The 57,671-nt window shown below is 43.1% G+C and carries 45 protein-coding genes, 2 tRNA genes and 3 rRNA genes (1 of these 50 running past the window's edge); 34 read left to right on the forward strand and 16 right to left on the reverse strand.

The annotated features are described in order from the left end of the window. From dnaA to gyrB, 4 genes are all read left to right on the forward strand, one after another. On the forward strand, positions 1 to 1,407 hold the full coding sequence (gene dnaA, locus NDN11_RS00005; protein ID WP_167251583.1) for a chromosomal replication initiator protein DnaA: 1,407 nt from the start codon (positions 1 to 3) through the stop codon (positions 1,405 to 1,407). Positions 1,408 to 1,497: 90 nt separating this feature from the next. Further along, entirely contained in the window at positions 1,498 to 2,646 is a 1,149-nt protein-coding gene (gene dnaN / locus NDN11_RS00010) for a DNA polymerase III subunit beta (protein WP_167251585.1), read from the forward strand. 28 nt (positions 2,647 to 2,674) lie between these two features. Further along, positions 2,675 to 3,757, forward strand: a complete 1,083-nt coding sequence (gene recF, locus NDN11_RS00015; protein WP_167251587.1) for a DNA replication/repair protein RecF — start codon at positions 2,675 to 2,677, stop codon at positions 3,755 to 3,757. Between the two features lie 48 nt (positions 3,758 to 3,805). Next, positions 3,806 to 6,274, forward strand: a complete 2,469-nt coding sequence (gene gyrB / locus NDN11_RS00020) for a DNA topoisomerase (ATP-hydrolyzing) subunit B (protein WP_251110414.1) — start codon at positions 3,806 to 3,808, stop codon at positions 6,272 to 6,274. A gap of 35 nt (positions 6,275 to 6,309) precedes the next feature. On the opposite strand, the gene NDN11_RS00025 is transcribed toward gyrB, so the two are convergent. The 4 genes from NDN11_RS00025 to NDN11_RS00040 form a co-directional block, all read right to left on the reverse strand. Continuing rightward, positions 6,310 to 6,486 carry a hypothetical protein gene (locus tag NDN11_RS00025; RefSeq protein WP_251110415.1) on the reverse strand — a complete coding sequence of 59 codons (177 nt, stop codon included), beginning with the start codon at positions 6,484 to 6,486 and terminating at the stop codon, positions 6,310 to 6,312. Continuing rightward, complete coding sequence (locus NDN11_RS00030; RefSeq protein WP_251110416.1) at positions 6,470 to 7,627, reverse strand: PepSY-associated TM helix domain-containing protein; 1,158 nt, start codon at positions 7,625 to 7,627, stop codon at positions 6,470 to 6,472. The genes NDN11_RS00025 and NDN11_RS00030 overlap by 17 nt, the downstream gene beginning before the upstream one ends. A gap of 206 nt (positions 7,628 to 7,833) precedes the next feature. Next, positions 7,834 to 8,391, reverse strand: a complete 558-nt coding sequence (locus NDN11_RS00035) for a VTT domain-containing protein (RefSeq protein ID WP_167251595.1) — start codon at positions 8,389 to 8,391, stop codon at positions 7,834 to 7,836. A 326-nt stretch (positions 8,392 to 8,717) separates the two neighbouring features. Continuing rightward, positions 8,718 to 10,646: an ATP-binding cassette domain-containing protein gene (locus tag NDN11_RS00040; RefSeq protein ID WP_251111571.1), complete on the reverse strand. Its 1,929-nt coding sequence runs from the start codon at positions 10,644 to 10,646 to the stop codon at positions 8,718 to 8,720. A gap of 213 nt (positions 10,647 to 10,859) precedes the next feature. Between NDN11_RS00040 and NDN11_RS00045 the strand changes: the two genes are divergently transcribed. The 5 genes from NDN11_RS00045 to erpA all read left to right on the forward strand — a co-directional run bounded on the left by NDN11_RS00045 (position 10,860) and on the right by erpA (position 16,032). Beyond that, positions 10,860 to 11,867, forward strand: coding sequence for a putative solute-binding protein (locus NDN11_RS00045; RefSeq protein WP_251110417.1), 1,008 nt, complete (start codon positions 10,860 to 10,862; stop codon positions 11,865 to 11,867). A gap of 188 nt (positions 11,868 to 12,055) precedes the next feature. Next, positions 12,056 to 13,057 carry a putative solute-binding protein gene (locus tag NDN11_RS00050; RefSeq protein ID WP_167251599.1) on the forward strand — a complete coding sequence of 334 codons (1,002 nt, stop codon included), beginning with the start codon at positions 12,056 to 12,058 and terminating at the stop codon, positions 13,055 to 13,057. Positions 13,058 to 13,273: 216 nt separating this feature from the next. After that, positions 13,274 to 14,281, forward strand: coding sequence for a putative solute-binding protein (locus tag NDN11_RS00055; protein WP_167251600.1), 1,008 nt, complete (start codon positions 13,274 to 13,276; stop codon positions 14,279 to 14,281). 289 nt (positions 14,282 to 14,570) lie between these two features. Next, positions 14,571 to 15,575, forward strand: coding sequence for a putative solute-binding protein (locus tag NDN11_RS00060; RefSeq protein WP_251110418.1), 1,005 nt, complete (start codon positions 14,571 to 14,573; stop codon positions 15,573 to 15,575). Between the two features lie 121 nt (positions 15,576 to 15,696). Then, positions 15,697 to 16,032 carry an iron-sulfur cluster insertion protein ErpA gene (gene erpA, locus NDN11_RS00065; protein ID WP_130163104.1) on the forward strand — a complete coding sequence of 112 codons (336 nt, stop codon included), beginning with the start codon at positions 15,697 to 15,699 and terminating at the stop codon, positions 16,030 to 16,032. Positions 16,033 to 16,092: 60 nt separating this feature from the next. Here the strand turns inward: erpA and NDN11_RS00070 are convergent, their stop codons facing one another. Next, positions 16,093 to 17,226, reverse strand: coding sequence for an anhydro-N-acetylmuramic acid kinase (locus NDN11_RS00070; protein WP_167251604.1), 1,134 nt, complete (start codon positions 17,224 to 17,226; stop codon positions 16,093 to 16,095). Between the two features lie 61 nt (positions 17,227 to 17,287). Here NDN11_RS00070 and tyrS point away from each other — a divergent pair, with 61 nt between their 5' ends. The 10 genes from tyrS (at position 17,288) to NDN11_RS00120 (ending at position 26,238) form a co-directional block, all read left to right on the forward strand. Further along, on the forward strand, positions 17,288 to 18,520 hold the full coding sequence (tyrS, locus tag NDN11_RS00075) for a tyrosine--tRNA ligase (RefSeq protein WP_251110419.1): 1,233 nt from the start codon (positions 17,288 to 17,290) through the stop codon (positions 18,518 to 18,520). A gap of 498 nt (positions 18,521 to 19,018) precedes the next feature. Further along, a 16S ribosomal RNA gene (locus NDN11_RS00080) occupies positions 19,019 to 20,556 on the forward strand. 59 nt (positions 20,557 to 20,615) lie between these two features. Next, positions 20,616 to 20,692: transfer RNA gene (locus NDN11_RS00085), tRNA-Ile, on the forward strand. Between the two features lie 55 nt (positions 20,693 to 20,747). Continuing rightward, positions 20,748 to 20,823 (forward strand) — tRNA-Ala (locus NDN11_RS00090). A gap of 364 nt (positions 20,824 to 21,187) precedes the next feature. Beyond that, positions 21,188 to 24,078, forward strand: a 23S ribosomal RNA gene (locus NDN11_RS00095). 159 nt (positions 24,079 to 24,237) lie between these two features. Beyond that, positions 24,238 to 24,352: ribosomal RNA gene (gene rrf, locus NDN11_RS00100) — 5S ribosomal RNA — on the forward strand. The 16S, 23S and 5S rRNA genes sit together here with 2 tRNA genes alongside, the layout of an rRNA operon. 118 nt (positions 24,353 to 24,470) lie before the next feature. Then, positions 24,471 to 24,935, forward strand: coding sequence for a GNAT family N-acetyltransferase (locus NDN11_RS00105; RefSeq protein ID WP_251110420.1), 465 nt, complete (start codon positions 24,471 to 24,473; stop codon positions 24,933 to 24,935). A 26-nt stretch (positions 24,936 to 24,961) separates the two neighbouring features. Then, a complete protein-coding gene (locus tag NDN11_RS00110) occupies positions 24,962 to 25,363 on the forward strand; it encodes a cytidine deaminase (RefSeq protein ID WP_167248403.1) in 402 nt (133 codons plus the stop codon). 52 nt (positions 25,364 to 25,415) lie between these two features. Next, entirely contained in the window at positions 25,416 to 25,958 is a 543-nt protein-coding gene (locus NDN11_RS00115; protein WP_251110421.1) for a GNAT family N-acetyltransferase, read from the forward strand. Continuing rightward, on the forward strand, positions 25,927 to 26,238 hold the full coding sequence (locus tag NDN11_RS00120; RefSeq protein WP_251110422.1) for an ankyrin repeat domain-containing protein: 312 nt from the start codon (positions 25,927 to 25,929) through the stop codon (positions 26,236 to 26,238). Before NDN11_RS00115 ends, NDN11_RS00120 begins: the two co-directional genes overlap by 32 nt. 293 nt (positions 26,239 to 26,531) lie before the next feature. Here NDN11_RS00120 and NDN11_RS00125 read toward each other — a convergent pair whose 3' ends face one another. Continuing rightward, positions 26,532 to 27,227: a TIGR04219 family outer membrane beta-barrel protein gene (locus tag NDN11_RS00125; protein ID WP_251110423.1), complete on the reverse strand. Its 696-nt coding sequence runs from the start codon at positions 27,225 to 27,227 to the stop codon at positions 26,532 to 26,534. Between the two features lie 133 nt (positions 27,228 to 27,360). On the opposite strand from NDN11_RS00125, the gene NDN11_RS00130 reads away from it, so the two are divergent. The 3 genes from NDN11_RS00130 to NDN11_RS00140 all read left to right on the forward strand — a co-directional run bounded on the left by NDN11_RS00130 (position 27,361) and on the right by NDN11_RS00140 (position 30,813). Further along, positions 27,361 to 28,803, forward strand: coding sequence for an aldehyde dehydrogenase family protein (locus NDN11_RS00130; protein ID WP_251110424.1), 1,443 nt, complete (start codon positions 27,361 to 27,363; stop codon positions 28,801 to 28,803). Positions 28,804 to 29,180: 377 nt separating this feature from the next. After that, positions 29,181 to 30,659, forward strand: a complete 1,479-nt coding sequence (locus tag NDN11_RS00135) for a sodium-dependent transporter (protein ID WP_251110425.1) — start codon at positions 29,181 to 29,183, stop codon at positions 30,657 to 30,659. 10 nt (positions 30,660 to 30,669) lie between these two features. Beyond that, positions 30,670 to 30,813 (forward strand): methionine/alanine import family NSS transporter small subunit, encoded by a 144-nt coding sequence (locus NDN11_RS00140; RefSeq protein WP_023271084.1) that lies wholly within the window; start codon positions 30,670 to 30,672, stop codon positions 30,811 to 30,813. A 49-nt stretch (positions 30,814 to 30,862) separates the two neighbouring features. On the opposite strand, the gene rsmB is transcribed toward NDN11_RS00140, so the two are convergent. Further along, entirely contained in the window at positions 30,863 to 32,170 is a 1,308-nt protein-coding gene (rsmB, locus tag NDN11_RS00145; protein ID WP_251110426.1) for a 16S rRNA (cytosine(967)-C(5))-methyltransferase RsmB, read from the reverse strand. Further along, on the reverse strand, positions 32,167 to 33,129 hold the full coding sequence (gene fmt / locus NDN11_RS00150; RefSeq protein ID WP_251110427.1) for a methionyl-tRNA formyltransferase: 963 nt from the start codon (positions 33,127 to 33,129) through the stop codon (positions 32,167 to 32,169). Before fmt ends, rsmB begins: the two co-directional genes overlap by 4 nt. Positions 33,130 to 33,339: 210 nt before the next feature. Between fmt and ilvD the strand changes: the two genes are divergently transcribed. From ilvD to NDN11_RS00165, 3 genes are all read left to right on the forward strand, one after another. Next, on the forward strand, positions 33,340 to 35,169 hold the full coding sequence (gene ilvD, locus NDN11_RS00155; RefSeq protein WP_167248411.1) for a dihydroxy-acid dehydratase: 1,830 nt from the start codon (positions 33,340 to 33,342) through the stop codon (positions 35,167 to 35,169). A 148-nt stretch (positions 35,170 to 35,317) separates the two neighbouring features. Further along, a complete protein-coding gene (locus NDN11_RS00160; RefSeq protein WP_251110428.1) occupies positions 35,318 to 36,607 on the forward strand; it encodes a hypothetical protein in 1,290 nt (429 codons plus the stop codon). A gap of 80 nt (positions 36,608 to 36,687) precedes the next feature. Continuing rightward, positions 36,688 to 37,419 carry a sulfite exporter TauE/SafE family protein gene (locus tag NDN11_RS00165; RefSeq protein ID WP_251110429.1) on the forward strand — a complete coding sequence of 244 codons (732 nt, stop codon included), beginning with the start codon at positions 36,688 to 36,690 and terminating at the stop codon, positions 37,417 to 37,419. A gap of 12 nt (positions 37,420 to 37,431) precedes the next feature. On the opposite strand, the gene NDN11_RS00170 is transcribed toward NDN11_RS00165, so the two are convergent. Together NDN11_RS00170 and NDN11_RS00175 are read right to left on the reverse strand one after the other, a co-directional pair. After that, complete coding sequence (locus NDN11_RS00170) at positions 37,432 to 38,322, reverse strand: LysR family transcriptional regulator (protein WP_251110430.1); 891 nt, start codon at positions 38,320 to 38,322, stop codon at positions 37,432 to 37,434. 102 nt (positions 38,323 to 38,424) lie between these two features. Further along, positions 38,425 to 39,327, reverse strand: coding sequence for a LysR family transcriptional regulator (locus NDN11_RS00175; protein ID WP_251110431.1), 903 nt, complete (start codon positions 39,325 to 39,327; stop codon positions 38,425 to 38,427). Between the two features lie 123 nt (positions 39,328 to 39,450). Here NDN11_RS00175 and NDN11_RS00180 point away from each other — a divergent pair, with 123 nt between their 5' ends. Next, positions 39,451 to 40,197, forward strand: a complete 747-nt coding sequence (locus NDN11_RS00180; protein WP_251110432.1) for an SDR family oxidoreductase — start codon at positions 39,451 to 39,453, stop codon at positions 40,195 to 40,197. A gap of 43 nt (positions 40,198 to 40,240) precedes the next feature. On the opposite strand, the gene NDN11_RS00185 is transcribed toward NDN11_RS00180, so the two are convergent. The 3 genes from NDN11_RS00185 to NDN11_RS00195 all read right to left on the reverse strand — a co-directional run bounded on the left by NDN11_RS00185 (position 40,241) and on the right by NDN11_RS00195 (position 45,235). Continuing rightward, on the reverse strand, positions 40,241 to 41,536 hold the full coding sequence (locus NDN11_RS00185) for a solute carrier family 23 protein (protein WP_167248416.1): 1,296 nt from the start codon (positions 41,534 to 41,536) through the stop codon (positions 40,241 to 40,243). A 309-nt stretch (positions 41,537 to 41,845) separates the two neighbouring features. Then, complete coding sequence (ppc, locus tag NDN11_RS00190) at positions 41,846 to 44,527, reverse strand: phosphoenolpyruvate carboxylase (protein ID WP_251110433.1); 2,682 nt, start codon at positions 44,525 to 44,527, stop codon at positions 41,846 to 41,848. 84 nt (positions 44,528 to 44,611) lie between these two features. Next, positions 44,612 to 45,235 (reverse strand): TetR/AcrR family transcriptional regulator, encoded by a 624-nt coding sequence (locus NDN11_RS00195; RefSeq protein WP_251110434.1) that lies wholly within the window; start codon positions 45,233 to 45,235, stop codon positions 44,612 to 44,614. Between the two features lie 151 nt (positions 45,236 to 45,386). Here NDN11_RS00195 and NDN11_RS00200 point away from each other — a divergent pair, with 151 nt between their 5' ends. The 6 genes from NDN11_RS00200 to NDN11_RS00225 all read left to right on the forward strand — a co-directional run bounded on the left by NDN11_RS00200 (position 45,387) and on the right by NDN11_RS00225 (position 53,066). Next, on the forward strand, positions 45,387 to 46,487 hold the full coding sequence (locus tag NDN11_RS00200; protein ID WP_167248419.1) for an efflux RND transporter periplasmic adaptor subunit: 1,101 nt from the start codon (positions 45,387 to 45,389) through the stop codon (positions 46,485 to 46,487). A gap of 2 nt (positions 46,488 to 46,489) precedes the next feature. Further along, entirely contained in the window at positions 46,490 to 49,618 is a 3,129-nt protein-coding gene (locus tag NDN11_RS00205; protein ID WP_251110435.1) for an efflux RND transporter permease subunit, read from the forward strand. A 132-nt stretch (positions 49,619 to 49,750) separates the two neighbouring features. Continuing rightward, entirely contained in the window at positions 49,751 to 50,128 is a 378-nt protein-coding gene (locus NDN11_RS00210) for a hypothetical protein (RefSeq protein WP_251111458.1), read from the forward strand. 143 nt (positions 50,129 to 50,271) lie between these two features. Beyond that, entirely contained in the window at positions 50,272 to 51,384 is a 1,113-nt protein-coding gene (gene dnaJ, locus NDN11_RS00215) for a molecular chaperone DnaJ (protein ID WP_004803417.1), read from the forward strand. 113 nt (positions 51,385 to 51,497) lie between these two features. Continuing rightward, positions 51,498 to 52,319 (forward strand): 4-hydroxy-tetrahydrodipicolinate reductase, encoded by an 822-nt coding sequence (gene dapB, locus NDN11_RS00220; protein ID WP_167248421.1) that lies wholly within the window; start codon positions 51,498 to 51,500, stop codon positions 52,317 to 52,319. Between the two features lie 96 nt (positions 52,320 to 52,415). Beyond that, positions 52,416 to 53,066 carry an START domain-containing protein gene (locus tag NDN11_RS00225; protein ID WP_167248422.1) on the forward strand — a complete coding sequence of 217 codons (651 nt, stop codon included), beginning with the start codon at positions 52,416 to 52,418 and terminating at the stop codon, positions 53,064 to 53,066. A 41-nt stretch (positions 53,067 to 53,107) separates the two neighbouring features. On the opposite strand, the gene NDN11_RS00230 is transcribed toward NDN11_RS00225, so the two are convergent. Then, positions 53,108 to 54,295, reverse strand: a complete 1,188-nt coding sequence (locus tag NDN11_RS00230) for an MFS transporter (RefSeq protein WP_251110436.1) — start codon at positions 54,293 to 54,295, stop codon at positions 53,108 to 53,110. Position 54,296: 1 nt separating this feature from the next. Next, positions 54,297 to 55,103, reverse strand: a complete 807-nt coding sequence (gene dkgB, locus NDN11_RS00235; RefSeq protein ID WP_251110437.1) for a 2,5-didehydrogluconate reductase DkgB — start codon at positions 55,101 to 55,103, stop codon at positions 54,297 to 54,299. Between the two features lie 136 nt (positions 55,104 to 55,239). Between dkgB and NDN11_RS00240 the strand changes: the two genes are divergently transcribed. Beyond that, the gene (locus NDN11_RS00240) at positions 55,240 to 56,142 is read left to right on the forward strand and encodes a LysR family transcriptional regulator (RefSeq protein WP_251110438.1); all 903 of its coding nucleotides are present in this window, start codon (positions 55,240 to 55,242) and stop codon (positions 56,140 to 56,142) included. Here NDN11_RS00240 and NDN11_RS00245 read toward each other — a convergent pair. Further along, positions 56,090 to 56,500 (reverse strand): hypothetical protein, encoded by a 411-nt coding sequence (locus tag NDN11_RS00245; protein ID WP_251110439.1) that lies wholly within the window; start codon positions 56,498 to 56,500, stop codon positions 56,090 to 56,092. The genes NDN11_RS00240 and NDN11_RS00245 overlap by 53 nt on opposite strands. 90 nt (positions 56,501 to 56,590) lie before the next feature. Here NDN11_RS00245 and NDN11_RS00250 point away from each other — a divergent pair, with 90 nt between their 5' ends. After that, a protein-coding gene (locus NDN11_RS00250; RefSeq protein WP_167248427.1) for an aminotransferase-like domain-containing protein crosses the window boundary here: on the forward strand, positions 56,591 to 57,671 show its 5' portion. It continues 335 nt past the right edge of the window; the window shows 1,081 of its 1,416 coding nt (coding positions 1-1,081); it begins with the start codon at positions 56,591 to 56,593; its stop codon lies beyond the right edge, outside the window.

Below are 57,671 nucleotides of genomic sequence, written 5' to 3' on the forward strand. Positions count from 1 at the left end.
ATGCTCTGGACAGACTGCTTAACTCGCTTGCGACAAGAGCTATCTGATAACGTCTTTGCGATGTGGATTCGTCCTTTGGTTGCTGAAGAGGTTGATGGTGTGATGCGTTTATATGCACCTAACCCTTATTGGACTCGTTATATTCAAGATAATCATTTAGAACTGATTTCAATTCTTGCGGAACAATTGTCTGAAGGCCGTGTGCGTCAGGTTGAGATTCTGGTTGATTCTCGTCCTGGGACGATTCTGTCGTCTCATGAGCAACCTGCTACCACGACTGCTGCTTTAACTAGTAGCTCAAATATCCCTATTTCAGCTCCAGTAAAAGTTAAGAAAGAATCTGATTTGGTACAGCCAAGTCAGAATGTCACTAAAATACCGAAAAAAAGACAGCTAAATCCTCTATTTACGTTCTCTTTATTTGTGGAAGGTCGTTCTAACCAGATGGCGGCTGAAACTTGTCGTAAGGTTTTAACGCAGTTAGGCGCTTCTCAACACAACCCTTTATTCTTGTATGGTCCTACAGGTCTAGGTAAAACTCACTTAATGCAAGCAGTCGGCAATGCACTGTTACAAGCCAAACCAAATGCAAGAGTGATGTATATGACCTCGGAAAGTTTTGTACAAGACTTTGTCAGTTCATTACAAAAAGGCAAGGTAGAAGAGTTTAAGAAAAATTGCCGCTCTTTAGATTTGTTATTGGTCGACGATATTCATTTATTGGCTGGTAAAGAAGCTAGTCTTGTTGAGTTCTTCTATACTTTCAATGCCTTACTTGATGAGTCTAAACAAATTATTTTAACATCGGATCGTTATCCAAAAGAACTCACCGAGCTTGATCCACGTTTGGTTTCTCGCTTTTCGTGGGGGTTGTCAGTGGGGGTTGAACCACCAGATATTGAAACTCGTATCGAAATTTTGTTGAAAAAAGCGGAAAATAGTGGTGTGGAATTACCGCGAAATTGTGCTTTATTTATTGCACAGCAAGTGGTCGCGAATGTACGTGAGCTTGAAGGTGCATTGAACAAAGTCGTGGCGATTTCACGTTTTAAAGGCACCGCGATTGATTTAGATGTCGTCAGAGAATCTCTAAAAGATGTGTTGGCGATTCGTGCACGAACCATTAGTGTGGAAAATATCCAGCGAGTGGTCAGTGAATACTTCCGAATCCCATTAAAAGAACTGATTGGGCCAAAACGTACTCGTATTTATGCACGCCCACGTCAGTTGGCAATGGGACTTGCACGTGAATTAACTGGGGATAGTTTCCCGGAAATTGGTATGGCTTTTGGTGGTCGTGACCACAGCACCGTGATGCATGCCTGCGAAAAAGTGGTCAGTCTGCGGGAAGAAGACCCAATTTTTAATGAAGACTATAAAAATTTACTTCGCTTGTTACAAAGTTAATCTATTTTTCAGAGTTGCAAACTGCTTTTAAGTGCAGCATAGTACACTGCTAACATTCATATCGGCTTCTGTTGTAAGAGGAATAAAATCGTGCGTTTGAAAATCGCTAAAGAAAGTTTAGTCAATGTTTTATCACATGTGGTGGGGGCTGTAGAACGTCGCCATACTTTGAATATTCTTTCAAACGTTAAAATTCAAACCACACAACAAGCCTTAACCATTACGGGCTCTGACTTAGAAGTTGAATTGGTTGCAAGCACAACGTTAGCTGAAGGTGCATGCTTAGAAGCGGGTGAAACCACAGTTCCTGCGCGTAAATTAGTCGAAATTTGTAAATCTCTTCCTACAGCGGCATTAATTGACCTACAAATTACTGAAGATCAGCGCTGTATTTTAAAATCAGGTAATAGCCGTTTCGTATTGGGTACACTTCCAGCTGAAGATTATCCATTACTCACCACTGAAAATAGCCAAGGGACACAAGTTCAGGTAACGCAGCGTGAATTGAAGCGATTATTTGAAAAAACTGCCTTTGCAATGGCAGTTCAAGATGTACGTTTTTATTTGACGGGAACCTTGCTAGAAATTGATCAAAATCAATTACGTACAGTCACTACTGATGGACATCGTTTAGCTTTGTGTGAAGTGTTGGCTTCATCGACAGCAGCATCACCAATGCAGGCTATTGTTCCGCGTAAGGCTGTAGGTGAATTACAACGTCTGCTAAGTATTGAAGATGAACAATTGACGCTGTTGATTGGGCGTGAATTATTGAATGTCACCATTAACACACCAAGCCGCGATAAAGAGCAGGGTGATATTACGGTTCGTTTTACGACTAAATTAATTGATGGAAAGTTCCCTGATTATCGCCGTGTAATTCCTAAAAATGGTGATAAGCATGTCTTTATTGCACATGATGTGTTTAAACAATCTTTACAGCGTGTTGCGATTTTAAGTAATGAGAAACTCCGTGGCGTTTTCTTGAATTTTAATCAAGATTCATTGCAGTTGCGTGCCAATAACCCAGAACAGGATGAGGCGGTCGAAGATATTGCAATTCAATATCAAGATGCACCTCTAGAAATGTCATTTAATGCGCAATATATCCTGGATGTATTGAGTGTGTTAGATGGCGATGATGTGAAAATGAGCATGAGCGAAGCCAATCAATCTGTACTTGTCCAAGATCCTGCACATCCTGATCAAACTTATGTTGTCATGCCAATGCGTGTTTAACGGGCATTGATTATTTGAGTTTAAAATCATGCAAATCACGCGTTTAAATATCGAACGTGTACGTAATTTAAAGGCGGTTGCACTCAATGAGTTGCAACCGTTTAATATTTTTTACGGAGCCAACGGTTCTGGAAAAACCTCAATTCTTGAATCGATCCATTTATTGGCTACAGGGCGTTCATTCCGTACCCATATTCCGAAACATTACATTCAATATGATGCTGGTGATGCGATTGTGTTTGCACAATCCGCTAGTGAACGTATTGGTATGCAGAAATTGGCTTCAGGTGAGCAGTTAATCAAAGTCAATGGCGATACCATTGCGACACAAGGTCAATTGGCGAAATTACTGCCTCTACAGCATATTGATCCGCAAAGTACCGATATTATTGATCATGGCGCTAAACCCAGACGACAATTGTTGGATTGGTTGATGTTCCACGTGGAACCTGAGTTTTATTTCGCTTGGCAGTATTATTCTCGGGCATTAAAACAGCGCAATAGTTTACTCAAAACACGGCGTAATCTCAGTCTGGCTGATTTAGAGCCGTGGAACAAAATGCTCAGTGATTATGGCGAAATTTTGCACTCGCAACGTGTTGGAATTGTGGAGCAATGGAATCAGTTCTTTCATGAAGATTTACGCCAATTATTACCAAATCTTGAGATTGAGCTGGAATACAATGCTGGTTTTCATACTGAGCAAGGCTTGTTGCAGGACCTGATACAACAGCATCAAAGAGATATTGATCGTCGCTATACCGAATATGGCCCCCACCGTGCAGATTTACGCTTAAAAACACCGTTTGGTAATGCAGATGATGTGTTATCTCGTGGACAAAAAAAGTTGTTAATCATGGCATTAAAACTGTCACAAATTGCAATGCTGCATGCGAGTAACAAGGAAACTGTGGTATTATTAGATGATCTGACAGCAGAGTTAGATTTAGCTGCACAACAACGTTTAATTGAGCGACTGAGTCAATTGGGGAGTCAAGTTTTTATGACCACTTTAGACCATACGTCGGTATTAAAACACTTACATGATTTGTCGATTCCTTTTCAATTATTCCACGTTGTTCACGGCCAAGTTCATCTCGCTGCGCCATAATTTTATTTCCTCTTTTTTGGATAGATTAGAATTTACTAGGGAGTAACCATGAGTTCAGAGTCTCAATCAGTCTCTCAAACAGAACAAACAAATGAAAAGGCTTATGATTCCTCTAGTATTAAAGTATTACGTGGATTAGACGCGGTTCGTAAACGTCCTGGCATGTACATCGGTGACACTGATGATGGTACAGGTTTACATCATATGGTGTTTGAGGTGGTGGATAACGCCATCGATGAAGCTTTAGCAGGACACTGTGACGAGATCATCGTAACCATTCACGAAGATGAGTCGGTGAGCGTTTCGGATAACGGTCGTGGAATTCCAACCGATATTCATCCTGAAGAAGGGGTGTCTGCGGCAGAAGTGATTCTGACCATCCTGCATGCGGGTGGTAAATTCGATGACAACAGCTATAAAGTTTCGGGTGGTTTACACGGTGTAGGTGTATCGGTTGTAAATGCCTTATCTAAAAAATTGCATTTGACCATTCACCGTGCTGGTCAAATCCATGAGCAAGAATACGCGCATGGCGATCCGCAATATTCATTAAAAGTTGTGGGTGAAACCGATACATCGGGGACAACTGTTCGTTTCTGGCCAAGTGAGCTGACATTTAGCCAAACCATTTTTAGTGTAGATATTTTGGCACGTCGTTTACGTGAGCTTTCGTTCCTTAACGCAGGAGTACGTATCGTACTGCGTGATGAGCGTGTCAATCTTGAGCATGTCTACGATTATGAAGGTGGTTTATCTGAGTTCGTTAAATATATTAACGAAGGTAAAACCCATCTCAATGAAATCTTCCACTTCACGATGGATGCAGACAATGGCATCGGGGTTGAAGTTGCATTGCAGTGGAACGATAGCTATCAAGAAAATGTTCGTTGCTTTACCAACAACATTCCACAGAAAGATGGTGGTACGCACCTTGCAGGCTTCCGTGCAGCATTGACCCGTGGCTTAAATAGCTACATGGAAAATGAAAGTTTATTGAAGAAAGAAAAAGTTGCTGTCACAGGTGACGATGCGCGTGAAGGCTTAACCGCTATTATTTCAGTGAAAGTGCCTGATCCTAAATTCTCTTCACAGACAAAAGAGAAATTGGTTTCGAGTGAAGTAAAGCCAGCGGTTGAACAAGCCATGAACAAAGAGTTTTCTGCATATTTGCTCGAAAACCCTCAAGCGGCGAAATCGATTGCGGGCAAGATTATTGATGCAGCACGTGCGCGTGACGCAGCACGTAAAGCACGTGAAATGACCCGTCGTAAGAGTGCTTTGGATATTGCGGGCTTACCAGGTAAGTTGGCAGACTGTCAGGAAAAAGATCCAGCATTGTCTGAATTGTATTTAGTCGAGGGTGACTCTGCTGGTGGTAGTGCCAAGCAAGGTCGTAACCGTAAGATGCAGGCAATTTTACCGTTGAAAGGTAAAATTCTGAACGTTGAGCGTGCGCGTTTTGACAAGATGATTTCAAGCCAAGAAGTCGGTACTTTAATTACCGCTTTGGGCTGTGGTATTGGTCGGGAAGAATATAATCCAGACAAGTTGCGTTATCACAAAATCATCATCATGACCGATGCGGACGTGGATGGTTCACACATTCGTACATTGTTACTGACCTTCTTCTTCCGTCAAATGCCTGAATTGGTTGAGCGTGGCTATATCTATATTGCACAGCCACCTTTGTATAAGCTGAAGAAAGGTAAGCATGAGCAGTATATGAAAGACAATGATGCACTGGAAACCTTCTTGATTTCCAATGCCATTGATGAGCTTTCATTGCATATCAGTGCGGATGCACCAGCGATTACAGGTGAAGCATTAGCCAAGGTTATTGCGGACTATCAAGTTTCGCAAAAGAGCTTACAGCGTTTAACTCAACGTTATCCTGCAAGTTTATTGGATGGTTTGCTTGAGATTGAGTCGTTTAAAGCAGATCACAACCATGAACGTGACTATGTTGAAACGTGGGCTGAGCAATTACGTGTTGCGATTGAAAAGTTACAACCAAGCTTACGTCCTGAGATTAGTTTAGAAGCGTTTGAGCGTGAAAATGCGCAAGGTGAGAAATCAGCACATTATTGGCCACGAGTCACCGTTTATGTACATAACTTACCGCATTCATATTTATTGGATGCAGGTCTGTTAAATTCTGCTGAATATGCGCGTTTACTGAAGAACTCGAAAAGCTGGTTTAAATTGCTTGAGGAAGGGGCTTTTCTACAAAAAGGTGATCGCCGTATTCAGGTCACTAGCTTCCATCAAGTGTGGCAGCACATTTTACAAGACTCTCGTCGCGGTATGATGATCCAACGCTATAAAGGTTTGGGTGAGATGAACGCTGAGCAACTTTGGGAAACCACGATGGATCCTGAGAACCGTAATATGTTGCAAGTAACCATTGATGATGCAATTGAAGCAGATCGCATGTTCTCATGCTTAATGGGGGATGATGTAGAACCACGTCGTGCCTTCATTGAAGAAAATGCGTTAAATGCAGATATTGATGCTTAATCGAATTAGGCATCAATAGCACTCAATATAATGGCTTATCTTTTACGATCATGTAGGAGATAAGCTCTCCACCCTGCAATCAAGATTGGGAGTAGGGTGATAATGAGAAAAATATAATCCGCAATTCCGTCCATCAATAGCATTCCAACAATTCCTGAAATACTACAGAGTGCGAGTAGCCATAAAGTACTCAACTTATTCCACAGTTGCATTGTTGACTCCTTTTAAACCTTTTTGTTGGCGTTTTGCCCACCATAACCATGCGCCATTTAAAGTGATAAATAAGGTGAGTAAGGTACATAGACTCCATAAAATCTTTAATGGCATGCCACCGTAATTGCCAAAATGTAATGGCTGTGACAGTAAAATGGCTTTCAGATAGGTTGGTAATTCTTCAACAGTATCAACTTGTCCTGTTTCTGCATTGACCAATGCCACTTTTAGCATCTTCTCTTTTAAGCCCTCATTGCCTTGTAGTAACACCATATAGTGACCTTGGGTGGCGTATTCAGTTTTAGGATAGAACACAGTAGTGGGGTGCCAATCTGTTTCACCTTTTTGAGCCGAGGCATAGACCTGATCAATGGTTAAATGAGGGTGAATCACTTGGGCATGCTGATATTTATCTTGTAGTGTTTTCAGTTCGGTGATCTGCCAAACTCCAATTGCAACTGTACCAAAACCCAGTAAAAAGCCTGTTAGCGTCACCACCAAAGCCCAACCGAGTACAGCTGAACCAATCAAATTATGCAGATCCAGTTGTAAAAGGCGTTGACCCTTTCTAAAACGGATAATCCCAAAAAAGAATTTTTTCACATAAGGTGCGTATACCACTAATCCTGAAACCAGTGATAAGAACACTAAAAATGCAATCAGTGCACCAATCAATTGTCCAATAAAACCTAAAAACCAATTGGCATGTAATTCCAGTAAAAATCCCGTTAAGGTATCTCGTTCGTTTGGTCGATCAATCAGCGTTGCAGTACCAATATCTGCAAATAGCCAACGTGCTTGTTCAAAACTTTGCTCAGGTTTTGCCATCCCGATGAGGAGTACACCAGGATGATGTTCGGGATCATAGCCTGTGCTGATAATGTGCTCATTGGGGTAAGTCTTCTGCGCAGTCGCAATTGAATCGGCTAGTGGCCGTTGCTGTTGTAAAGAAGAATGTAGGGCTGTAGGTTCGACACCAAGGGCATGATCTATTTCTTCGTGGAAGATCAGAATCACCCCTGTAATGGATAAAATCGCAAAAGGGATCGCGATCACCAAACTCACCCAACGGTGAATCCATAAATTAATACGGAACCAACGGGAATTGGTTTTTTTAACTGAAGATATGGTTTGCTTCATAACTAACTTCCAATGCCGTTTTGTACATTGGTCCCTGAGATTAGATTTTTTATGCAGTGATTCTATTTTTATTGATAATTATTTTCATTACTATTTGCTATTGTTTTTTACGTTCCACGTGAAACTTAGTAGGGAATAAATTGATTAAAAAAAAGCAGGAAAGAGATATTTCCTGCTGAATAAGAACAAACAATATAGTCTGAGAGTTAGCTTTCTACAAAGTCACTCACTTGAATTAATGCATGACCAAATAAATAGCCAGCAGTCACCAGTACGCTGATCCACAATAAAGCCCCCAAGATGTTATAAACAACGAAATGGCTATAATTCATATTGCTTGAGCCCGCGGCCAAGGGTGCAAATGAACGTGCAAAAGGAATAAAACGGGCGAGTAGAATGGTTTTTCCGCCATGTTTCAGAAAGAATACATTGGTCTTTTGTAGATATTCTTGCTTAATAAAGCGTGATTTCATATTAAAAATACGATCACCAAAATGACGACCAATATGGTAGTTCACCATATAGCCCAATGCTGCTGCAAAGAACAGTAAGCTGATCATATAACCAAGATGCATGATTTCAACCACAGAGCATAATGCACCAACGGTGAGTAACAGACTGTCACCAGGTAAGAAGAACATAAAAACAAAAGCGGTTTCTGAAAAAATAATCAGAAAAAGGATGGCATAGATCCATAAGCCGTACTCTTGAACCAAGACCGGCAGAATATGTTCAAAATTAAAAATAAAATCTAAAGAATTCATTCAGTTTGTATGATCCAAAATAGAGTACTCACCAAATTAAAGTACAAAAAATGTGAAATGAATTTAACCCTCAGGATTCATTGGTCACTTATAAATTTACAACAATGGGGGCTGAGTATATCGAGCCTGAGGCTAAAGCTCAATTTTCTGAGAAAATTCTAATTTTTACCTTATCTTAAATTCTCGACAAATTCATGACACTTTTAATGATATTCATTGTGTTTTTAAGTATCTGAGCATTTTTTAGGTCAAGAAAATTAAATAAATAACCCAGTAAGATGAATCCATACACGCTAAATCACGACGTGTATGGATTAATATTCAAGTTAATCTGCAAAAGAGCTTTCCAACTCCTCCAATTGCATCATTAGCTCTAATAGTTGCTCTTCATGCTGTTCCAATTTCGCTTTGAGCTCATTTTGTTCATTCATTAGTTTGATCAAATCATCTTTACGATTCGCCTCATACAGGCCGCTATCCGCTAAGGCATTTTCAATATCGGCTAAACGTGGCTGAACTTTTTCAATTTGAGCTTCGATTTTTTCGATATTTTTGCGAATTGGACGGGTTATTTCACGGCGACGGGCCGCTTCTTTACGCTGAGCTTCTTTATCTATTTTTGCGGCAGGGGATTGGGTCGTTGTACTTTGTTGCTGTGATGCATTCTGTGCATTGATCTGTTGCTGGCGCGCTTCACGTAACCACTTGGCGTAGTCTTGTAAGTCACCCTCAAATTCAGTGCATTTCCCTGCATGAACCAACAGCAGATCATCACAGACACTGGCAATCAATTGACGTTCGTGGGAAACCAAGACCACCGCACCGTCAAAGTCTTGCAGTGCCATGGTTAGTGCAAGGCGCATATCCAAGTCTAAATGGTTGGTTGGTTCATCTAGAATTAATACGTTTGGACGCTGCCATACGATGAGTGCCAAAGCAAGACGTGCACGTTCACCACCAGAGAAGCTCTCACATGGGGTGTCCATACGTTCGCCACTAAAGCCAAAACTACCTAAAAAGGCGCGTAAAGCAGCTTCACTGATGTGTTTGTCGGCAATACGTGCCAATTGCAGCATTGGGCTGGCATTGGCATCCAACGCATCCATTTGATGCTGGGCAAAATAACCAATATTGAGCAGTTCAGAGGCCTTACGTTCCCCTGCAAGTAGCGGTAAATCACCAACAAGGGTTTTGATTAAGGTTGATTTACCCGCACCGTTCATCCCGAGTAAACCAATACGTGAGCTTGGCGTGATTTGCAGACGAATTTTTTCAGCAATGATTTTATCGCCGTAACCAATCGTAGCAGCATCCAGACTCAGCAGCGGTGAACTCATCTTAGTAGGTTCACGGAAACTAAAGGTAAATGGTGTATCGATATGTGCTGGTGCGAGTTGCTGCATGCGCTCTAACTGTTTAATTCGACTTTGTGCTTGGCGGGCTTTGGTGGCCTTGGCTTTAAAGCGGTCAATAAACTTTTGCAGATGGGCACGCGTTTCTTGCTGCTTTTCAAACGCTTGCTGTTGTTGCGCTAAGCGTTCACTACGAGTGGTTTCAAAAGTGGAATAATTACCTGTATATAAGGTCAGTTCTTGATTTTCAATATGTAGAATATGATCGGTAATGGCATCAAGGAAATCACGGTCATGTGAAATCAGCACCAGTGTCCCTTCATAAGCTTTGAGCCAGTCTTCTAACCATAGGATTGCATCTAAGTCCAAGTGGTTGGTTGGCTCATCCAGTAACAATAGGTCTGAACGACTCATCAAAGTACGTGCCAAGTTTAAACGCATCCGCCAACCGCCCGAGAAGCTCGCGACATTTAATTTTAATTGATGATCGAGAAAGCCGAGACCTGCCATCAATTGTGCTGCTTTGGCAGGCGCCGCATAGCCATGAATCTCGTCAAAACGACCATGCAGTCGTGCCAAGTCATCATTACTGAGTTGATCTGGATGCGCTAATTTTTCTTGAATATCCCAATATTCTTCATCGCCTGACAGCACAAAATCAATCGCTGGCATTTCCAAGGCTTTAATTTCTTGCGCCATATGCGCCACAGTCCACACCGCAGGGCGCGTCAGATTACCTTCATCTGCAACCAAGTCTCCTAAAAATGCAGCGAATAGGGTCGATTTACCTGCACCATTCACCCCAGTAAGACCAATTTTCCAGCCTGGATGAAGCTGCATTGATGCTTTTTGGAATAGAACTCGCCCACCACGGCGTAATGAAACTTGGTCAAATTGGATCATGAGCATGCAAAGTAGCAAATAGATAGCTGCATTTTAAGGTGATCGCCCATGAATGCAAATTTTTATATTTAAGATCAAGTTATTCGAATTGAGTTAATCAACTAATGAATAAATAGAGTAAAAGCTCTATTTTTGTGATGCGAATCAGATTATTATTTAAATAATATGAAAAAATAAGCAACAAGATTAAAAGTAGAGTCATAGGATTTAAGGATGAAGAAGGGAATTCTTGCATTGGGGGCAATGCTGGTTTTGGGGAGCTATACAGAAACACATGCAGCGACCAAGATTTGTGTTTTTGATCTATTAGGTAAATCGGGTGAAGCCTATAAGGCCATGGAGGAGTGGGCATTAGCTGCCAAAGCATGGCGCGGTGATATATTTTTGGTGAGTTATCAAAACGAAGCACTGGCTGAAAATGATTTTGAGCAAGGCAGATGTGATGGGGTCTATATGACCTCAATGCGTGCACGCCGTTATAACAAGTTTGCAGGCTCCATTGATGCGATTGGCGCTGTTCCAAGTTATGCCATTGCCCAAAAAGCAATTAGTTTTGCTTTAGACAAACGCAATCAACGCCGTTTGATTAGCACGGTTGATAATGAAAGCTATGAGGTCGCAGGCATTTCACAAATCGGGCTGGCTTATATTTTTGTCAAAGACAAGAAAATGAATACCATTGAGCAAATCAAAGGAAAAAAATTTGCGGTTCTTGGCTATGATGAAGCACAAAAAATTGTAGTTAAAAGCTTAGGCGGGCAAGCAGTACCGTCTGATGTATCTGACATTGCCAAAAAGTTTAACAATGGTCAGGCCGATATTATGGCTGCGCCTGCCTATGCTTATAAGCCCTTAGAACTGCATAAAGGGTTGGGTAATGATGGGGCGATTATTACTTTCCCTGCGGTGAATATGACCATGGATTTAATCATTCGTCCTGAAAAATTCTCCAGTAATTTTGGGCAAAGCTCCCGAGCATGGTTTTTAGGTCGTCTCAATACCAATTTTGCTCTGATCCAACGTCTTGAATCAGAATTACCAGCCAAATACAAAATGAATCTGAGTACTGAAGATAAAACCCGTTATCAGCAAATCTTGCGTGAAGCGCGAATGGGATTGACCAAACGCGGTATTTACGATGCCAGTATGATGAGTGTGCTTAAACGTGCCCGCTGTACTGTAGATCGCACCAATTTTGAATGCACCTTAGGTGGGGAATAGTGGGCGGGTTTATTCTTCTTTTAATTAGTCGGTCTAGGTCTTAGTTGTGAATACTGTGATCGAGATTGTTAAAACTGATGGAAACCCGACGCATGTATATAAAAGCGCTATTCTTTTGGTCGAAATCTGACTATATTGGGTGAGCGCTGATGGAAAATTGTGCAATAAAGCAATAAAGGGAAAACAAGATGAAAAAAGGACTTTGGGCATTGAGCACTGCAGCTCTATTTGTCATGACCACTCCTGTACAGGCAAAACAACAAATTTGTGTTTTTGATTTATTGGGTAAGGCTGGGGAGTCTTATAAACTGATTGAAGAATGGAAGCTGGCTTCTAAAACTTGGCAGGGGGATGTTGAGCTTATTCCTTATCAAGATGAAGAAAAAGCAGAAAAAGATTTTGATGCAGGTAAATGTGATGGGGTCTATATGACCTCGATGCGTGCGCGTAAATATAATAAATTTGCAGGCTCGGTTGATGCCGTTGGAGCAGTCACCAGTAATGCGATTGCGCAAAAGGCGATTACCTACGTGCTAGATAAACGTAATCAGCATCGTTTAACTGCAACGGTGAATGGTGATAAATTTGAAGTTGCAGGAATTATCCAAGTTGGGCTGGCTTATATTTTCGTTCGAGACAAAAAGATCGACACCATTGAAAAAGCCAAAGGCAAAAAATTTGCCTATCTGCATTATGATCAAGCGCAAAAGGCCATAGTTGAAAGTATCGATCTGGTCGCTGTGCCCTCGGATATTTCTGATTTTGTGAAAAAATTTAATAGTGGGCAAGTGGATGTGATTGCCGCACCTGCTTATGCGTATAAACCTTTAGAAATCAGTAAAGGTCTGGTCAATGGTGCATTGTTTAATTTCCCAGTGGTGAATATCACGGGTGACTTGATTATTCGCCCTACACAATTTCCAAATGGTTTTGGTACTCAGTCACGTCAATGGTTTGTGAATAAACTGCCGAGCAACTTTGCCATGGTGCAACGTTTAGAAGCGGGAATGAATGCCAAAAAGATTACTTTGACCAATGAAGATAAAACTCGTTACCAAAAAATGTTACGGGATGGGCGTATGAATTTAACCAAGCAAGGCGTGTACGATGCGAGTATGATGAATGTGCTGAAGCGTGCCCGTTGTACGGTTGAACGGACCAACTTTGAGTGTACTTTGAGTGGTGAATAAAAAAGGAGAATAACTGCATAGATCTAAATCTATACATAAAATTAGGCATATATAACAAAATTGCCTATGAAAATAATAGAAATAGATAAAAGAGGGTAAAAAGTAAACAATCTAGTCATAAAAATAGAGTATAAGCTCTATTTTTTTTCAAAAAACATGATTAATATTTGCTTCGAACAAGGAGACAAACATAAAGTTTGTGAAAGGATGAAAAATATGAAAAAAATTGCACTTGCTCTTGCAGCAACTTCGATCTTTGGTGTATCTGCTTCTACTCAAGCAGCAATAGATGTGTGTGTATTCGACTTATTAGGAAAGTCAGGTGAATCATACAAAATGATGCAAGACTGGGCACTCGCAGCGAAAGGCTGGGGCGCTGATGTCAACCTACTTGCAATCACGGATGAACAGGTTGCAGACAATAACTTCAAAGCGGGTAAATGTGCTGCTGTTGCGATGACAGCAATGCGTGCTCGTCCATATAACAAATTTGCAGGTTCAGTCGATTCATTGGGCGGTGCACCGAGCAATGAAGTTGCACAACGTGCAATTACTTATGTATTGGATGCTCGTAATGCAGCGAAAATGACCACCAATTTGGGTGGTAACAAGTATGAAATCGGTGGTATTGCACCATTAGGTGCTGCTTACATTTTCGTACGTGACAAGAGCATTAACTCAATTGAAAAAGCAGCGGGTAAAAAATTCGCTGTATTGGGTTATGACGATGCGCAAAAAATCATGGTTCAACGTGTAGGCGCGCAAGCGGTACTTTCTGATATTTCTAACTTTGCTGCTAAATTTAATAACGGCCAAGTAGATATGGTGGGTGCGCCTGCGTATGCTTACAAACCATTAGAGTTAAGCAAAGGCTTAGGTTCAAATGGTGCAATGTTTAACTTCCCTGTACTACAAGTCACTGCGGATCTTGTTCTTCGTCCAGAGAAATTCCCAGCTGGTTTTGGTCAAAAATCTCGTGATTACTTTGTGAAGCAACTTCCAAAAGCATTCGCTATGATCAAGCGTTATGAAGCTGAGATTCCAGCGAAGTACAAAATGAATTTAAGTGCAGAAGATAACTTGAAATACCAAAAGTTATTGCGTGACGGTCGTCTAGACTTAACCAAACGTGGTATTTACGATGCAAGTATGATGTCTGTATTGAAGAAAGCGCGCTGTTCAGTAGATAAAGCGAACTTTGAATGTGCATTACCGGGTGAATAATCCATAATCGCCATAACCAAGACTTAAAGCCTAGATTAATCTAGGCTTTTTGTTTTTTATAAGATGTCATTTCAGCCATTGTCTTGATTTGCAAAGACCGTAATCATACAAAGATATAAAAAATTAAATGAAATCGTGAGATTTAAAAATATGTTTGAATCAGGATGATTAAACATGGCTGTATAAAAACATATATTTATTGGTTAATCCATATCACAAGATATGTGCCAATCTTTTGATTTTGATTGGGATTTAACAACAATCAGCATAGATGCAAAGGAAGAATAAAATGCAATGGTTTAGAACTCTATTACTTGCCGCAGGGGTTGCAGCCGTATCTGCAGGTGCTCAGGCAAAACAGACAATTTGTGTATTCGATATCGTGGGTAAAAGTGGCGATGTCTATGCATTGATGAAGGATTATCAGCTTGCTGCAAAAACTTGGGGTGCTGATATTGAGCTTAAAGTTGGAACGAATGAAGCGGTGATTGCAGAAGATTTTAAAGCAGGAAAATGTGATGGTGTGAGTATCACGGGAATGCGTGGTCGTCAGTTTAATCAATTTACTGGCTCGTTAGATGCGATTGGTGCAATTACTGATCTCAAGCTTGCTGTGAAAGTTATGCAGGGCTTAGCCAGTCCAGCTTTTGCCAAAGCGATGGTCAATGGCAAGTATGAAGTCGTAGGTGTAATACCCGTGGGGGATGCTTACTTACTTGTGAATGACCGTAATATCAATACGGTGGCCAAAGCTGCAGGTAAGAAAATCGCTGTTTTAGATTACGATGAAGCACAAAAAATTATGGCATCACAAGTTGGTGCACAAGCGGTAAGCTCAGATATTACGAACTTTGGCGCTAAGTTCAATAATGGTCAGGTCGATATTATTGGTGCGCCAGCTGCAGCATTTAAGCCTTTAGAACTACATAAAGGTTTAGGAACCAAAGGGGCGATTGTCAATTATCCAATTCTGCAAGTCACGGGTAATTTAATTATCCATCCTGATAAATTTCCAGCTGGTTTTGGTCAAAAATCTCGAGAATGGGTAAAAGCACAGTTACCACGTGCCTTTGGTATTTTGGGGAAAATGAAAGCCGATATTCCACAAAAATACTGGATGGAAGTGCCAGCTGCGGATAAACCTGGCTACCAAAAGTTAATGCGTGAAGCACGCATTAATCTGACCGCTAAAGGAATCTATGACAAGCGCATGATGAAATTGTTATGGCAATTCCGTTGCCGTGAAGACGCGAAGAATTTTGAATGTGGCTTACAAGACGAGAACTACAAATAATCGTATAAAAAGTCTTTAACCACACTTTAAACTTCAAATACAGACCCGATATTGAGTATGCTATACTGAATATCGGGTCTTTTATTTATTAAAGACGAAGTGAAGTTGAGGAAAGTCCATCATGAACGCCCAAGCTCTAGAATTGTCAGATAATGCTGCCAAAAAAGTTCGCCAACTACGCGAAAGTGAAGGCAATAACGATCTTATGTTACGTGTTTATGTAACGGGTGGTGGTTGTTCAGGATTTTCTTACGGCTTTAACTTCGCTGAAAGTGTCAATGAAGATGATGCTGAGTTCAGCAATGGTGATGTGAAAGTCTTGGTTGACTCGCTCAGCTATCAGTATCTCGTAGGTTCAGTTGTAGACTATCTTGAAGGATTGGAAGGCTCACGTTTTGTGATCCAAAACCCGAATGCGACCACAACTTGTGGCTGTGGATCATCTTTTTCGATTTAATCGGTTTTTTGATGTAAAAAAAAGCTTCTCCAATTGAGAAGCTTTTTTGTTTTGCGTGCTTTATACCATGGTGATGGTGCCGAGAATACGATCTCCAGCTGCACCAGTCACCGCAGGTAAGTTGCCACTGAGTTGCTGTACAAAACGCATGGCTAACCACGCAAAAGCGGTCGCTTCTACCCATGTTGGAGCTAAATCAAGTGCATCCGTGGTTTGTACCGACCAATTATGCTTACGTAAGCGCCAACGGAGTTGCTCAAGTAAATGTGAATTATAGGCACCGCCACCACAAACATAGATTTCACCAGTCGGCATAGTTTCTTTGCTACGGTAAATCGCTTTTTTGATGGCGCGTGTGGTGAGCTTCATCAACGTGGATTGAATATTTTCTGGCGTATCTTCCAGTTCATCATATTCCAGATCATTGCGCCAATCGCTGAGCTGCTCATCGAGCCATTCTAAATTAAAGTCTTCACGACCTGTGCTCTTCGGAGGCTCTTTAGCGAAAAATTCATGATTCTGCAAACGATCCAATAAAGAACGAATTGGATTGCCATATGCTGCCCAATCGCCATTTTCATCATAAGGATGTCCTGTGTGGCGATGACACCACGCATCCATCAAGATATTGGCAGGGCCGGTATCAAAACCATATACGCCGTCTAAATTATTTGCAGGTAACATACTGACATTGGCAATGCCACCTAAATTTAAAATCACGCGGTGAATGCTGTCATGTTGAAACAGTGCTTGATGGAAAGCAGGCACTAAAGGTGCACCTTGACCACCTGCGGCCATGTCACGACGACGGAAATCCGAGACCACAGGCAGTTGTGTGATTTCTGTGATGATATTGGGATCACCAATTTGTAAAGTGAAGCCATGTTCAGGGCGATGACGAATAGTTTGTCCATGTGAACCGATGGCTTTAATTTGAGTTCGATCTAAATTATTTTGTTCAATCAGTTGATTGATGCCATGCCCAATCATTTGCGCCAAAGCGACATCGGCTTTGCCCATACGATCAATTTCATTGTCATCTGGCAGGGTCAACGCCATCAATTCATCACGTAATTCAGGCTCAAAAGGCACTGTTAGTGTGGCATGCAGCGTTAAAGGGTCGAATGAAGTTGCAACAATATCAACACCATCCATGCTCGTGCCTGTCATTACACCAATATAGATCGCGCTCATATACAACTTATCCTGCAAGATGCTGAAAAAATGTTAGTATATCGCACAAATTGAATAACTGATGTGTTTAGGTTTTGTGATGTCAAATTTCTTGCCAGCCGAAGAACAGCTTGCTCTCATTCAACGAGGCACGCACGAGATTATCTCTGAAGAAGATTTATTGAAAAAACTGAAAGAGAATCGTCCACTCCGTGTAAAAGCAGGCTTTGACCCAACGGCTCCTGATTTACACTTAGGACATACGGTTCTAATTAATAAATTAAAAACCTTCCAAGATTTGGGACATGAAGTCACTTTCTTGATTGGTGACTATACCGCTATGATTGGTGACCCAACGGGTAAAAGCGCAACACGTCCGCCGTTGTCACAAGAGCAAGTAATTGCCAACGCAAAAACCTATCAAGAACAAGTTTTTAAAATCTTAGATCCAAATAAAACCAAAGTTCGTTTTAACTCAGAATGGTTTAATCAAAAATCTGCGGCTGATCTGATTCAATTGGCAAGCCAGCAAACCGTATCACGTATGTTAGAACGTGATGACTTTACTAAGCGTTATAACAATCATCAACCGATTGCGATTCATGAGTTTCTGTATCCTTTGGTACAAGGCTATGATTCGATTGCACTTGAGGCAGATGTTGAGTTAGGTGGTACAGATCAGACCTTTAACTTATTGATGGGCCGTACTTTACAAGGTCGTTATGGTCAAGAGTCTCAAGTCTGCATTACTGTGCCGATTCTTGAAGGTTTAGATGGCGTGAATAAGATGTCTAAATCTTTAGGCAACTATATTGGTGTATTTGATACTCCAGGCGCGATGTATCAAAAAATCCTGTCGATGCCAGATAGCTTGATTGAACGTTACTTTGATCTACTGAGCTTTAAGTCACTTGATGAAATCAAAGTTTTGCTGGATGAAATGGCCGCAGGTTGTAACCCACAAGAGATCAAACGTATCTTGGCGCTTGAGTTGGTTGAACGTTTCCATGATGCAGAAGCAGCTGAAAATGCGCATAAGAGTGCAGGTAACCGTGTAACAGAAGGCGAAGTGCCAGAAGATACACCAGAAGTAACCATTTCTCGCGGTGAGTTTGGTGGTGAGTTATTTATTGCAACTATTCTTCGAGTGGCGGGCTTAAACCCAAATGCAGCGGCAGCAAAAGACGCCGTAGGTCGTGGTGCAGTAAAAGTTGACTGGAATGTGGTTGATATGAGCTTCTCTGTAAAAGAGAATGTTACTTTAATCATCCAGTCGGGTAAAAAAGCCATTGCTCGTGTGACTTTCACTGACTAAATCGAAATGAAAATAATAAAAAGCAGGCCCTGAGCCTGCTTTTTATACGTAAATAGCTGATAAAAACAACGAAAACACTGATTTTGTAGAAAAAAGAAACATGCAAAAGAAAATAATAAAAAAGGGGGTTGTGTCTGCCCTGAAATGCTGTAGAATGCACATCCATCGGCGGTGATGCAGATAAAAACTTGTTGAGAAACAAGGATTTGGCTAGAAAGGTTAGATTCTTGGTTTGATTGATAAGTTTGCTAAATATCTAAATTACCTGTTGACTTTGAAGAAATTTAGAGTAATATAGCCGACCTAGCTTGATGATGACGAATCATCGAGAAGATCATTAAGAGAATAGAAGAACAACTTGTGTGGATTTTTACTGATTGATCGATCGAAAATATTTCATTGATTGAATGGTAGAAATTTCTCGAAGTTTATTTGAGCGAATTTTTAGTCAGAAAATTGATGAGCCAAGATTTGTAGCCATAAGCTACTAATGATTTTAAACTGAAGAGTTTGATCATGGCTCAGATTGAACGCTGGCGGCAGGCTTAACACATGCAAGTCGAGCGGGGAAGGGTAGCTTGCTACCTAACCTAGCGGCGGACGGGTGAGTAATGCTTAGGAATCTGCCATTTAGTGGGGGACAACATTCCGAAAGGAATGCTAATACCGCATACGTCCTACGGGAGAAAGCAGGGGATCTTCGGACCTTGCGCTAAATGATGAGCCTAAGTCGGATTAGCTAGTTGGTGGGGTAAAGGCCTACCAAGGCGACGATCTGTAGCGGGTCTGAGAGGATGATCCGCCACACTGGGACTGAGACACGGCCCAGACTCCTACGGGAGGCAGCAGTGGGGAATATTGGACAATGGGCGGAAGCCTGATCCAGCCATGCCGCGTGTGTGAAGAAGGCCTTTTGGTTGTAAAGCACTTTAAGCGAGGAGGAGGCTCTTCTAGTTAATACCTAGGATGAGTGGACGTTACTCGCAGAATAAGCACCGGCTAACTCTGTGCCAGCAGCCGCGGTAATACAGAGGGTGCGAGCGTTAATCGGATTTACTGGGCGTAAAGCGTGCGTAGGCGGCTTTTTAAGTCGGATGTGAAATCCCCGAGCTTAACTTGGGAATTGCATTCGATACTGGGAAGCTAGAGTATGGGAGAGGATGGTAGAATTCCAGGTGTAGCGGTGAAATGCGTAGAGATCTGGAGGAATACCGATGGCGAAGGCAGCCATCTGGCCTAATACTGACGCTGAGGTACGAAAGCATGGGGAGCAAACAGGATTAGATACCCTGGTAGTCCATGCCGTAAACGATGTCTACTAGCCGTTGGGGCCTTTGAGGCTTTAGTGGCGCAGCTAACGCGATAAGTAGACCGCCTGGGGAGTACGGTCGCAAGACTAAAACTCAAATGAATTGACGGGGGCCCGCACAAGCGGTGGAGCATGTGGTTTAATTCGATGCAACGCGAAGAACCTTACCTGGTCTTGACATAGTAAGAACTTTCCAGAGATGGATTGGTGCCTTCGGGAACTTACATACAGGTGCTGCATGGCTGTCGTCAGCTCGTGTCGTGAGATGTTGGGTTAAGTCCCGCAACGAGCGCAACCCTTTTCCTTATTTGCCAGCGGGTTAAGCCGGGAACTTTAAGGATACTGCCAGTGACAAACTGGAGGAAGGCGGGGACGACGTCAAGTCATCATGGCCCTTACGACCAGGGCTACACACGTGCTACAATGGTCGGTACAAAGGGTTGCTACCTAGCGATAGGATGCTAATCTCAAAAAGCCGATCGTAGTCCGGATTGGAGTCTGCAACTCGACTCCATGAAGTCGGAATCGCTAGTAATCGCGGATCAGAATGCCGCGGTGAATACGTTCCCGGGCCTTGTACACACCGCCCGTCACACCATGGGAGTTTGTTGCACCAGAAGTAGGTAGTCTAACCGCAAGGAGGACGCTTACCACGGTGTGGCCGATGACTGGGGTGAAGTCGTAACAAGGTAGCCGTAGGGGAACCTGCGGCTGGATCACCTCCTTAACGAAAGATTGACGATCGGTAAGAATCCACAACAAGTTGTTCTTCGAAGATGTATCTGAGGGTCTGTAGCTCAGTTGGTTAGAGCACACGCTTGATAAGCGTGGGGTCACAAGTTCAAGTCTTGTCAGACCCACCAAATCTGATTGCAGTAGCTTAGATTGAAAGATATGTCGTTCATTAAATGATAAGCTGGGGACTTAGCTTAGTTGGTAGAGCGCCTGCTTTGCACGCAGGAGGTCAGGAGTTCGACTCTCCTAGTCTCCACCATACATTACGAAGTAATGTAGAAAACGAAAGTTAAATTCCAAGATAGCTTATAGAAATTAATAAATAAGAAGATCGAAAGATCTTAGTTTATTAACTTCTGTGATTTATCACAGTTTACTACTCACCGACGAGGTGGTAGTTAATCATTAACAGATTAGAAAATTGAGTCTGAAATAAATTGTTCACTCAATTCATTCGAAAGAATGAAATTGAGAACTAGCAAAAACACTGAATCAAGCGTTTTGGTATATGAATTTAGATTGAAGCTGTATGGTGATTAAGTTCACAGACAACAAACCAGTAGCAATTAAGTTTGCAACGATAACACTCACTTGTATGTGTTAACGACTGTTTGGGGTTGTATAGTCAAGTAATTAAGTGCATGTGGTGGATGCCTTGGCAGTCAGAGGCGATGAAAGACGTGATAGCCTGCGAAAAGCTCCGGGGAGGCGGCAAATATCCTTTGATCCGGAGATTTCTGAATGGGGGAACCCACCCGCTATAAGGCGGGTATCATAAGCTGAATACATAGGCTTATGAAGCGAACGAGGGGAAGTGAAACATCTCAGTACCCTTAGGAAAAGAAATCAATTGAGATTCCCTTAGTAGCGGCGAGCGAACGGGGAGCAGCCCATTAAGTTGTGTGTGTTCTAGTGGAACGCTCTGGGAAGTGCGAACGTAGAGGGTGATATTCCCGTACACGAAAGGGCACACACAATGATGACGAGTAGGGCGAGGCACGTGAAACCTTGTCTGAATATGGGGGGACCATCCTCCAAGGCTAAATACTCCTGACTGACCGATAGTGAACCAGTACCGTGAGGGAAAGGCGAAAAGAACCCCTGTGAGGGGAGTGAAATAGATCCTGAAACCGCATGCATACAAGCAGTGGGAGCCGACTTGTTCGGTGACTGCGTACCTTTTGTATAATGGGTCAGCGACTTATATTCAGTAGCAAGGTTAACCGCATAGGGGAGCCGTAGAGAAATCGAGTCTTAATAGGGCGTTTAGTTGCTGGGTATAGACCCGAAACCAGGCGATCTATCCATGAGCAGGTTGAAGGTTGGGTAACACTAACTGGAGGACCGAACCCACTGTCGTTGAAAAGCCAGGGGATGACTTGTGGATAGGGGTGAAAGGCTAATCAAGCCTGGTGATAGCTGGTTCTCCCCGAAAGCTATTTAGGTAGCGCCTCGGACGAATACCATTGGGGGTAGAGCACTGTTTCGGCTAGGGGGTCATCCCGACTTACCAAACCGATGCAAACTCCGAATACCAATGAGTACTATCCGGGAGACAGACTGCGGGTGCTAACGTCCGTAGTCAAGAGGAAAACAATCCAGACCGCCAGCTAAGGCCCCAAAATCATAGTTAAGTGGGAAACGATGTGGGAAGGCATAGACAGCTAGGAGGTTGGCTTAGAAGCAGCCACCCTTTAAAGAAAGCGTAATAGCTCACTAGTCGAGTCGGCCTGCGCGGAAGATGTAACGGGGCTAAAACTATGTGCCGAAGCTGCGGATTTGACATTAGTCAAGTGGTAGGGGAGCGTTCTGTAAGCCGATGAAGGTGTATTGAGAAGTATGCTGGAGGTATCAGAAGTGCGAATGCTGACGTGAGTAACGACAAAACGGGTGAAAAACCCGTTCGCTGAAAGACCAAGGGTTCCAGTCCAACGTTAATCGGGGCTGGGTGAGTCGACCCCTAAGGCGAGGCCGAGAGGCGTAGTCGATGGGAAATTGGTTAATATTCCAATACTTCTGTGTAATGCGATGAGAGGACGGAGAAGGTTAAGTCAGCCTGGCGTTGGTTGTCCAGGTGGAAGGTTGTAGGCATGTATCTTAGGCAAATCCGGGGTACTCTATGCTGAGAACTGATAGCAAGCTGTACTTGTACAGTGAAGTGGCTGATACCATGCTTCCAGGAAAAGTCTCTAAGCTTCAGTTACACAGGAATCGTACCCGAAACCGACACAGGTGGTCAGGTCGAGTAGACCAAAGCGCTTGAGAGAACTCTGCTGAAGGAACTAGGCAAAATGGTACCGTAACTTCGGGAGAAGGTACGCTGCTGACGGTGATGGGACTTGCTCCCTGAGCTATTGGCAGCCACAGAAACCAGGCCGCTGCAACTGTTTATTAAAAACATAGCACTCTGCAAACACGAAAGTGGACGTATAGGGTGTGATGCCTGCCCGGTGCTGGAAGGTTAATTGATGGGGTTAGCGTAAGCGAAGCTCTTGATCGAAGCCCCAGTAAACGGCGGCCGTAACTATAACGGTCCTAAGGTAGCGAAATTCCTTGTCGGGTAAGTTCCGACCTGCACGAATGGCATAATGATGGCGGCGCTGTCTCCAGCAGAGGCTCAGTGAAATCGAAATCGCTGTGAAGATGCAGTGTACCCGCGGCTAGACGGAAAGACCCCGTGAACCTTTACTGCAGCTTGACATTGAACTTTGACCTTACTTGTGTAGGATAGGTGGGAGGCTTTGAAGTTGGAACGCTAGTTCCAATGGAGCCGTCCTTGAAATACCACCCTGGTAATGTTGAGGTTCTAACTCTGCCCCGTAATCCGGGGCGAGGACCATGTCTGGTGGGTAGTTTGACTGGGGCGGTCTCCTCCTAAAGAGTAACGGAGGAGTACGAAGGTGCGCTCAGCGTGGTCGGAAATCACGCGTAGAGTATAAAGGCAAAAGCGCGCTTAACTGCGAGACCCACAAGTCGAGCAGGTACGAAAGTAGGTCTTAGTGATCCGGTGGTTCTGTATGGAAGGGCCATCGCTCAACGGATAAAAGGTACTCTGGGGATAACAGGCTGATACCGCCCAAGAGTTCATATCGACGGCGGTGTTTGGCACCTCGATGTCGGCTCATCTCATCCTGGGGCTGAAGCAGGTCCCAAGGGTATGGCTGTTCGCCATTTAAAGAGGTACGCGAGCTGGGTTTAGAACGTCGTGAGACAGTTCGGTCCCTATCTACCGTGGGCGCTGGAAATTTGAGAGGATCTGCTCCTAGTACGAGAGGACCAGAGTGGACGAACCTCTGGTGTACCGGTTGTGACGCCAGTCGCATCGCCGGGTAGCTATGTTCGGAAGGGATAACCGCTGAAAGCATCTAAGCGGGAAGCCTACCTCAAGATAAGATTTCCCTAGGAATTTATTCCTCTAAAGAGCCGTTCGAGACTAGGACGTTGATAGGTTGGGTGTGGAAGCACGGTGACGTGTGAAGCTGACCAATACTAATTGCTCGTGAGGCTTGACTATACAACACCCAAACAGTTGTTGTATTCAAGATAAATTCAATACATAACTTGATTTAGTGTGAAATCTAGTTACAATACCGACTCAATTAACTAATCCGTTAATAACTCTTTCGGTACTAAGTGGCAAAAAACGTAAGACCACCCAAAACCAAAACAGTTTGCTGGCGACAATAGCAAGAGTGAACCACCTGATCCCTTCCCGAACTCAGAAGTGAAACCTCTTAGCGCTGATGGTAGTGTGGCACTTGCCATGTGAGAGTAAGTCATCGCCAGCTTTTAAATCTAAACACCCCCTCCGCTATCGCAGAGGGGGTGTTTTTTATTGTGCGGAACTAAAAATATTAGAATATATCGGCTAAACTCGGTTAAATCATTCTTAAAACTAACAATACAATGAAAATTTCTTTGCTCATAGATCACCCTGAGGCGGTTGGAAAAATTGCAAAGTGGTACTATAACGAATGGGCTTATCTCTCTTTACAGATCACCGAAGAAATGATGTACCACAAGGTGCTGGAAAAAGTAGTTAATCGTGATGTTATTCCCTTAGCAATCGTAGCTCATCATGAAAATGAATTGATCGGTGCCTTAGAACTTAAGCTACGAGAGAATAAAAACTATCCAGAATATGAGCATTGGATCGGTGGGATTTTTGTTGATCCCTTATGGAGAGGGCAAGGTGTTGCAAGTCAAATGATTTTATTGGCAAAAGAAAAAGCCAAAGAATTAGGCGTAACCATGCTCTATTTACAATGTGAAAGCCATAATATTACACTTTATCAAAAGCATGGTTTTAAAGTACTGCATCAAGCCAATCACCATACTGTAGAAACAACAATTATGAGATATGAACAATAAGAATTGCGAAATTATGTGGAGATAAGATGCAACAAAAGCTATTTCAAGCTGCGAAAGACTTCATGGAGAGACGTTATCCTCAAGGTTGGGGCGGTGTTGCGGCACTCGCCACAGAGAGCGGTAAAATTCTACTCAGTGTTGCCCCTGAAACACGAAATGATGCTTTATCACTTTGTATGGAAGTCGGGGCATGCTTGGAGGCACATAAAATCAATGAAAAAATTACACATTCCCTCTGTATATGTAGAGAGTCGGAACATTCAAATATTCTCATTTTAACGCCTTGTGGGATCTGCCAAGAGCGTCTTTCCTATTGGGGTGGCGATGTTCTAGTCGCAGTTAGTACAGCTGAGAACAAATTATTATTTAAACCTTTAAGAGAGTTGATGCCCTATCATTGGTCGATTGTGAATGGGGTACAGCTTTAATGTGGTGTAAGGAAAAGCTATTCGTGTTTAAAGCATCAGGATATTTAACTATATGCTGAGTTATCGTCTTCTCTGTTCAGCTAATGAAGCTGATATAGCCGGTATTCAAGCTGTATTTGAGGCTACTCCAAATTATTTTAAACTCATTCAAGGATATAGCGCAGAGAAAAATGCTGCTCGAAACGATCTAAAAGCTGTACCTAGTGGACATCCATTTACTGCAAAGTTTTTTTACGCGATTTATCATAAAGAACAGATGATTGGTTGTATTGATATTCTGCAAGGTTATCCCGAGTCATCAATAGTATTTATTGGACTGCTATTGTTTATAGAGTCTCATCAAGGTTTAGGCTATGGTCCACAAGCAGTCAATTTTATTTCGGGTCTTGCGAATACTTGGGGATGTGATCGGTTGAGAATTGCAGTGGTTGAATCAAATGAACCTGCGTTCGCATTTTGGTCAAGGCAAGGTTTTGTAGAGCTCTATCGTAAAGAGCTTAGTGAATATGTTGCTCCCGTAATTGTTATGGAGAGAACACTCATTTTTAAATCAGAGGAAATAGATGAAACTCAACTCTTTTTCACCACTCCCTGAAGATGATGATGAACTGCATCTTCCTGAGCTAGTCTATTGGGCTTCACTTGGTGATGTGGAACAAGTAGAGCAACTATTGGCAGAGGGGATAGACCCAAACCAGACCGATGACGAAGGCTATAGTGCGTTACAGGCCGCTGCTGAGAACGATCATTTGTCCATAGTGAAGCTGTTGGTGAGTAGAGGTGCAAATGTCGCTTATAAAGGCGAATATAGTGCGCTACAGCTTGCTGAAATGGCAGAGCATGCCGAAATCGTTGAGTACTTAAAAAGTCTTTAGCTTGCATATAAAAAAAACAGCAGATAAAAAGAAGCCCCATCATCCTGACGGGGCTTCTTCATATTCAGTTTATGTCGTTGATATCCTATTAACGACCACGTCCTGTGTGTTTTATTATTCTCAATGAGACTTCCTGTCTCTCTATGATTTATATGATAGGGGAAAAGTTTTAGTTGGGATATTCGCCAATCGCTGCGATTGTTGTAGGCTTTGGCGTACATCAATTGAGATTTATAAAATGATGGGCTATAAAAAACGGAATCAATAGATTCCGTTTCTGTTTCATTCAAGTCTTAGAAATGAATATCTAAACCGATATAGGGACCTTTAAAGTTAAATTTAAGGTCATTTTTTTCGTAATCATCTAGTTTGATATCGAGAATACGGTAACCCGCTTTTAAACCAACATCGACCAATAAATTATCAATAAAGTTGTATTGTAATTCAGCTTGAGCATCGGTGATTTTGGTATCGTTGACATTGCTATATAACAATTCAGCTTTGGCACTTAAACCTGTGAAAGGCAGTTTTACACCTGCAGATCCATAAATCACAGGGACTGTTTTATCGATATCTGTTTTGCTTAAACCCAGTGTTTTTACATCGCCATTCAGGTTGGTTGCACCGAGGCCGACATCCGCATTTACGATGGTGTCTAAGATCTCATAATATAAAATGAAATCGGTATGATCGATGTTGAGGTCATAGACTGGTTGACCAGCAACTTTATTTTCAGTCTGCGATTTTAAATTCACATAGCGAATTTTTGCATTTGGAATCAGTGGAATTGGGTGTTCAAATGCAAGCGAAACTTGCGCAGAGCCTTTACGATCAAGGTCTTGATCTGGTGCTGATGTTTGCGCAGCCATATTAGCTTCACCGTTGTAATTCCAGTAGCTAAGATCACCTTTTACACCAATCACATCCGCTTGCGCTAGACCACAAAAGCTTGTCCCTAAAGCAAGCATTGATATTTTTAATATTTTCATTGCATTGTCCTAATAAATTTCAAAAAACCGTAATGAATTGTTGTGAATTCATCAGTGAATGGGCGAATCATATAGTGATCTTGGAAAATATGCAGTAGTCTAATTTTAAATTTTTATAACGAGATCAAGAATAATGACAGATGCACAGAATGTAGTGGATTATCCGCTTTACGTCGCAGGAAAAGCCGTTACAACAGGTCAGTGGTTGGAAGTCCATGATAAGTATCGAACGACGGTCTATGCGCGTGTGGCATTGGCTGATGCGAAGGTCCTTGAAAAAGCCATTTCGGCTTCGGTAAAAGCAGAAGAGGAAATGGCAGCACTCAAGCCTTTTCAAAAGCAGAAAATTTTGCTGCATTGTGTAAAACGCTTTAATGAACTGCGTGAGGAACTGACTGAAGTTCTGATTGCGGAAGGTGGTAAGCCTCGTGGTGCAGCGAGTGCAGAAGTGGAACGTTTAATTAATACCTTCCAGTTGGCAGCCGACGCAGTCACGCAGCTGGATGATGGTCGTATGCTGCCATTGGCAGTCACACCCGCTGCCGCGCGTTTTCGTGGCATGGTCAAACAAGTGCCAATTGGTGCAATTTCCTTAATTAGTCCGTTTAATTTCCCTTTAAATTTAGTCGCTCATAAGATTGCACCTGCAATTGCAGCAGGTTGTCCATTTGTGCTGAAACCTGCGAGCTTGACCCCAATCAGTGCTTTAATGATTGCAAAGGTTTTGGCGGAAACAGAACTACCGAAAGGCTCATGGTCGGTATTACCATGCGATCGCCAAGCAGCAGATATTCTAGTGACCGATGACCGCTTTAAATTACTCAGCTTTACAGGGTCAGATCAGGTCGGTTGGGACATGAAAGCACGTGCAGGTCGCAAGAAAGTAACCTTGGAACTGGGTGGCAATGCCACAGTGTTGATTGATGCGGATACCGTGATTGATGATGCTTTAATTGACCGCTTAATTGCTGCGGCTTATGGTCATGCGGGGCAAGTATGTATCAGTGTGCAGCGGATTTTAGTACATGCCGATATCTATGCTGATCTGAAAAAGAAACTCATCGCAAAATTGAAAAAAATCAAGGCAGATGACCCAAGTTTAAGTGGCACTGTGGTTGGGCCGATGATCAAAGAAGCAGAAGCTGTTCGCTTAAAAAAATGGCTGGATAAAGCCGAGAAAAAAGGAGCAAAAATATTAATAGGAGGAAGTTTACAAGGCATGCTGTTTGAACCTGCTTTGCTGGAAAATGTAGATGCCAAGCTGGAAATCTATAAAGATGAAGCCTTTGGTCCAGTGGCGATCTTAGAAAAATTTAAAGATTTTGAGCAGGGTATTGCCACGATTAACCAAAGTCGTTTTGGTTTGCAGGCAGGTGTGTATACGCAAAATCTCAATAAAATGCTGTATGCATGGGATCATTTACATGTTGGAGGTGTGATTATTAACGATGTCCCGACTTTCCGTGTCGATAATATGCCCTATGGCGGTGTGAAGGATTCTGGCCTAGGTCGAGAAGGTATTCATTCTGCGATTCGGGATATGCAAGAGGAAAGATTATTAGCCATCAAACAATAAAAAGGATTGTGGCCCAAGCGGAGTTTAAGCTTTGCTTGATTGTTTTATGTACTTGATTTTTATAGATTGACTGCAAGGTCAAAATTACAGTCTGTTGAAAAATAATCAGTTGTTTAAAAAACATGATTTTTTCTTGCAGAATTTACAGTAAAAAGAAATAAAAACAGGTATTGTTCGGCTATTAAAAGCAGAAAAACAAAGCCCAATCTTTAAGGAAGATGGTTTGGTTTTTGCTTTGTTTGTCCATGTAAACGGAGACCCACAAGGTTGAAATTTCATGCAAGCAAAACAAGATTTTTTATGGCACTTTTCATGTCTGTTGGATAATAAAAACCTAGGACAGCATGGAACGGCCAGCAGGACAATTTAGGTGTTTTATGGCAGATTCTCGTGAAAACTGGACATCACGATCTGGTTTTATTATTGCAGCTGTTGGTTCAGCTGTAGGTTTAGGTAACATTTGGCGTTTCCCTTACGTTGCTTATGAAAATGGCGGTGGGGCGTTTCTTATCCCTTATTTACTGGCGTTGATTACAGCTGGTTTACCGCTTTTATTCTTGGACTATGCAACAGGTCATCGTGCGCGTAATTCACCGCCAAAAGCATATCGTGCGCTATTTAAAGGCGGTGAGACACTCGGTTGGTGGCAAGTCTGTGTCTGTATCATCATTGGTTTGTACTATGCCAGCGTACTGACTTGGGCAGGTAGTTATGTCTACTTCTCAATTGGTCAGGCGTGGGGCAGTGACCCGGAAAGCTTCTTCTTCAATACTTATTTGCAGACCTCGAAAGCAACAGGCTTCGATCTACAATTTGTGAGTCATTTGTTCTGGCCAATCGTTGGTATCTGGGCACTGACCTTAATCATTTTGTATGGTGGTGTTAAGAAGGGTGTTGAATTATCGAATAAGATTTTCATGCCGTTGTTATTTGTCTTGTTTACGGTTCTTGTGATTCAGTCATTACGTTTACCTGGTGCGGTAGAAGGCTTAAATGCATTCTTTACTCCGAACTGGTCAGCGATGATGAACTATAAAGTTTGGTTAGCTGCATATGGCCATACTTTCTTCTCGTTGTCTGTTGGCTTCGGGATCATGGTGACGTATGCCTCTTACTTAAAACCTAAAACTAACTTAACAGGTTCAGGCTTGATCGTTGGTTTTGCTAACGCATCAACAGAGATTTTGGCGGGTATTGGTATTTTTGCTGCGTTGGGCTTTATGGCACATGCGGCAGGTAAAGAAGTACAGGATGTTGTGAGTGGTGGTATTGGTCTAGCATTCATCGCATTCCCTAAAATTATTTCAAGTTTAGGTGCAGGTGCGGATTTATTTGGTTTCTTGTTCTTCTCTTCGCTGTTTGTTGCGGGTATCTCTTCCATGGTCAGTATTTTGGAAGTGCCGATTGCTGCAATGCAGGACAAGTTGAAATGGGGCCGTACCAAAGCTGTAACGATTATTGGTGGTGGTAGTGCACTGGTTTCCGTGATCTTATTCTCTAGTGTGAATGCGATTAAGCTGGTGGATATTGTCGATCACTTCATCAATAACATCGGTATTATTGGTGGTGCATTGATCTCGATTATCAGTATTGCTTGGTTTAAACGTTCTGCCTTGCGTGAATTGCGTGATCATGTGAATCGTATTTCGACTGTTCAATTGGGCAAAGGCTGGGATTTCACTTTAACAGTGATCACATCGTTGATCTTGTTAACGACCTTAAGCATGACCGTATTTAACTTGGTGAAAAACGGTTACGATAGTTATAGCATGAGCTTACAAGGCGTATTTGGATGGGGCAGCGTGATTTTCTGTGCTGTCGTTGCAATTGTACTCAGCCGAATCAAAGATCGCTAGGAGAACAAATATGAATACTTCAGCAATCGTAATGATGGTGATTTCAATGGTGTTTTTATGGGGTGGATTGGCACTGTCTATTCTGCACTTAACCAAAAACCCAGAAGAGTTAGATGACGTTCTTGAAGAAGTCAAAGATCAGCATACACTCTAAATAGAATGAATAAAAAAGCAGGCTTTAAGCCTGCTTTTTTATTTTTGATTTATGCCAATTTTTTAATTCGGCAATAATAGAAACCATCACCAGCGTGGGCAGAAGGAAGCAACTGACGACCATAGGTCTGTTCAATACCCCAATCTGCATTGATTTTGATTTCTTTTGCATCAGCATGTGCTGCAAAGAATGTTGCCATTTGCTGCTCATTTTCAGCTTTGAGAATCGAGCAGGTGATATACAGTAAAGTGCCACCGACTTTAAGCTGTTGCCACATCTGCTGCAAAATTTGCTGCTGTAGCTCAACCGTTTGCGCGATATCAGTCGACTGTCTGAGCAGACGAATATCGGGATGGCGACGGATTACACCTGTCGCAGAGCAGGGTGCATCCAACACGATACAATCGGCAAGTTCCTGTGCCTGCCATGTGGTGGCATCAGCCGTAATAATCTCAACATTGTCCTGATCTAGGGCAAGACGTTCTAAATTTTCAGAAACACGCAGTAAACGTTTTGCATCATGATCAAGTGCAATCAATTTTTTAGGATTAAAACGCTCAAGGATATGTGCGGCTTTACCCCCTGGTGCAGCACAGGCATCGACAACAACTTGGTCATCTAAATTTGGTAAAAGCGTCGCGCACAATTGCGCATGTTCATCCTGAACAGAAAAACCACCTTCTTCGAAACCGGGTAAATGGGTAATATTGCCCGTTTGTTCCAGAACAATACCCACATCTGAAAGTGTGCAAGGACGAGCATCAATCTGTTCTTCGTCCAAAATCTCTAAATATTCGTTACGACTCACTTGGCGTTCATTGACACGCAGCGTCAGTGGCGCGACTTGTTTTAAGGCTTGGCATAGCGGCTCTACTTGCTCAGGCCAATCTTTTTTGAGTCGCTTGAATAACCAACTTGGTAAACCATGGGTATTATTCAATGCGGTTTGAAATTCATCTGTTTCACGTGAAACACGACGCAGAATCGCATTGACCAAACCACTCATTGGCTCAAAACCGAGTTGCTTCGCAGCATTTACAGTTTCTGAAATCGCAGCATGTACAGGAATACGCGTACATAAAATTTGATATAAACCAAGATATAAACAACTTTCTAGGGCTTCATTGTCTAATGGTTTTGTGAGCAAGGGTAAGGTAATTGCTTTTAACGAATACCATTGGCGTAAACAACCTAAAGTAAGTTCGTGATATAAGCCACGGTCACGCTCAGAAACGATATTGATATGTTGATTCAAAACGGAAGACAAAGATTGCCCATTCTGAACCGCCAAAAGTGTTTTGATCACCTGCGCACGCAGATTCAAATTTTTTGCAGATGATTGATTTGATGGGTTCATGGGAGAATTTGTCCAATATGCAATTTTTGGGTTTGGGCAATTTGTACTGGATTTAAGGCTTTAGCACCTGGCCATTGTAAGCTGGTTAAGCACACTGCAGTATTTTCGCCACAGGCAACATGCACGCCTTGTTTATCAATGGCAAGGATTTCACCAACTTGTGCATCGGTTTTGCTGAGCTGTGAAAGTGTAGAACCCCAAACACGTAAAGCATTATTTTCATCGAGTTGGATAAACGCGACTGGCCAAGGGTTAAAGGCACGAATATTACGATCGATTTGAACTGCATTTATAGTCCAATCGATACGGGCTTCGGCTTTCACTAATTTGTGCGCATAAACGGTAAGTGCTTCATCTTGTACTTCACGTTTTTCAATAAAATCCTGCAAGCTTTGTTCTGATTCAAGCACGGTACAAATTGCTTCTGCGCCTTGAACAGCCAATTTGTCATGCAAGCTGGCAGTGGTATCTTCCGCAGTAATTGGGCAATAGGTTTTATACATCATATCGCCAGTATCTAAACCTGCCGCCATTTGCATAATGGTAATGCCCGTTTCAGCATCACCTGTGGCAATGGCACGTTGAATCGGGGCAGCACCACGCCAACGGGGTAACAGCGAACCATGGATATTTAAACAACCGTATTTCGGTGTATCTAAAACCGCTTGCGGTAAAATCAAGCCATAGGCTGCCACCACCATCACATCTGCGCCAAGTGCAGCAAGTTCTTGTCGAGCTGCCAAGCCTTCTTCCGTAGACGCTTTAAAATTCAAAGGTTGATAAACGGGTAAATCGTGTTCAAGTGCCAATTGTTTAACAGGAGATGGCGTTAATTTTTGCCCACGTCCTGATTTACGGTCAGGTTGGGTATAAACCGCAATGATCTGGTGGGATGTTTTTAATAATGCCGCCAATGCGGTTGCCGCAAATTCAGGCGTACCAGCAAAAATGATTTTCACAAATGGAATCCAAATAAAACTTACCTCAAATTATAAGCGAAAAAGCGACGAGTCCCTAATTCACGACCTGAATTGCTTTTGTGCAAAAAAAGATAGGCCTGTTGGTCATCTGTTAAACGATAACTTGTAGTATGATGCAAAGAGCTCAGTATCATTTCGCCAGAGAGAATGTCCTATTCTTCTCGAGCACACACTTGTTGGGAATACAAAATGCCTGATTATCGTTCGAAAACATCAACACATGGAAGAAATATGGCGGGCGCGCGTGGTTTATGGCGTGCGACCGGTATGAAAGATGAAGATTTTGGCAAACCAATTATTGCGGTGGTCAACTCATTTACCCAATTTGTTCCTGGTCACGTGCATCTTAAAGATTTAGGTCAACTTGTTGCGAGAGAAATTGAAGCTTCTGGTGGTGTCGCGAAAGAATTTAATACCATTGCCGTCGATGATGGTATTGCCATGGGTCATGACGGGATGCTGTATTCACTGCCATCACGTGATTTGATTGCCGATTCTGTGGAATACATGGTCAATGCCCATTGCGCTGATGCCATGGTATGTATCTCGAACTGTGACAAGATCACTCCAGGAATGCTGATGGCTGCGATGCGCCTGAACATTCCAGTGGTATTTGTGTCTGGCGGGCCAATGGAAGCGGGTAAAGTTAAATTCCGCGGTGACGAAAAGGCGATTGACCTTGTTGATGCTATGGTGGTTGCAGCAGACGAAAGCTATACCGATGAAGAAGTTGCTGCGTTTGAACGCTCAGCATGTCCTACTTGTGGTTCATGCTCAGGGATGTTCACAGCTAACTCAATGAACTGCTTAACCGAAGCTTTAGGTTTGTCTTTACCGGGCAATGGTTCGATCGTGGCGACGCATGCCAATCGTGAAAAATTGTTCTTAAGAGCAGGCCGTTTAGTGGTTGAACTGGCGAAACGCTACTACGAACAAAATGATGACAGTATTTTGCCACGTTCAATTGCAACTAAAGCAGCATTTGAAAATGCCATGACTTTGGATATTGCAATGGGTGGCTCAACCAATACCGTATTGCATTTGCTTGCGGCTGCACATGAAGCAGAAGTTGATTTCACCATGGATGATATCGACCGTCTGTCTCGCCAAGTACCAGTATTGTCAAAAGTTGCACCTGCAAAACAAGACGTGCATATGGAAGATGTACACCGTGCAGGTGGCATCATGGCAATCTTGGGTGAGTTGGATCGTGCCAACTTATTGAATACCTCATGCCCAACCGTGCACGAACCTACTCTGAAAGATGCATTAGACAAATGGGATATTATCCGTACAGAAGATGCGGACGTTTATGAGTTCTATCGTTCGTCTCCGGGTGGTATTCCAACTCAAGTAGCGTTCTCGCAGAACCGTTACTATTCAACTTTGGATGGTGATCGTGAGAAAGGCGTAATTCGTAATGCTGAACATGCCTTCTCTAAAGATGGTGGTTTGGCTGTACTTTACGGCAACATCGCTTTAGATGGCTGTATCGTAAAAACTGCGGGTGTAGATGAGTCGATCCTTAAATTCACTGGTACTGCGCGTGTTTTTGAAAGCCAAGATGCAGCGGTTGAAGCGATTTTGGATCATAAAATCGTTGCGGGCGATATCGTGGTGATTCGCTACGAAGGACCACGTGGCGGACCAGGGATGCAGGAAATGTTGTATCCAACCAGTTACTTGAAGTCGAAAGGTTTAGGTAAAGACTGTGCCTTGATTACCGATGGTCGTTTCTCGGGTGGTTCGTCAGGTTTGTCGATTGGTCACGTTTCTCCAGAAGCGGCTGAAGGTGGTGCAATTGGTCTAGTTGAAGATGGTGATACCATTCAAATCGATATTCCAAACCGTACCATTCACCTCGATATCGATGATGCAACCATGGCGCATCGCCGTACCGTTCAGGAAGCTAAAGGTTGGCATCCAGCAGAAGAGCGTAAACGTAAAGTGTCTAAGTCATTGAAGATTTACGCAATGCATTCGACCAGTGCAGCCAAAGGCGCAGTACGAGTTTTGTAATCCCTTTTGGTCCCTCTTTAATTAAGAGGGACTTTTTTGTCATTTTATAAGATACTGAACAAACTTATTGGCTCACTTGCTCTTTATTCAATACAAGTTTGGGCATATTTATCTATCTTTCAATTTATGACCATTAGAGGCTATCGACATGTCTTTGTTACGTCGTTGGTTTGATCCCCTCCGATCGAGTTGGTTTTACCAAAAACCTTCGCGTCAGGCGGTGTTACCTACGGAACAGGGTTTAAGCATTTACCTGCGTCTAGACGATGTTTATAGCTATCTTGCAGTACAACAACTGGATCAGCTCAATGAAATCCTGAGTGATGAGTTGAAACCCTTAAAAGTGATTATCTCGAGGCAGGACGCAGAGCCTCCGAATGGAATGTCCAAGCAGGAATGGCTCAGTTATTGTTTAAATGATGCCAAGATTCTTGCCAAGCAACATCGTTTTGGCTTTGATGACACTCCAGAAATCCCCAGCGCAGAAGCATTACAACAAGCTGAAACCATTCTTCGAAACACTCCCTTACGTGAACAGAACTTCTTACATTTATTGGAAGATGTGTTTCATATGCTGTGGCAACAACAATATGGCAAATTACGTACCCTCTATGCCATGGCCAGTCGGCACCAAAGCCCTCAAGATTATCCTGAACGTATTTTTAAAGATGTGCCCGTTGCTGCCAGCTATTTCGAATTTGGTGAGCGTAAATATCAAGCCGTTGATGATTTATTGCGTTTGACTCGCCGTCTGAAACAACAAAAATTACTGACTGGAAATCCAATTTTCCTGATTAATCATATCGAATGGCGCGAGCATTTGATCAATGATGGTGAGTCACTTACCGAAGTCCAAGCCATGCATCCTGAGCTAGACTTATACATTGCGCTTGAAGATCCAATGAGCTGGTTGTTATTGGCCTATATCAAAGAAGAACTGGCTAATTATTATAATATTCAGTTGAAGGTTTTTCCGCTGAGTTATCATGGGCGAGACTGGTTTGATTGGAGTCTGGCAACCCGTGTTTCCAAGCGAACACAAGTGACATTTACGCCGTTCTGCCGTCCAACCAAAGAAGCGACGTATGAGATGGCGCGACTGTTTTATAGTGTGCCTGAAGAACAGCAAGTCGATTGTATCCACCAGATTTTTGAAGGGGTGTGGACACGGGGTAAAGACTTGTCATTTAAAGCCCATTTTCAGCGCATGCAAAAGCGTCTAGAGATCGAGGACATCACTGAACAGGATGTCGAAGCTCTACTGAAACAGAATGATGAACTATGCCAGCAAAAGCATCAGCCAGATTTTCCTGTACTAGAATTACGTATAGATGGACAGAGCTACGTTTTCAATAGTCTGTATCGGGTTTGGATGATTGAAAGCATTATCAGCAATGTGTTGGAAGACAAATATAGAACGGCCTCAAGCTCTGCCTGAGGCCTGCTCCCAAAAATAAGAATAGGGCAAACCTCGCTTTTTTCGTAGCATAACTCCGACGCAACATCGGAGACTTGGGCGTGACTTTTTTAGCAATTATTGTGATGGTATTTGTCTTTGCAGGCATGATTAAAGGCATGATCGGCTTAGGCTTACCTGCGGTCTCAATGGGGCTACTCACAATTGCCATGAGTCCTTTTCAGGCTGCCTCACTGCTGATCGTTCCGTCCATGATTACCAATATCTGGCAGCTCTTTGCTGAGGGGCGGGTCTGGACTTTCGTACGCCGCTTCTGGTCTTTGTTGCTTGGGATTGTGGTTGGATCGGTCTGGAGTTTTTTACCCACTTTAAGCCAAAGCCATGGTCAAAGCAGTGAAATTCTATTGGGTACGATGCTGATACTGTACGGGCTTTATGGTTTATGCGTTAAGAATCTGCCCCACTTGGGCAAATATGAGCATTGGTTATCTCCCTTGGTGGGTTATATCGGTGGTGCGGTCACTGTAGCAACAGGGGTTGTGATTATTCCTGTGGTGCCTTATTTGCAGTCTTTACATCTAAACCGTGATGAGCTGGTTCAAGCTTTAGGATTAACCTTTACCGTGTCCACCATTTGCTTGGCAGTATTTCTACAGCATAACCCAATGCAGGGAATCACACTGGACTATCGTTTATCGGCTGTTGCCTTGGTAGCAGCTTTGGTCGGGATGTGGTTGGGTAAAAAAATCCGCTATCAACTGAATGAGCAACGCTTCCGTCGTCTATTTTTTATGGGGCTGGTCGCTTTAGGTGGCTATATGCTATCGCATTAATTTTGCTGTGAACTAAGGACGATGCTGCAATAAAAAATCTGCAAATTGCTGATAAGTCTCGGGTAGTTGACTGAAATCCTGCGTTGCTAACAGCAGCTTCCGATTAGCCCATGCTCCCAACAGCTGTACCGTGTGGAAATCATAGTCTGGCTCTAAACGCTGCGCAGCACGGGCAGGCATAATCGCTATGCCGACGCCTTTCGCCACCACTTCAGCAATCGCAGCAAAATTGGGTAAACGCAAACGGTATTGGATATTAAAGCCCAGTAACTTGGCCTGGGTTTCGATAGATTGCTGCAAAGAATGATGTGGCATCAACCCAATAAAGCCAAAATGTAAGGCATCGACCAGATTTAATTGTGTGTATTGAGCAAGGGCATGTGAGGCTGGGCAAATCAGTACCAAGGGGTCACTGGCAAATTCTTGGGTCTGCAAAGGGCGAATATCAAAGAAACTGGAAACCAAGCCGAGCTTAGCGATGCCTTTGCCTAGAGCGGTAATAATCTCTGAACTTTCTGCTTCATGTAAGTCAATATTGATGTCAGGATGTCGCATCAGATATTGCGGTAACAGTGGCGGCAGATATTCACTTTGTGCCGAAGAGTTGCACCACAGGGTTAAGGATTCGGGTTGTTGTTGTCGAAAGCGTTGCATCTCTTGTTCGAGCTGATCTTTTTGGCGGATCATACGTCGCGCATGTTCGGCCAAAGCATGTCCGGCTGTAGTTAATTCAACGCCAGTGGTTTGTCGAGTAAATAAAGGGGTATCAAAATATTGCTCGAGCTTTTTAATTCGTTCGCTCGCGGCTTGTAATGAAATTGCAGAACGTTCAGCCCCTTTGGTCAGACTACCCGTGCTGGTGATATGCAGAAATAACTGTAAATCAAAAAAATCAAAACGCATGATGGCAACGCATTGAAATGCAAAAAATCATCATACTAAAAATAAGATTGATAAAGATAGAGGACTTAAGTGCAGCATCCCTGCTGTTCAGGGGAGGGTGTTTTAACGCTGATCTAAAGGATGGTCTTTAAACAACTGCACGATCCATTCAATAAACACTCTTTGTCTCGGTGAAACCCGTGTTTTTGAGGGGTAGAGCAATGAGACAGGTAAAGCGGGAACAGCATATTGGGTTAGCACTGGGGAGAGTTGGCCATTTTCAATTTGCTGTAAATGACCGTAACGTGGTACCTGAATAATGCCAAAGCCTTGTTCTGCCGCTGCCGAATAGGTGTAAGCGCCATTCACTTGAATTAATACAGGTAAATCATAAAACTCGACTTTATGCTGAATCAAAAATTCTAAGGGAAGCGCTTTTTGCCGGGCTGTAGAATAGAAGCCCACCATAAAATGCTGTTTTAATTCACTCAGTGTGTTCGGTGTACCGTATTTTTTGAGATATTCAGGACTTGCGAGAGTGACTTGCTGAATCTGGCCTAAGGGTCTGACCACTAGCTCGCTATTATTTAAATGTCCAATCCGAATCACACAGTCGATGCCTTCTTTAATCAGATCAACATAGCGATCACTTTCAGTCAGTTGTAATTGAATTTGTGGGTATTCACTGAGGAACTGATGCAATTTTGGCAGAATAAAATGTGCGGCAAAGATACCGTGAACTTCGACCTTTAAGATACCTTGCGGTTTGGCATGTAAAAAATCATGATCTGATTCATCAATATAAGCCAGAATATATTTACAGCGTTGATAGTACAGATGGCCTTCGTCAGTCGGATTCACTTGTCGTGTGGTTCGAAACAGTAAGCGGGTATTCAGCTGTGTTTCTAATTGTTTAATCGCATCTGTCAGAGTTGAGCGCGGTAAGTTCAGGATCTGCGCTGCTTTGGTAAAACTTCGCTGCTCAACCACATGTACGAATGCTGACATGGCATTTAACTTGTCCATAGGTTTGATTCTTTTGTTCGCTCTATCCGTATAAAGAAGCCGAAATTTGATAGATTATCTTGTTCTCACTGAACAGTATCATAGATTGTATTTCGTGATAAGTCGGCTTGGATGAGGTTAAAAATGAATACACCATCAAATGAGAAAAAAGTGATTTTGATTACAGGGGCATCCAGAGGCATTGGTGCTTTTACCGCGACTTTATTGGCACAACAGGGTCATCAGATCGTGATTAATTACGCACGCAATGATCTAGAAGCAAATCAGTTGGTTGAACAAATTAAAGTTGCAGGCGGTACGGCAAGTGCATTTAAAGCAGATATTAGTCAGTCATATCAAGTTGAGCAGCTATTTGAATATGTCATCCAAAGCTATGGACGAGTGGATGTACTGATTAATAATGCGGGCATCATGTGCTTGCAAAAAATTGAAGCTTTAGATGATGAAACCATTGAAAAGGTTTTAGCGATTAATTTAAAAGGTAGCTTATATACCATGCGCGAGGCAGCGAAACGACTTGAGCAGGGTGGAAAAATTATCAATCTCTCCAGTAGTGTGATTGGTATGAAGCTAGAAGGGTATGGCATTTATACCGCTTCTAAAGCAGCCATCGAAGCTCTGACTGCTATCCTTGCTAAAGAATTAAGAGGCAAAAATATTACCGTTAATGCCATTGCACCTGGGCCAACAGCGACGGAGTTATTTTTTGAGGGCAAGAGTGAGGCATTGATTGCTCAGTTGGCCAAAGCAGCTCCTTTAGAGCGTTTAGGTACAGTGGAAGATATTGCTGCGGTGCTTGATTTTGCTGTGAGTGACGCGAGTAACTGGATTAATGCACAGGTGATTAGAGCCAATGGTGGCATTATCTAGAGGTCCTCAAAATAAAAAGGCAGCTTGCGCTGCCTTCAAAGTTTTAATTTTTATCTTTTAAACTGAATAGCAGATTCAGGAAAATCGCAGCAAAAGTTGCGGTTCCAATACCACCTAAATTAAAGTTACCAAATAACAATTCAAAATTGCCTGCACCTAAAATAATGGTGACAGAGGCAATGATCAGATTTTTATTGTTTGAGAAATCAACTTTATTTTCGATCCAGATCTTTGCACCTGCAATAGTAATTAAACCGAAGACCACAATTGAAGCCCCTGTGAGGACTGCGGTTGGGATAGTACTAATCACCGCACCAAATTTTGGAGAAAGTCCTAGGAAAATTGCAAACACGCCTGCGATGACAAAGACAATCGTAGAATAAACGCGGGTCACTGCCATCACACCAATATTTTCACCGTAGGTGGTCATACCTGGCGCACCAACACCACCTGACAAGGTCGTGGCTAAACCATCAGCAACAAATGCTTTGCCCAGTTGTGGGGTCAGGTTTTCGCCAGTCATTGCACCCACAGCTTTAATGTGACCAAGATTCTCCGCCACTAATATCAATGCGACTGGCGCAATAATCAGAATCGCATTTAAATCAAAAGTTGGATGTGAAAAGCTTGGGATACCAAACCATGATGCTGCTGCGATTTGGGAGAAATCAATCGGTTTGCCATAGCCTAAAACATTGGTTGCAATGGCATAAATCGCATAGGCAATCAGTAGGCCAACGAGTAACAATAAACGCTGTAATAGACCTTTGGTAAAGACCGCTATAATACCCATACTCAGTACAGTAATCAGTGCCATCCACATTTCAAATGGTTGCCCTGCAACGCCTTTAATGGTGACAGGTGCAAGGTTGAGACCGATGATCATCACGATCGCACCAGTTACCACAGGTGGCATCAGTTTTTCAATCCAGCGTGTGCCTGTGAGCATCACTGCAAAGCCGATCAAGGCATAAAAAATACCACAGGCAACGATACCGCCTAATGCAACAGAAAGATTAGGGTTGGCACCTGAACCCGTGATATGGCCTGTTGCCGCAGCAACTACGCCAATAAAAGCAAAGCTTGACCCTAAATAACTAGGAACACGCCCACCTGTGATCAGGAAGAAAATAATGGTACAGATCCCTGACATTAAAATGGCAAGGTTTGGGCTAAAGCCCATTAATAAGGGTGCTAGAACAGTCGCACCGAACATTGCAAACGCGTGTTGAACCCCGAGCACCGCACTTTGTAAGGGCGGTAAATATTCATTTGTCGCAACAGGGCGATGATCGATCTTCCCCTGATACGGCTGCCATTTTGGAAACCAACTTGACATAAATTAGACTCATTATGTGATATCAGCGCGTATGATACCCTGTCTTAAAACGAGCTTTCACCTATAAGCCATTGAGAATATTGCCAGAACAGGCATTGCGAGTTTATGTTTTTACCTTTTGGTAAAATTTGTTTCAAAATAAGCTAGCGGTTTTATTATTTATTTTCGTGCTGATACTTTGAAAAGTTAACTCTCTTATTTTAAAAATATTTTTTGAAATTTTTCTATTTTTTTAATTGAAGTGGCATATTTTGCCAATCTCGCCATCAATAGTTGTGATTTCTATCGATGGCAAGGCTGGCGTTCGACTTAACCTGTATTACGCAGACCTGCGGCAATCCCCGCAATACTGACCATCAAGGCATGATCGACAGGGCTATGTTCGGTTTGGTGTTCAGCCAGATATAAACGACGACGTTTCATCAACTCCGCTTGTAATAAATGCAGTGGCAATAAATACGGCTTACGCACCTGCATGGATTGATCTAAGACCTCATTATTGCTGAGTAATTTAGATTCACCTTTTAAGCGCAGTAGAGTATCTACCGCATTTTGCAGACGCTGGCGTAACTCAACTCCGAGAACCTTTAAGTCCTGATCTTGCGTGAGATGCGACTCATAGTACAGGGCAATATCGGCATCAGATTTAGACAATACCATTTCCAGCATATCAATCAGGGTCTGAAAATAAGGCCATTGTTCCAGCATCTCATTCAAGGTGTTTTTATGCTGTTCATGCACCTGATTAATCGCCGTACCTGTACCCAACCAAGCAGGCAGCATCAAACGGATCTGTGTCCATGCAAACACCCATGGAATGGCACGCAGTGATTCAATACCGCCACTGACTTTACGTTTGGCTGGGCGAGAACCCAATGGCAACATTTGTAATTCCAGTTCTGGCGTAACCGTCCGTAGGTAGCTGACAAAGTTTGGATTTTCACGCACGGTTTGACGATAGACTTTGACCGATAAATCGGTCATTTGATTCATCAAGTCACGCCATTGTTTTTTCGGTTCAGGTGGTGGGAGCAAGGTCGCTTCTAAAGTCGCAGCGGTATAGATTTCCAGATTTTGCAGCGCAATACCTTCTAGACCGAATTTGAAGCGAATCATCTCACCTTGTTCAGTGACTCGAATCGCACCTGAAATTGAACCTGGTGGCTGCGAGAATAGGGCTTGTTGGGTTGGTGCACCGCCGCGGCTGATTGAACCGCCGCGACCGTGGAACAAGGTCAACTGTACACCATGCTGTTTGGCAATTGCAGTCAGTTCTTCCTGAGCACGATATTGTGCCCAATTGGCTGACATAAAGCCCGCATCTTTGGCTGAATCTGAATAGCCAATCATCACCTCATGTTTACCTTGAATATGCTGTTTATACCAATGCATATTGAACAAGGTATTCATGGTTTTGGCTGCGCCATCCAGATCCTTTAAGGTTTCAAATAAAGGCACGACACGTAGCGGATGTTGAATCCCAGCTTCTTTTTGCAGCAATAAAACCGCGAGTACATCACTTGGATATTCTGCCATCGAAATAATATACGCACCCAAGCTCTCGGTTGGCTGTTCTGCCAAGGTACGCATGGTCGCAAATACTTCAAGTACGTCAGGATGCTGAATCAGACTACCTTCTGGTTCATTGAAGAACTTTGGTAATAATGGACGTTTGCTTTGTAGCTCTTGAATCAGAAAGTTCTGACGGGCTTGTTCAGTCCACGATTCAAAATTACCTAGACCCAGATATTCGGTAATGGCTGAAATGGCCTGACGATGGCGGCCTGATTCTTGACGAATATCCAGTTTGAGCAGTTCGATGCCGAAACAGTTGACCCGATAAATGAAATCCAGCAATTGTCCATTGGCGATCTCAGCCAGATTACTGTCGACTAATGAGCGATAGCAAAGCAGTAACGGAACTAACAGTTCCTCTTTATTCTTGATGATATTGCTGTCGTCTGCTTCGGCACCTTGTAAGCGTTGCCCCAACCAATAGCGGGTGGCTTTTAAGCGCTCGCGAGTGTCTCGTAGATATTCTCGATACGGTTCAGGGTGTTCGTAACCTAAAGCTTGAGTTAGTTCATCGGAACAGTTTTGAATCGACAGCTCCCAACGCAGATTTTCAATATCACGCAGATATAAATCAGCAGCCTGCCAACGCGAGAGCCACAGGACTTCTTGTGTCACCTGATGGGTGACATTCGGGTTGCCATCACGGTCACCGCCCATCCATGAAGCAAAACGAATTGGCGCGATACTCATAGGTAAGGCTTGCTCACAATGTAGCTGAGTCAATTCATTTAGTTCACGGACGAATTTCGGTACTGCATTCCAAAGCGTTTGCTCAATAGTCGCAAAGCCCCATTTGGCTTCATCGACAGGGGTTGGGCGATGCTGACGAATCTCATCGGTTTGCCATGCTGAGCTGACCAATTGCTTCAGTGTAGCGATGGTTTGCTGACGTTCTCTGGGTGTCAGTTTTTGTTGATCCAGCTGTGAGAGGCAGTCGGTAATATCATCATATTTTTGAATTAAGGTACGTCGGCTGACCTCGGTTGGATGTGCTGTCAGTACCAGTTCAATTTTTAAATCACAGATCTGTTGGAATAATTGCTGTGCACTGATTTGTTGGGTTTTGAATTTTTCGAATAAATGTGGCAGTGGATTTGGGCTAGGCGCGTGCTCATCGAACTCAGCCTGACGGCGGCTACGCACCACATGATATTGTTCAGCAATATTGGCGAAATTGAGAAAATGTGAGAATGCGCGAGTTAGTGGCAGAATCTCTTCATCTTTCAAACCGAGGAAGAGTTGTTCTAGCTGTTTTTCGGCTTCGATCTGGCCGTCACGTGCGCCTTTGGCTAATGTGCGAATTTGCTCAATCTGATTAAACAAATCTTGCCCAGCATGTTGCTTTAAGGTCTCTCCGAGTAAATTGCCCAGTAAGCGGACATCTTCACGTAATGGAGCAGTGATTTGCTGAATCATTCTAATTCTCCTGTTGTTCTCATTCGACTATAGCGCGATTGAGAGACATTCCAAGAGCAGAACGTAAAAAAATGTGAATATTCTCTAATTTATTGGTTGATATTTAAGCATAAAAATTTCGATTGCCTGTTCAATCATCTGATCGATTTCAGTGGTAGTGGGTACAGGCGCTAAACCGAGTAAAACCTGCTGATGACGAATACCCAACATCAGCGAGATAATCAACTCAGTTTGCTTGAGCGGTTCATCTGCGCGGATAAAATTAAAGGTAATGGCCTGTTCAAAGAAATCACACCAGACATTACACATTCGGGTATGTGAAGCATCAAAAAATTGCTTGGTTAAGGGACTTTGTTCCGCCGCCAATTCAAACAGCAGGCAATCTAATTTCAGCGCTTCAGGCAGATAAATAATACTTAATGCACGCTGACACATGAGCACCAGCGCCTGTTTAAAATTAGATTCAGCTGTCAGCTCAAACTGTTTGGTTCGAATTGACTCTTCACAACTTTCTTCAATCGCACAGATAAACAGATTGCCCTTATCTTGGAAGTGGTTATACACCGTGAGTTTGGTCACCCCCGCTTCTTTGGCAATCTGATTCATGTTGGTGGCGTGATAGCCCATTTTTAAAAAAATAGATTTTGCAGCCTGTAAAATTTTGGCTCTTTTTTCTAAATCTTTAGGGCGACCACTGTTAATTTGCACGTTATCTTTCTCTTTTAATTAATTTAAAAATCAAAATTCTAGCTTTAATTTTTAATTAGTGTACTCATGGGTATATTAATTAAAAAATAAACAATCTATGATAATGCTCATATCACGCCTTAAAAATCAATTTGAATAAGAGCGCAAAGAGATGAATCAGATCAATCGTATCATATTGGGGTTACTCATTGTCAGTAGTGTACTCCTCAGCGCCTGTCAAAAAGAGGTGCCAAAGACTGAGGAAATTCCCTATGTCATGGTGACGCAACCTAGCAGTAATCATGTCGATCAAAAAAGCTATGCGGGGGATGTGCAAGCGAGACAGCAAACTGCTTTGGCCTTCCGTGTAGGGGGGCAGATTACCGAACGTTATGTCGATGTTGGTGATCGGGTCAAAGTGGGACAAGTGCTGGCGAAATTGGATGTAAAAGATGCGCAGCTGCAGATGAATGCAGCCAAGGCCCAATTAGATAGCGCACAGGCAGCGGCAAAGATTGCGGCTGAAGAATATCAGCGTTATCAGCAACTTTTACCTGTCAATGCGGTGAGCCGTTCGCAATTTGATGCAGTCAAAAATCAATATGAATCTGCACAGGCAAGTCTACAACAAGCACGCTCAAACTATGAGGTGTCATCTAATCAAACCGGCTATAACCGTTTAGTTTCCAATAAAAATGGCGTGATTACCCAACGTCAAATCGAGATTGGACAGGTGATTGCAGCAGGGCAGGCTGTTTATCAGTTGGCGATTGATGGTGAGCGTGAAGTGGTATTTGGTGTGCCTGAGCAGTCAGTCAGTACCATCAAGGTTGGGCAACCAGTATGGGTTACTTTATGGTCGCAACCAGATGCGCGTTTTGCAGCCAAAGTACGTGAGGTTTCACCCGCGGCTGACCAATCTCGAACCTTTACCGTGAAAGTTTCTTTACTTGAAGGACAGTCGACGATTCAACTTGGGCAAAGTGCGCGGGTATTCTTTGTCGCAAATGAAAATAACGTTTTGAGCGTGCCGCTATCCAGTGTGACTGCCAATGATCAACAAGCGTATGTTTGGGTGGTGAATGCCAATCAAAGCATACGCAAAGTGCCTGTGACTTTAGGTAGTTATGGTCGAGATAGTGTGCCAGTTGTGTCAGGTTTAAAAGCAACGGATTGGGTTGTGGTCGGTGGTGTACATTTACTGCGTGACCAGCAAAAAATTCATCCAGTCGATCGTGATAATCGTGAAGTCACAGTAAAAGCGGGAGGTTAAACATGAAATTTAACCTTTCAGAATGGGCACTCAAAAATAAGGGGATTATCCTTTATTTTATGCTGTTGCTCGGTATCGTCGGCATCATGTCTTATTCCAAACTTTCGCAAAGTGAAGATCCGCCGTTTACCTTTAAAGTGATGGTGGTACAGACTTATTGGCCAGGGGCAACGGCGAAAGAAGTGTCGACACTGGTGACGGATCGAATTGAAAAAGAATTGATGACCACGGGGCAGTATGACCGCATCATGGCTTATTCACGACCAGGCGAGTCTCTGGTGACCTTTGTGGCGAAAGACAGTTTGCCGTCCAGTGCTATTCCTGATGTTTGGTATAACGTGCGTAAGAAGGTCAACGACATTCGTTCGCAGTTGCCGAGCGGTGTACAGGGACCCTTTTTCAATGATGAATTTGGCGACACCTTCGGCAATATCTATGTGCTGACAGGCAAAGACTTTGACTATGCGGTGATGAAGGAATATGCCGACCGCTTGCAGCTGCAATTGCAACGGGTCAAAGATGTCAACAAGGTCAATCTAGTGGGTCTGCAAGATCAAAAAATCTGGATTGAATTATCAAATACCAAAGCGGTACAACTGGGTGTCCCTGTCACAGCCATTCAGGAAGCGATTCAAAAACAAAATGACATGGCGGGTGCAGGGTTCTTTGAAACAGGTACAGACCGTATTCAAATCCGAGTCAGTGGGCATTTACATAGTGTTGATGACCTGAAAAAAATGCCGTTGTTGGTCGGTGATAAAACCATTCAACTGGGTGATGTTGCTGAGGTCTATCGAGGCTTTAGTGAACCAGCGCAGCCACGTATGCGTTTTATGGGCGAAAATGGGATTGGTATCTCGGTTTCGATGCGTAAAGGTGGTGACATCATTGCACTAGGTAAAAACCTTGAAACCGAGTTCAATCGTCTACAAAAAACCTTACCTTTGGGTATGAAACTGCAAAAAGTTTCTGATCAGCCCGTGGCGGTACAACGCAGTATTCAAGAATTCTTAAAGGTCTTGGCCGAAGCTGTGATCATCGTTTTATTGGTGAGCTTCTTCTCGCTGGGTTTCCGTACTGGTTTGGTGGTAGCACTGTCTATTCCACTGGTACTGGCAATGACTTTTGCAGGCATGAATCTATTTGATGTGGGACTGCATAAGATTTCCTTGGGGGCATTGATTCTGGCCTTAGGGTTGCTGGTCGATGATGCGATTATCGCTGTTGAAATGATGGCGATTAAAATGGAGCAGGGCTATAGCAGATTGAAAGCGGCAGGTTTTGCGTGGCAAACCACAGCCTTTCCAATGTTGACGGGAACCTTGATTACCGCAGCAGGCTTTTTACCAATCGCGACAGCTCAATCAGGAACAGGTGAATACACCCGTTCTATTTTCCAAGTGGTGACTATTGCGCTGATTGTGTCATGGATTGCAGCAGTTTTATTTGTGCCTTATTTAGGTGAAAAATTATTGCCCGACTTTAGCAAACAGCAGCAACAAGCGGCATGGTATCTACGTTTATGGGCGCGACTGCGTAAGCAACCTGCACCTGTGGTAGAAGCACATGGTCAGCATCACGATCCATATCAATCCAAGTTTTATCAGGCCTTCGGTCGTGTGGTTGAAATCTGTATTACCTATCGTAAAACCGTGATTGCGGTGACGGTGGGAATCTTTGTATTGTCAGTCGCGATGTTTAAGTTAGTGCCGCAACAATTCTTCCCGCCATCGAATCGCGCAGAAATTCTGGTGGATCTAAAACTTGAAGAAGGGGCATCACTGACCGCAACTGAACAGGCGGTACATAAGGTGGAGCAGTTCTTGTCCAAGCAAAAGGGCATTGATAACTATGTGGCCTATGTGGGAACAGGTTCACCGCGTTTCTACTTACCGCTAGATCAGCAATTACCACAAGCCAGTTTTGCTCAATTTGTGGTATTGGCCTCGTCTCTTGATGACCGTGATGAAATCCGTCGCTCTTTAGACAAGCAGATTAAGCAGTTATTGCCTCAAGTGCGCACAAGGGTATCGTTATTGGAAAATGGTCCACCTGTGGGTTATCCATTGCAGTATCGTGTATCGGGTGAAGACCTCGGCACAGTACGTCAATGGGCGCAAAAAGTTGCCAAAGTCCTGAGCGAAGATCCAAATACCACCAATGTGCATTTGGACTGGGGCGAACCGAGTAAAATCATTGCAATCGAAATTGACCAAGATCGCGCACGTCAGATGGGCGTTTCCAGTGTGGATTTAGCCAATTTCCTCAATGCTTCAGTGACGGGTGCGGTAATGAATCAATATCGCGAAAAGCGTGAGTTGATTGAAATCCGTTTGCGTGGTGATAAATCGGAACGCGTTGAAGTTGCATCTTTAGCGAGTTTGGCTGTGCCGACCACTAAAGGCACAACTGTTCCGTTGGCGCAGATTGCCAATATTGAATCCCGCTTTGAAGAAGGCTTAATTTGGCATCGTAATCGCCTACCAACCATTACGGTACGTGCCGATATCCGCACCCACTTACAACCTGCAACTGTGGTGCAACAGTTGACTGATCAGATGCAGAGCTTACGAGCAGATCTACCAAGTGGTTATCTACTGGAAGTGGGGGGGACGGTTGAAGAATCGGCTAAGGGGCAAAATTCAGTCAATGCAGGCATGCCATTGTTCTTGGCTGTGGTGATGACTTTACTGATGATTCAGCTTCGTAGCATGTCACGGGCAACCATTGTGTTACTGACAGCGCCATTGGGTTTGATTGGTGTCGTTGCGTTCCTCTTGTTGTTCAACAAACCTTTCGGTTTTGTGGCAATGCTTGGCACCATTGCTCTGTCAGGGATGATTATGCGTAACTCGCTGATTCTGATCGATCAGATTGAGCAAGATATTCATGCGGGACATACACCATGGGATGCGGTCATTGGTGCAACCATGCGTCGTTTCCGTCCAATTGTGTTGACGGCACTGGCAGCGGTGCTGGCGATGATCCCTTTATCACGCAGTATTTTCTTTGGTCCGATGGCGGTTGCGATTATGGGGGGGCTGATTGTTGCCACCTTATTAACCTTATTTTTCCTGCCTGCACTGTATGCGGCATGGTTTAAGGTTAAAAAAACAACACAACTATCGTAATTATTTTGTGAATAAAGGTGCGAAAGATTGAAAATTTCAATATAGTAGCACCTATATTTTAAGACCAAAAAATAATTGAATTTCATAGCATGGCAAATTTTGCATAATGCTGTGAATGAGGTGATAGAGAGCATGGGGCAAGACGGTATTGAGCAGCATCGCCGCTACGTGGCGATTTCTTATGTGTTCATGTTTCTTGCATTATTTACGATAGTGTTTGCTGTATTTGCGTACCTATTAGCACGAAAAGTTGCGATTGTGGATAATGCAGAGGTATGGATACATGCGCATGCACTTTGGATTATGCGTAATGTGATGTTGTTTTTACTGATGGCCATTTTTGCCGTGCTCTGGTTTATTCCACTGTTCTTTTTTGCTTGGAACGACGCACTTTGGGTGACTGCAATGACGGTTGCTGGTGTGGTATTTAGTTCAATTGCATGGTTATTTTTATTGAATGCTTGGCTGAAAGGTATTGCAAAGTACTTTAAGAATAAAGCTGTTTTCTAAATTTATTGCTTTTTTATTGCAATAGACCTTGTAAATTTATTGTACAGCCACTATTAAGGCTCTGTTGACTTTTTATTTCCGAAGTCGACAGAGCCTATTTGTTTTTTAGATTTAAGTAAATTCCGTGAGGAGCACCGCCAACCATGGCTAAACGTGATTATTATGAGGTTTTAGGCGTTTCGAAAACCGCAAGTGATGATGAGATCAAAAAAGCCTATCGTAAGTTGGCGATGAAGTATCATCCAGACCGTAACCCTGACAATGCTGAAGCAGAAGAAAAGTTCAAAGAAGCTGCGGAAGCATATGAAGTCCTTTCTGATGAAGAGAAGCGCAGCATGTATGATCGTGCTGGGCATAGTGCTTTTGAAGGTGGCTTCGGTGGTGCAGGTGGCGGTTTTGGTGGCTTTAGTGCAGAAGATATTTTCAGTCAGTTTGGCGATATCTTTGGTGGAGCGTTTGGTGGCGGTGGTCGTCAACAACGTCAACGCCGTGGTTCAGACCTTCGTTATGTCATGGAACTCACCCTTGAAGAAGCTGTAAAAGGCGTGAAAAAAACCATTACTTTTACTGCCCCAGCGCCATGTGAAACCTGTGATGGAAAAGGATCAAAAAATCCAAACGATGTAGAAACTTGTCGTACCTGTCATGGTGCAGGTCAAGTGCGTATGCAACAAGGTTTCTTCTCTGTTCAGCAAACCTGTAGTACTTGCCGTGGTCAAGGTAAAATCATCAAGAATCCATGTAATAGCTGTCATGGTTCAGGTGTTGCAGATCGTCAGCAAACGCTTGAAGTTACCATTCCAGCGGGTGTGGACAATGGAGATCGCGTACGTTTAACAGGTAAAGGCGAAGCCATCCGTGATGGCCAAGCAGGCGATTTATATGTTGAAGTCGTGGTTCGTGAACACGAAATTTTCCAACGTGATGGCGCAGATCTTTATATGGATGTACCTGTCAGCATTGCTGATGCTGCTCTAGGTAAAGAAATTGAAATCCCGACCCTTGATGGTCGTGTTAGCTTAAAAATTCCAGAAGGTACACAAACAGGTAAATTATTCCGCTTGCGTGCTAAGGGGGTTCGCCCTGTACGTAGCAGCATGGTGGGCGATTTACTCTGCCGTATTGTGGTTGAAACACCTGTGAATTTAAACAGTCGCCAGCGTGAATTATTGAAAGAATTACAAGCCTCGTTTGATGGTGATGGCCATGCTGCCTCTCCAAAGAAAAAATCATTCTTTGACCGCTTATTTGATTAATCGGTATTGATAAAAAAACCTGCTTCGGCAGGTTTTTTATTGGAAATTTTTAGCGCAGCCACAGAGTTTTGCTATAGTAGCTGAATTGTTTAAATAAAAGACTAGGAAAAATTATGTCATCTTCTCCACGCATTGGAATCTTGGGTGCAGGCGGACGCATGGGGCGTATTCTGATTCAAGCGGTACAACAAGCCGGCTATCAACTGGCAGCGGCTGTTGAGCGTCCTGAAAGCAGTTTGGTCGGTGCAGATGCAGGGGAGCTTGCAGGCATTGGCAACATCGGTGTCAAGATCGTGGGAAGTTTGAGTGAAGTATTGAAAGACTGTGATGTGGTGATTGATTTTACTGCACCTGTTGCAACTGAACAGCACTTAAAGTTATGCCGTGAAGCGGGTGTGGCAATGGTGATCGGGACTACTGGAATGTCAGATGAGCAAAAGGCATTCCTTGATGAAACTGCAACACAGACACCTGTGGTATATGCTGCCAATTATTCAGTTGGGGTGAACGTTTCGATCAAATTATTAGAACTTGCAGCGAAAGTGTTTGGCGATACGGTGGATATCGAAATCATTGAAGCGCACCACCGCCATAAAGTCGATGCACCTTCTGGTACAGCATTTATGATGGGTGAGGCGATTGCCGATACCTTAGGTCGTAACTTGAAAGAAGTCGCGGTCTATGGCCGTGAAGGTTATACCGGTCCTCGTGATCGCCAGACCATTGGTTTTGAAACCATTCGTGGTGGCGATATCGTCGGTGAACATACGGTAATGTTTATTGGTGAAGGTGAGCGTGTTGAAGTGACACACAAAGCTACTAACCGTATGAACTTTGCTTCAGGTGCAGTCCGTGCAGCAGCATGGGTGGTTGGTCGTGATGCGCGTAAATACGATATGAAAGATGTTTTAGGCTTTAACGAGATTGAAGTATAAAACGTTCCTTTTTTGTACTATAAAAGAGCTTGTCGAGCTTTCTTCCTGATAGAAGTGAAACAAGCTCTCGCCATCATTACAACAATTGAGCATGACATGAATAAAAAGCATATCGTTCTTGCCACATTGCTCAGTCTCAGCAGCTTTGCGGTGACTGCAGCATCAGATACAGCCAAACTCAGTTTGCATCGGAACAATATTAAGGTTTGGACTTACCAAACAGAAAACAATCCGATTATCCAATATAAAGCTGAAACCACATTTGATGTGCCCTTAGAGCGCGCTGTGGCGGTGGTACTTGATGTGGAACGTACACCGCAATGGGTGCCGTATGTGGGCAAGGCACAAATGCTGTCACGTGATGATAAGAAAGGTGAATTCACTCTTTATATGGTTTTGGATTTTCCATTTCCGTTAAAAGACCGTGATGTAGTGATTAAAGGGAAAATGACTAAAAATGCAGATGGCAGCATCAGTATTAAAAATAATGCTATTCAAAATAATTACCCTGAGCAGCCAGATGTCGTGCGTTTAACCAAATACGCAGGTGATTGGACTTTTCAGAAATTAGCCAATAATAAGGTGAAAGTCACGACCAGTGGGTATGCGGATCCAGCAGGAGCAATTCCATTGAGCTTTGTGAATATGTTTGTGCAGCAGCAACCTTATCAAATGCTGATGAAAATGAAAAAAGAAGTGAATAATCCCTTATATGCACAACCGAAGTTACCAGATTTATTGAAATAATAAAAAAAGCCTGATTTAAATCAGGCTTTTTTTATTTGAGCTTATGCTTGAGGGCATTGTTGTAATGGTGTCTCTGGTTTGCTTGCTAATTTCATTTGAATGAAAACCAAGATTAAACCAATACCTGCCAGTACTGCACCAATCATGGAGACTGCCGCATAGTTTAAGCCGAGGCTTAACACGGCACCGCCTGCTGCAGCTCCAATGGCATTGCCTAAGTTAAATGCGCCAATATTCACTGAAGAAGCAAGGCCTGAGGCTTCATGTGCAACCGACATCACTCGCATTTGTAATGGTGGAACAATCGCAAAGGCTGCTGCACCCCAGATCACCAAACCGATTGCTGCACCCAATTGGCTTTGAGCAAGGAATGGGAAGATGACCATCAACGCGATCAGTACCACCAAGAAACCAATTAAGGTTTTATCAATAGATAAGTCTGCAAACTTTCCACCGAAATGGTTCCCGATTGAAAAACCAATTCCGATCAAGACCAACATCATGGTGATAAAGGTTGGAGAGGCATGAGTGAACTCAACCAGACTAGGTGCGATATAGGTATACAAGGTAAACATCGCTGAGGCACCAAACACGGTTGTGAACAATGCCAATACCACGGGTAGGCGTGTAAGAACACTTAACTCCATTTTTACATTAGGCTTTTGTCCAACAGATCCGACTGGGAGGGCCTTCCAAAGAGACAGCATGGTGATGACACCAAGGGCTGAAATCGCGAGGAAAGACATTCTCCAACCAATGTTTTGTCCCACCCATGTTGCGAGTGGTACACCACCAATATTGGCAATGGTTAAGCCCATAAACATGGTTGCCACCGCACTGGCCTGTTTATTTGCTGGAACAACACTGGCTGCCACCACAGAACCAATTCCGAAAAAAGCACCGTGGTTTAAGCTGGTAATTAACCGAGCGCCCATTAAGCTCATGTAATTGGGTGCAAAGGCTGCGATCAGGTTACCAATGGTGAAGATTGCCATCAGTAAAATCAGGGCATTACGACGGGCAAAGCCACCAAACCATAAGGTCATGATCGGTGCACCGAGCATCACACCCAGTGCATAACCTGTAATCAGCATGCCCGCACTAGGGATCGACACCCCAAGATCATTGGCAATATTGGGCAACAGCCCCATTGGAGAGAACTCTGTTGTGCCAATTGCAAAGGCACCAATAGCCAGTGCTAGCAAAGGAAGGTTGATGCGGCTGCTCATGTTATTTGTCCCATTCAGGCGCAAATGGTTCAGGACTCACTTCTCGACCATTACGTTCAAGTTGAGCGATCAGCTGCATTTCCTCTGCACTTAAAGTTAAGTCTTGCGCTTTTAAGTTGCTGATCAGGTTTTCACGTTTGGTTGATGATGGAATCACAGCAAAACCATTTTGTAAGGCCCAAGCCAAAGCGACTTGTGCAGTCGTTGCTTGATGCTGTGCAGCGATCTCAACTAAGGTTGGATCCTGCAGTACTTTGCCATACGCTAGTGTCATGTATGACGTCACGTCAATGTTTTGCTCACGTAAAAAATTGACCAAGGTGTGGTTCTGCAAATAAGGACTGAGTTCAATCTGGTTGGTGGCAATGTGTTCTACACCAATGCTATCAATCGCTTGTTGAGTCAAGGCGATATTAAAGTTTGAAATCCCGATTTGTTTAGTCAAACCCTGTTGTTTCGCCTCTAATAACAATTGCATCACGCTTGGGATGGAGACACCAAGTGCTGGAGCTGGCCAGTGGATCAAAGTGAGATCAACGGCATCGGTACGTAGTTTTTGCAGACTGTCTTTTAAGCTTGGAATAAATTTCTCTTCAGCAAAGTTGTCGACCCAGATTTTTGTGGTGAGGAACAGATCTTGGCGAGCAACACCACTTTCTGCAATCGCTTGACCGACAGCTGCTTCATTTTCATAAACCTGTGCGGTATCAATGGCACGATAACCCACTTCCAGGGCGGTTTTAACTGAGTCAATGACTGCTTGATCTTTAAGACGGAAAGTACCTAAACCGAATTGAGGGATACGCATATTTTTCACCTAATCTTTTTCATGCTCAGCAGAGCTATTAATTAATGGCTGTTATTTTGCGATGATTATTGTTGCTAAAAAATAGATGAATTTGCAAAATACAGTTGACTAAATATCAATAATTGAGAGGGTGGCAATGAAATCTACGGTAGAAGAACTGCTTGCTTTTATGACCATTGTCGATACCGGTTCATTTATTGCCGCTGCTGAACGACTAGGACAGACTGCATCTGGGCTCAGTCGCTCGCTCAGCCGTTTAGAATCCAAGCTCGAAGTGACCCTATTGGAACGGACCACGCGAAAATTAAAGCTCACTCAAGAAGGTCAGCAGTTTCTGCAACATGCCCGTAAAATCCTGAGTGATTTGAATGCGGCTGAGGAAGCATTACAGAAATCAGATCAGGATACTTCGGGGGTAATTCGGATTGACTCCGCTACGCCTTTTATCTTGCATGTGATCACCCCATTGGTCCATAAATTTCGGCAGTGCTATCCCAATATTGAAGTCGAGTTGAATAGTAATGATTTGGTGATTGATCTACTGGAACATAAGACTGATGTGGCGTTTCGTTTTGGTGAATTACATGATTCCAGCTTACATGCTAAATTGGTGTGTAAAAGTCGTATCTATATTGTTGCCAGTCCTGAATATCTAAAACGCAAGGGCAAGCCTTTACAGCCTCAAGCATTGACTGAACATGATGTGATTGGTTTTACCCGTCCAACCTATATCAACACTTGGCCGATTAAAATTGAGGGTGAGTATTTTCAAACACAACCTAAAGTGAGAGCGTCAAGTGGTGAAACCGTCCGACAACTGTGTTTGCGTGGGCAGGGTATTGCTCGGCTATCCGAGTTTGAAATTTGGCAGGACATTCGAGAAGGGCGTCTTGAAGCTCTGTTTGAAGACCAGATAGAGCATTCTTATCAAAGCATCCATGCTGTTTATTATCAACAAGAGCACTTGCCGAAACGTGTCCGTTTATTTATTGAGTTTTTGACTGAGCAACTAAGTCAGGGCTTCTCGGTTTGCCAATAGCATCATTTTGCAGTTGTACATTCAGCACTGGGATTGACGGCCCTGTTTTTTGTATCACTGAAACAACAATATGTTGCTGTTGTAACTTGCATTCAAGTTCGACTGTGGGCAGAAAGTTGCTTGAGAGCATCAGACCATTTTCATTGGGTTTCTTATAGGTCATTTTGATGATACGAGTCTGCTCTGGCGCGTCGCTTTTCTCCATTTTCCATAACTCATAGGTTGGTTGGTTCTGAATTTGCAGGTAGCCCTGAGAAAGTGATTTACACACTTGTTGTTGCTGGTAGGTGGCTTGGTCAGTCAGATTGCAGCCTGTAAATAAAACAGTGCTTAATATAAATAAGATATTATTTTTCATGGTCTTATCCTTTGGCTGTTGATTTTTATAGCTTAAAGGTGTTGTATAAACCAATACAGATACAGAAATTTATAAAAAAGCAGTACAGATATGACTTTCCACTATCAGCGCTTGGCAGAACAATTGGCTCACAAGATTTATCAGCATGAGTTACAGCCCCAACAAAAGTTGAGTTCTTTAAGGGAATTTGCACGTCAGCAAAGTATTAGTTTGAGTACGGCACAACAATGTTATGAACTGCTGGAAGCAAAAGGGTTGATCTATGTAAAAGCTAAATCGGGCTATTTTGTTAATTCAAGACAATATCAAAGTGCTGTACCAGACAGTCCCAACTTTGAGTCCAAAGCCCGTCAGGTTTCAAATTTAGATCTGCAAAACCAGATTCAGACGGCCTCAATTCAGCATCATTTAACCCCGTTGGGTGCGATCCAACTGTCTCCGCATTTGATTCCTGTCGATGGGTTGCGTCGCTCTTTACAACGTGCTTTGAAACATTGCCAGCCAGAAGATTTTTTATATTGTAATAAACAGGGGCATCAGCAGCTTCGTAAAGCCTTATCTGACCATTGGCGTGAAGATGGTATCTATGTCGCGACTGATGATATTTTTATTACCAACGGCTGTATGCCTGCCTTATCGCTACTGATTCAACAGATCAGCAAAGAGGGGGATAGTATTCTAGTACCGACGCCCACTTTTAATGGTCAGTTGCAAATGCTGGCTAGCCTGAAACGTAAAATTATTGAGATTCCAGCGGATCATCGTGGCATTGATTTAGAGCGCTTAGAATTTTTTATGCAACAGGGTGATGCCAAATTGTGTTTGCTCACCGCCAATTTTCAGAACCCTTTGGGCTATTGCCTTAGCAATGAACAGAAACAGCACATTGCTCAACTGGCGCAAAAATATCAATGTTTTATTTTGGAAGATGATATTTATGGTGAATGTAGCTTTCAAAAGGAACGACCTTTACCCATTCGTTATTGGGATCAGGAAGGTTATGTGATCTGGTGTGGCTCGGTATCCAAGTCATTATCAACCGCCTATCGTGTCGGGTGGTTTTGCTTAGGTCAACAGCTGCAATATCTAAGACCACAATTATTGGCCAACAATGTAGGGGTGAATACGCCTTTGCAACTTGGTTTAGCCGATTTTATTTACAGTCGTGGTT

The sequence above is a fragment of the Acinetobacter sp. C26M genome, from assembly GCF_023702675.1.
Classification (GTDB): domain Bacteria; phylum Pseudomonadota; class Gammaproteobacteria; order Pseudomonadales; family Moraxellaceae; genus Acinetobacter.

Bases quoted from the DNA above. Each gene is read 5' to 3' on its own strand.
- dnaA (WP_167251583.1), top strand. From the start codon at position 1: ATGCTCTGGACAGACTGCTTAACTCGCTTGCGACAAGAGCTATCTGAT.
- recF (WP_167251587.1), top strand. From the start codon at position 2,675: ATGCAAATCACGCGTTTAAATATCGAACGTGTACGTAATTTAAAGGCG.
- gyrB (WP_251110414.1), top strand. From the start codon at position 3,806: ATGAGTTCAGAGTCTCAATCAGTCTCTCAAACAGAACAAACAAATGAA.
- NDN11_RS00025 (WP_251110415.1), bottom strand. From the start codon at position 6,486: ATGCAACTGTGGAATAAGTTGAGTACTTTATGGCTACTCGCACTCTGT.
- NDN11_RS00030 (WP_251110416.1), bottom strand. From the start codon at position 7,627: ATGAAGCAAACCATATCTTCAGTTAAAAAAACCAATTCCCGTTGGTTC.
- NDN11_RS00035 (WP_167251595.1), bottom strand. From the start codon at position 8,391: ATGAATTCTTTAGATTTTATTTTTAATTTTGAACATATTCTGCCGGTC.
- NDN11_RS00040 (WP_251111571.1), bottom strand. From the start codon at position 10,646: ATGATCCAATTTGACCAAGTTTCATTACGCCGTGGTGGGCGAGTTCTA.
- NDN11_RS00045 (WP_251110417.1), top strand. From the start codon at position 10,860: ATGAAGAAGGGAATTCTTGCATTGGGGGCAATGCTGGTTTTGGGGAGC.
- NDN11_RS00050 (WP_167251599.1), top strand. From the start codon at position 12,056: ATGAAAAAAGGACTTTGGGCATTGAGCACTGCAGCTCTATTTGTCATG.
- NDN11_RS00055 (WP_167251600.1), top strand. From the start codon at position 13,274: ATGAAAAAAATTGCACTTGCTCTTGCAGCAACTTCGATCTTTGGTGTA.
- NDN11_RS00060 (WP_251110418.1), top strand. From the start codon at position 14,571: ATGCAATGGTTTAGAACTCTATTACTTGCCGCAGGGGTTGCAGCCGTA.
- erpA (WP_130163104.1), top strand. From the start codon at position 15,697: ATGAACGCCCAAGCTCTAGAATTGTCAGATAATGCTGCCAAAAAAGTT.
- NDN11_RS00070 (WP_167251604.1), bottom strand. From the start codon at position 17,226: ATGAGCGCGATCTATATTGGTGTAATGACAGGCACGAGCATGGATGGT.
- tyrS (WP_251110419.1), top strand. From the start codon at position 17,288: ATGTGTTTAGGTTTTGTGATGTCAAATTTCTTGCCAGCCGAAGAACAG.
- NDN11_RS00105 (WP_251110420.1), top strand. From the start codon at position 24,471: ATGAAAATTTCTTTGCTCATAGATCACCCTGAGGCGGTTGGAAAAATT.
- NDN11_RS00110 (WP_167248403.1), top strand. From the start codon at position 24,962: ATGCAACAAAAGCTATTTCAAGCTGCGAAAGACTTCATGGAGAGACGT.
- NDN11_RS00115 (WP_251110421.1), top strand. From the start codon at position 25,416: ATGCTGAGTTATCGTCTTCTCTGTTCAGCTAATGAAGCTGATATAGCC.
- NDN11_RS00120 (WP_251110422.1), top strand. From the start codon at position 25,927: ATGAAACTCAACTCTTTTTCACCACTCCCTGAAGATGATGATGAACTG.
- NDN11_RS00125 (WP_251110423.1), bottom strand. From the start codon at position 27,227: ATGAAAATATTAAAAATATCAATGCTTGCTTTAGGGACAAGCTTTTGT.
- NDN11_RS00130 (WP_251110424.1), top strand. From the start codon at position 27,361: ATGACAGATGCACAGAATGTAGTGGATTATCCGCTTTACGTCGCAGGA.
- NDN11_RS00135 (WP_251110425.1), top strand. From the start codon at position 29,181: ATGGCAGATTCTCGTGAAAACTGGACATCACGATCTGGTTTTATTATT.
- NDN11_RS00140 (WP_023271084.1), top strand. From the start codon at position 30,670: ATGAATACTTCAGCAATCGTAATGATGGTGATTTCAATGGTGTTTTTA.
- rsmB (WP_251110426.1), bottom strand. From the start codon at position 32,170: ATGAACCCATCAAATCAATCATCTGCAAAAAATTTGAATCTGCGTGCG.
- ilvD (WP_167248411.1), top strand. From the start codon at position 33,340: ATGCCTGATTATCGTTCGAAAACATCAACACATGGAAGAAATATGGCG.
- NDN11_RS00160 (WP_251110428.1), top strand. From the start codon at position 35,318: ATGTCTTTGTTACGTCGTTGGTTTGATCCCCTCCGATCGAGTTGGTTT.
- NDN11_RS00170 (WP_251110430.1), bottom strand. From the start codon at position 38,322: ATGCGTTTTGATTTTTTTGATTTACAGTTATTTCTGCATATCACCAGC.
- NDN11_RS00175 (WP_251110431.1), bottom strand. From the start codon at position 39,327: ATGGACAAGTTAAATGCCATGTCAGCATTCGTACATGTGGTTGAGCAG.
- NDN11_RS00180 (WP_251110432.1), top strand. From the start codon at position 39,451: ATGAATACACCATCAAATGAGAAAAAAGTGATTTTGATTACAGGGGCA.
- NDN11_RS00185 (WP_167248416.1), bottom strand. From the start codon at position 41,536: ATGTCAAGTTGGTTTCCAAAATGGCAGCCGTATCAGGGGAAGATCGAT.
- ppc (WP_251110433.1), bottom strand. From the start codon at position 44,527: ATGATTCAGCAAATCACTGCTCCATTACGTGAAGATGTCCGCTTACTG.
- NDN11_RS00200 (WP_167248419.1), top strand. From the start codon at position 45,387: ATGAATCAGATCAATCGTATCATATTGGGGTTACTCATTGTCAGTAGT.
- NDN11_RS00205 (WP_251110435.1), top strand. From the start codon at position 46,490: ATGAAATTTAACCTTTCAGAATGGGCACTCAAAAATAAGGGGATTATC.
- NDN11_RS00210 (WP_251111458.1), top strand. From the start codon at position 49,751: ATGGGGCAAGACGGTATTGAGCAGCATCGCCGCTACGTGGCGATTTCT.
- dnaJ (WP_004803417.1), top strand. From the start codon at position 50,272: ATGGCTAAACGTGATTATTATGAGGTTTTAGGCGTTTCGAAAACCGCA.
- dapB (WP_167248421.1), top strand. From the start codon at position 51,498: ATGTCATCTTCTCCACGCATTGGAATCTTGGGTGCAGGCGGACGCATG.
- NDN11_RS00225 (WP_167248422.1), top strand. From the start codon at position 52,416: ATGAATAAAAAGCATATCGTTCTTGCCACATTGCTCAGTCTCAGCAGC.
- NDN11_RS00230 (WP_251110436.1), bottom strand. From the start codon at position 54,295: ATGAGCAGCCGCATCAACCTTCCTTTGCTAGCACTGGCTATTGGTGCC.
- dkgB (WP_251110437.1), bottom strand. From the start codon at position 55,103: ATGCGTATCCCTCAATTCGGTTTAGGTACTTTCCGTCTTAAAGATCAA.
- NDN11_RS00240 (WP_251110438.1), top strand. From the start codon at position 55,240: ATGAAATCTACGGTAGAAGAACTGCTTGCTTTTATGACCATTGTCGAT.
- NDN11_RS00245 (WP_251110439.1), bottom strand. From the start codon at position 56,500: ATGAAAAATAATATCTTATTTATATTAAGCACTGTTTTATTTACAGGC.